The 57,043-nt window shown below is 68.4% G+C and carries 51 protein-coding genes and 1 tRNA gene (2 of these 52 running past the window's edge); 26 read left to right on the top strand and 26 right to left on the bottom strand.

The features are described from left to right. Positions 1-1,130 carry the 5' portion of a Na+/H+ antiporter gene (locus Q5H91_RS03440; RefSeq protein ID WP_305171810.1) on the bottom strand. Its footprint begins 454 nt before the window's first position, so 1,130 of the gene's 1,584 nt are visible here — the first part of the coding sequence; it begins with the start codon at positions 1,128-1,130; its stop codon lies beyond the left edge, outside the window. 211 nt (positions 1,131-1,341) lie between these two features. Here Q5H91_RS03440 and Q5H91_RS03435 point away from each other — a divergent pair, with 211 nt between their 5' ends. Next, positions 1,342-3,588: a M3 family metallopeptidase gene (locus Q5H91_RS03435; RefSeq protein ID WP_305171809.1), complete on the top strand. Its 2,247-nt coding sequence runs from the start codon at positions 1,342-1,344 to the stop codon at positions 3,586-3,588. Positions 3,589-3,787: 199 nt separating this feature from the next. On the opposite strand, the gene Q5H91_RS03430 is transcribed toward Q5H91_RS03435, so the two are convergent. From Q5H91_RS03430 to Q5H91_RS03405, 6 genes are all read right to left on the bottom strand, one after another. Beyond that, positions 3,788-3,863: transfer RNA gene (locus tag Q5H91_RS03430), tRNA-Lys, on the bottom strand. A 95-nt stretch (positions 3,864-3,958) separates the two neighbouring features. Beyond that, positions 3,959-5,068 carry a rod shape-determining protein RodA gene (rodA, locus tag Q5H91_RS03425; RefSeq protein ID WP_305171807.1) on the bottom strand — a complete coding sequence of 370 codons (1,110 nt, stop codon included), beginning with the start codon at positions 5,066-5,068 and terminating at the stop codon, positions 3,959-3,961. Then, positions 5,065-7,143 (bottom strand): penicillin-binding protein 2, encoded by a 2,079-nt coding sequence (gene mrdA / locus Q5H91_RS03420; protein WP_305171805.1) that lies wholly within the window; start codon positions 7,141-7,143, stop codon positions 5,065-5,067. The genes rodA and mrdA overlap by 4 nt, the downstream gene beginning before the upstream one ends. A 10-nt stretch (positions 7,144-7,153) precedes the next feature. Then, entirely contained in the window at positions 7,154-7,666 is a 513-nt protein-coding gene (gene mreD / locus Q5H91_RS03415; RefSeq protein ID WP_370655209.1) for a rod shape-determining protein MreD, read from the bottom strand. Beyond that, a complete protein-coding gene (locus tag Q5H91_RS03410) occupies positions 7,663-8,547 on the bottom strand; it encodes a rod shape-determining protein MreC (protein WP_305171804.1) in 885 nt (294 codons plus the stop codon). The genes mreD and Q5H91_RS03410 overlap by 4 nt, the downstream gene beginning before the upstream one ends. A 41-nt stretch (positions 8,548-8,588) precedes the next feature. Beyond that, positions 8,589-9,629, bottom strand: coding sequence for a rod shape-determining protein (locus Q5H91_RS03405; RefSeq protein ID WP_305171803.1), 1,041 nt, complete (start codon positions 9,627-9,629; stop codon positions 8,589-8,591). 147 nt (positions 9,630-9,776) lie between these two features. Between Q5H91_RS03405 and mutL the strand changes: the two genes are divergently transcribed. Further along, on the top strand, positions 9,777-11,537 hold the full coding sequence (gene mutL / locus Q5H91_RS03400; RefSeq protein ID WP_305171802.1) for a DNA mismatch repair endonuclease MutL: 1,761 nt from the start codon (positions 9,777-9,779) through the stop codon (positions 11,535-11,537). 1 nt (position 11,538) lies between these two features. On the opposite strand, the gene Q5H91_RS03395 is transcribed toward mutL, so the two are convergent. From Q5H91_RS03395 to rpsF, 4 genes are all read right to left on the bottom strand, one after another. Continuing rightward, a complete protein-coding gene (locus Q5H91_RS03395; protein WP_305171801.1) occupies positions 11,539-11,892 on the bottom strand; it encodes a hypothetical protein in 354 nt (117 codons plus the stop codon). Positions 11,893-12,276: 384 nt separating this feature from the next. Beyond that, entirely contained in the window at positions 12,277-12,864 is a 588-nt protein-coding gene (rplI, locus tag Q5H91_RS03390; RefSeq protein WP_305171800.1) for a 50S ribosomal protein L9, read from the bottom strand. A 12-nt stretch (positions 12,865-12,876) separates the two neighbouring features. Further along, positions 12,877-13,101 carry a 30S ribosomal protein S18 gene (gene rpsR / locus Q5H91_RS03385; protein ID WP_007403456.1) on the bottom strand — a complete coding sequence of 75 codons (225 nt, stop codon included), beginning with the start codon at positions 13,099-13,101 and terminating at the stop codon, positions 12,877-12,879. Beyond that, complete coding sequence (gene rpsF / locus Q5H91_RS03380) at positions 13,101-13,532, bottom strand: 30S ribosomal protein S6 (RefSeq protein WP_305171799.1); 432 nt, start codon at positions 13,530-13,532, stop codon at positions 13,101-13,103. The genes rpsR and rpsF overlap by 1 nt, the downstream gene beginning before the upstream one ends. 214 nt (positions 13,533-13,746) lie before the next feature. Here rpsF and fabD point away from each other — a divergent pair, with 214 nt between their 5' ends. The 7 genes from fabD to Q5H91_RS03345 all read left to right on the top strand — a co-directional run bounded on the left by fabD (position 13,747) and on the right by Q5H91_RS03345 (position 19,304). After that, entirely contained in the window at positions 13,747-14,706 is a 960-nt protein-coding gene (gene fabD / locus Q5H91_RS03375; protein WP_305171798.1) for an ACP S-malonyltransferase, read from the top strand. Between the two features lie 34 nt (positions 14,707-14,740). Then, entirely contained in the window at positions 14,741-15,169 is a 429-nt protein-coding gene (locus tag Q5H91_RS03370; protein WP_305171797.1) for a GxxExxY protein, read from the top strand. A gap of 3 nt (positions 15,170-15,172) precedes the next feature. Continuing rightward, positions 15,173-15,913, top strand: coding sequence for a 3-oxoacyl-[acyl-carrier-protein] reductase (fabG, locus tag Q5H91_RS03365; protein WP_305171796.1), 741 nt, complete (start codon positions 15,173-15,175; stop codon positions 15,911-15,913). An 86-nt stretch (positions 15,914-15,999) separates the two neighbouring features. Continuing rightward, a complete protein-coding gene (locus tag Q5H91_RS03360) occupies positions 16,000-16,236 on the top strand; it encodes an acyl carrier protein (protein WP_055843503.1) in 237 nt (78 codons plus the stop codon). Between the two features lie 116 nt (positions 16,237-16,352). Continuing rightward, positions 16,353-17,609, top strand: a complete 1,257-nt coding sequence (fabF, locus tag Q5H91_RS03355; protein WP_305171794.1) for a beta-ketoacyl-ACP synthase II — start codon at positions 16,353-16,355, stop codon at positions 17,607-17,609. Between the two features lie 7 nt (positions 17,610-17,616). Beyond that, positions 17,617-18,582, top strand: coding sequence for an endolytic transglycosylase MltG (gene mltG / locus Q5H91_RS03350; protein WP_305171793.1), 966 nt, complete (start codon positions 17,617-17,619; stop codon positions 18,580-18,582). Positions 18,583-19,133: 551 nt separating this feature from the next. Further along, on the top strand, positions 19,134-19,304 hold the full coding sequence (locus Q5H91_RS03345) for a hypothetical protein (protein WP_305171792.1): 171 nt from the start codon (positions 19,134-19,136) through the stop codon (positions 19,302-19,304). 211 nt (positions 19,305-19,515) lie between these two features. Here the strand turns inward: Q5H91_RS03345 and eda are convergent, their stop codons facing one another. The 8 genes from eda to Q5H91_RS03305 all read right to left on the bottom strand — a co-directional run bounded on the left by eda (position 19,516) and on the right by Q5H91_RS03305 (position 26,996). Then, on the bottom strand, positions 19,516-20,121 hold the full coding sequence (gene eda / locus Q5H91_RS03340; RefSeq protein WP_305171791.1) for a bifunctional 4-hydroxy-2-oxoglutarate aldolase/2-dehydro-3-deoxy-phosphogluconate aldolase: 606 nt from the start codon (positions 20,119-20,121) through the stop codon (positions 19,516-19,518). Then, positions 20,118-21,086 carry a glucokinase gene (gene glk, locus Q5H91_RS03335; protein WP_305171790.1) on the bottom strand — a complete coding sequence of 323 codons (969 nt, stop codon included), beginning with the start codon at positions 21,084-21,086 and terminating at the stop codon, positions 20,118-20,120. Before glk ends, eda begins: the two co-directional genes overlap by 4 nt. Before the next feature lie 109 nt (positions 21,087-21,195). Continuing rightward, the gene (gene edd / locus Q5H91_RS03330; RefSeq protein ID WP_305171789.1) at positions 21,196-23,022 is read right to left on the bottom strand and encodes a phosphogluconate dehydratase; all 1,827 of its coding nucleotides are present in this window, start codon (positions 23,020-23,022) and stop codon (positions 21,196-21,198) included. A 14-nt stretch (positions 23,023-23,036) separates the two neighbouring features. Then, positions 23,037-23,741 carry a 6-phosphogluconolactonase gene (gene pgl, locus Q5H91_RS03325; RefSeq protein WP_305171788.1) on the bottom strand — a complete coding sequence of 235 codons (705 nt, stop codon included), beginning with the start codon at positions 23,739-23,741 and terminating at the stop codon, positions 23,037-23,039. A gap of 205 nt (positions 23,742-23,946) precedes the next feature. Then, positions 23,947-25,410, bottom strand: a complete 1,464-nt coding sequence (zwf, locus tag Q5H91_RS03320; protein ID WP_305171787.1) for a glucose-6-phosphate dehydrogenase — start codon at positions 25,408-25,410, stop codon at positions 23,947-23,949. Positions 25,411-25,427: 17 nt separating this feature from the next. Continuing rightward, positions 25,428-26,357 (bottom strand): N-acetyl-gamma-glutamyl-phosphate reductase, encoded by a 930-nt coding sequence (argC, locus tag Q5H91_RS03315; protein ID WP_305171786.1) that lies wholly within the window; start codon positions 26,355-26,357, stop codon positions 25,428-25,430. After that, positions 26,354-26,740 (bottom strand): SH3 domain-containing protein, encoded by a 387-nt coding sequence (locus Q5H91_RS03310; RefSeq protein WP_305171785.1) that lies wholly within the window; start codon positions 26,738-26,740, stop codon positions 26,354-26,356. Before Q5H91_RS03310 ends, argC begins: the two co-directional genes overlap by 4 nt. After that, positions 26,667-26,996: a MarR family transcriptional regulator gene (locus Q5H91_RS03305; RefSeq protein WP_305172375.1), complete on the bottom strand. Its 330-nt coding sequence runs from the start codon at positions 26,994-26,996 to the stop codon at positions 26,667-26,669. The genes Q5H91_RS03310 and Q5H91_RS03305 overlap by 74 nt, the downstream gene beginning before the upstream one ends. A gap of 253 nt (positions 26,997-27,249) precedes the next feature. Between Q5H91_RS03305 and secG the strand changes: the two genes are divergently transcribed. Both secG and pyrG read left to right on the top strand, forming a co-directional pair. Next, positions 27,250-27,642, top strand: a complete 393-nt coding sequence (gene secG, locus Q5H91_RS03300) for a preprotein translocase subunit SecG (protein ID WP_305171784.1) — start codon at positions 27,250-27,252, stop codon at positions 27,640-27,642. A gap of 103 nt (positions 27,643-27,745) precedes the next feature. Continuing rightward, positions 27,746-29,398, top strand: a complete 1,653-nt coding sequence (gene pyrG / locus Q5H91_RS03295; RefSeq protein WP_305171783.1) for a CTP synthase — start codon at positions 27,746-27,748, stop codon at positions 29,396-29,398. Positions 29,399-29,579: 181 nt separating this feature from the next. Here the strand turns inward: pyrG and Q5H91_RS03290 are convergent, their stop codons facing one another. Continuing rightward, positions 29,580-30,053, bottom strand: coding sequence for an Hsp20 family protein (locus tag Q5H91_RS03290; RefSeq protein ID WP_305171782.1), 474 nt, complete (start codon positions 30,051-30,053; stop codon positions 29,580-29,582). A 244-nt stretch (positions 30,054-30,297) separates the two neighbouring features. On the opposite strand from Q5H91_RS03290, the gene Q5H91_RS03285 reads away from it, so the two are divergent. The 6 genes from Q5H91_RS03285 to dnaE all read left to right on the top strand — a co-directional run bounded on the left by Q5H91_RS03285 (position 30,298) and on the right by dnaE (position 39,964). Continuing rightward, positions 30,298-32,775: a TonB-dependent receptor gene (locus tag Q5H91_RS03285; protein WP_305171781.1), complete on the top strand. Its 2,478-nt coding sequence runs from the start codon at positions 30,298-30,300 to the stop codon at positions 32,773-32,775. Between the two features lie 595 nt (positions 32,776-33,370). Continuing rightward, positions 33,371-34,621 (top strand): lipoprotein-releasing ABC transporter permease subunit, encoded by a 1,251-nt coding sequence (locus Q5H91_RS03280; protein WP_305171780.1) that lies wholly within the window; start codon positions 33,371-33,373, stop codon positions 34,619-34,621. Further along, positions 34,614-35,342, top strand: a complete 729-nt coding sequence (locus Q5H91_RS03275) for an ABC transporter ATP-binding protein (protein WP_305171779.1) — start codon at positions 34,614-34,616, stop codon at positions 35,340-35,342. The genes Q5H91_RS03280 and Q5H91_RS03275 overlap by 8 nt, the downstream gene beginning before the upstream one ends. Beyond that, positions 35,339-35,935 (top strand): GNAT family N-acetyltransferase, encoded by a 597-nt coding sequence (locus Q5H91_RS03270; protein WP_305171778.1) that lies wholly within the window; start codon positions 35,339-35,341, stop codon positions 35,933-35,935. The genes Q5H91_RS03275 and Q5H91_RS03270 overlap by 4 nt, the downstream gene beginning before the upstream one ends. Further along, on the top strand, positions 35,932-36,375 hold the full coding sequence (locus tag Q5H91_RS03265) for a glutathione peroxidase (protein WP_305171777.1): 444 nt from the start codon (positions 35,932-35,934) through the stop codon (positions 36,373-36,375). Before Q5H91_RS03270 ends, Q5H91_RS03265 begins: the two co-directional genes overlap by 4 nt. Positions 36,376-36,469: 94 nt before the next feature. Beyond that, positions 36,470-39,964, top strand: coding sequence for a DNA polymerase III subunit alpha (gene dnaE / locus Q5H91_RS03260; protein ID WP_305171776.1), 3,495 nt, complete (start codon positions 36,470-36,472; stop codon positions 39,962-39,964). A 126-nt stretch (positions 39,965-40,090) separates the two neighbouring features. On the opposite strand, the gene Q5H91_RS03255 is transcribed toward dnaE, so the two are convergent. The 5 genes from Q5H91_RS03255 to Q5H91_RS03235 all read right to left on the bottom strand — a co-directional run bounded on the left by Q5H91_RS03255 (position 40,091) and on the right by Q5H91_RS03235 (position 44,658). Next, positions 40,091-40,285: a hypothetical protein gene (locus Q5H91_RS03255; RefSeq protein ID WP_305171775.1), complete on the bottom strand. Its 195-nt coding sequence runs from the start codon at positions 40,283-40,285 to the stop codon at positions 40,091-40,093. Between the two features lie 78 nt (positions 40,286-40,363). Continuing rightward, positions 40,364-41,446, bottom strand: a complete 1,083-nt coding sequence (locus Q5H91_RS03250; RefSeq protein WP_305171774.1) for a PA0069 family radical SAM protein — start codon at positions 41,444-41,446, stop codon at positions 40,364-40,366. 139 nt (positions 41,447-41,585) lie between these two features. Then, entirely contained in the window at positions 41,586-42,113 is a 528-nt protein-coding gene (gene moaB / locus Q5H91_RS03245; RefSeq protein WP_305171773.1) for a molybdenum cofactor biosynthesis protein B, read from the bottom strand. Next, on the bottom strand, positions 42,113-43,918 hold the full coding sequence (locus Q5H91_RS03240; RefSeq protein ID WP_370655233.1) for a lytic transglycosylase domain-containing protein: 1,806 nt from the start codon (positions 43,916-43,918) through the stop codon (positions 42,113-42,115). The genes moaB and Q5H91_RS03240 overlap by 1 nt, the downstream gene beginning before the upstream one ends. Beyond that, positions 43,918-44,658 (bottom strand): uracil-DNA glycosylase family protein, encoded by a 741-nt coding sequence (locus tag Q5H91_RS03235; protein ID WP_305171771.1) that lies wholly within the window; start codon positions 44,656-44,658, stop codon positions 43,918-43,920. The genes Q5H91_RS03240 and Q5H91_RS03235 overlap by 1 nt, the downstream gene beginning before the upstream one ends. A gap of 129 nt (positions 44,659-44,787) precedes the next feature. On the opposite strand from Q5H91_RS03235, the gene Q5H91_RS03230 reads away from it, so the two are divergent. The 5 genes from Q5H91_RS03230 (at position 44,788) to Q5H91_RS03210 (ending at position 50,125) form a co-directional block, all read left to right on the top strand. Then, positions 44,788-46,443, top strand: coding sequence for an electron transfer flavoprotein-ubiquinone oxidoreductase (locus Q5H91_RS03230; protein WP_305171770.1), 1,656 nt, complete (start codon positions 44,788-44,790; stop codon positions 46,441-46,443). A gap of 107 nt (positions 46,444-46,550) precedes the next feature. Next, positions 46,551-47,390: a 4-(cytidine 5'-diphospho)-2-C-methyl-D-erythritol kinase gene (locus Q5H91_RS03225; protein ID WP_305171769.1), complete on the top strand. Its 840-nt coding sequence runs from the start codon at positions 46,551-46,553 to the stop codon at positions 47,388-47,390. 98 nt (positions 47,391-47,488) lie between these two features. Continuing rightward, a complete protein-coding gene (recA, locus tag Q5H91_RS03220) occupies positions 47,489-48,559 on the top strand; it encodes a recombinase RecA (RefSeq protein WP_305171768.1) in 1,071 nt (356 codons plus the stop codon). A gap of 103 nt (positions 48,560-48,662) precedes the next feature. Beyond that, positions 48,663-49,502 carry a class I SAM-dependent methyltransferase gene (locus Q5H91_RS03215; RefSeq protein ID WP_305171767.1) on the top strand — a complete coding sequence of 280 codons (840 nt, stop codon included), beginning with the start codon at positions 48,663-48,665 and terminating at the stop codon, positions 49,500-49,502. Next, the gene (locus tag Q5H91_RS03210) at positions 49,499-50,125 is read left to right on the top strand and encodes a glutathione S-transferase family protein (protein WP_305171766.1); all 627 of its coding nucleotides are present in this window, start codon (positions 49,499-49,501) and stop codon (positions 50,123-50,125) included. Before Q5H91_RS03215 ends, Q5H91_RS03210 begins: the two co-directional genes overlap by 4 nt. Here Q5H91_RS03210 and Q5H91_RS03205 read toward each other — a convergent pair. Next, complete coding sequence (locus tag Q5H91_RS03205) at positions 50,116-51,483, bottom strand: dicarboxylate/amino acid:cation symporter (RefSeq protein WP_305171765.1); 1,368 nt, start codon at positions 51,481-51,483, stop codon at positions 50,116-50,118. The genes Q5H91_RS03210 and Q5H91_RS03205 overlap by 10 nt on opposite strands. A gap of 72 nt (positions 51,484-51,555) precedes the next feature. On the opposite strand from Q5H91_RS03205, the gene Q5H91_RS03200 reads away from it, so the two are divergent. The 4 genes from Q5H91_RS03200 to Q5H91_RS03185 all read left to right on the top strand — a co-directional run. Further along, positions 51,556-52,821: a M24 family metallopeptidase gene (locus Q5H91_RS03200; RefSeq protein ID WP_305171764.1), complete on the top strand. Its 1,266-nt coding sequence runs from the start codon at positions 51,556-51,558 to the stop codon at positions 52,819-52,821. Continuing rightward, positions 52,821-53,486 carry a phytanoyl-CoA dioxygenase family protein gene (locus Q5H91_RS03195; RefSeq protein ID WP_305171763.1) on the top strand — a complete coding sequence of 222 codons (666 nt, stop codon included), beginning with the start codon at positions 52,821-52,823 and terminating at the stop codon, positions 53,484-53,486. The genes Q5H91_RS03200 and Q5H91_RS03195 overlap by 1 nt, the downstream gene beginning before the upstream one ends. 192 nt (positions 53,487-53,678) lie before the next feature. Further along, positions 53,679-56,348, top strand: a complete 2,670-nt coding sequence (gene alaS, locus Q5H91_RS03190; protein ID WP_305171761.1) for an alanine--tRNA ligase — start codon at positions 53,679-53,681, stop codon at positions 56,346-56,348. Positions 56,349-56,415: 67 nt separating this feature from the next. Next, a protein-coding gene (locus Q5H91_RS03185; RefSeq protein WP_305171760.1) for a hypothetical protein crosses the window boundary here: on the top strand, positions 56,416-57,043 show its 5' portion. The gene runs 68 nt beyond the window's last position; only the first 628 of its 696 coding nucleotides appear in the window; it begins with the start codon at positions 56,416-56,418; the stop codon falls past the right edge of the window.

Raw genomic sequence — 57,043 nt, 5'->3', positions numbered from 1 at the left:
CGCTGCGGAAAGTCGGCGGGCAGCGTCAGTGCCGCAGCGAGCGTCACCACGCCGCGCATGCCGGCCCAGCCCATCACGGTCGCACAGGCCGGGCCGATCGGCGGCTCCCGCCCGATGCCCATCCGGCGCAGCAAGGCGACGACCGCGTCCGAGGCGAAGATCCAGGCAAAGCGCGCCAGCGTCAGCGTGAGCACGATCGCCAGTAGCGGCAGGGCCAACTCGCCGGCCACGGCTTCCAGTCCGCCCGCCCGGGTCAGGATGTCGCGAAGCGAGATGCCGATGAGGATGAACACCGATGCTTCGAGCAGGAAGACCAGCACCTGCCAGAACGATGTCCCGCGCAGCCGGACGGCAGCGGAGAAGATCACATGCTGCTGCCAGCCGAGCACCAGCCCGGCGGTCACCGCGGCGACCACGCCCGACACGCCGAGCGCTTCACCGGACAGGTATGCCACCCAGCCGACCAATACGGTCATGACGATCAGCAGCAGCTCGTTGCGCAAGCGTCGGCCGATCACCACCCACAACGCGCCGACCGCCAGCCCGATCGCGACGCCGCCAAGGACGAGGAGCACAAACCTGCCCAAGACTTCGCCGGCCTGAAAACCCGCCCCCATCGTCGCCGCGACGGCGAAGCGGAAGATCACCAGGCCGGTCGCATCGTTGAGCAGACTCTCGCCCTCGAGCAGGGCCTGAAGGCGCCGCGGCAGCTGCACCCGTTGGAGTACCGCCCTGGCCGACACCGCGTCCGGCGGCGAGACGATCGCGCCAAGGGCGGCGCAGGCAGCCCAGGGCAGCGTCGGCATCAGCCAGTGCGCGACCGCCGCAACGACGAGCGTGGAGAAGATCACCGCGCCCACCGCCAGCGACAGGATGCCCGCGAGATGACGGCGGAAGCGCACCAGTTCCGTATGCCACGCCCCGTCGACGAGCAGCGGCGGCAGGAAAAGCACCAGCACCAGCTCGGGATCGAGCGTGATGAGCGGCACGCCGGGAATGAAGGCGAGCGCGCCGCCCCCGATCAGCAGCGCCGCCGAGGGAGGCCAGCGAAGCCGCTCGGCCAGCCAGTGCAGGACCAGCACCGCACCGAGCATCGCGAGCACAAGTTCCAGGGTTTCGGCAGGGTGCACGTCTGTCCTGTTCCGGCGCCGGCCCGATCGGCCCGTGTGGGATGGAGGCTAGCAAGATCGGTTCGGGCCGACCAGAGCCGACGGGGGTCGCCCTCCACGACACACGGCCGGCGACCGCGCGATCGATATCGTCGCTACCTGGCTGCTGGCCATTGATCCGCGACCCGCGCAGGCGCATCACGCGTGCCATACACCTGCCGATGGAGCATCCATGCGCTTTCTCGCCACCACTGCCACGATCATGCTGATGTCGACCACCGCGCTTGCCCAGAGCGCGGCGCCGGTCACCGCGACCTCGGCGTCGCTGCCCGCCTCAAACCCGTTCGCGCAGGCGAGCACCCTGCCATTCCAGGCGCCACCGTTCGACCGGATCAAGAGCACCGACTATGCGCCTGCTCTGATTGCCGGCATGGCCGCGCAGCGGGCGGAGATCAACGCGATCACGCGCGCGCGTAGCGCACCGACGTTCGAGAACACGATCGCCGCGATGGAGCGATCCGGCCGGCTGCTGGAGCGGGCCAGCATGGCCTTCTACGGCGTGGTCGGCGCCAATACCGACGATACGCTGCAGAAGACCCAGGCCGATCTGGCACCGGCATTCGCTGCGCACCAGGACGCGATCAACCTCGACCCGGCGCTCTTCGCGCGGGTGAAGACGCTGTACGACAAGCGCCAGTCGCTTGGCCTGAACCCCGAGCAGCTTCAGGTGCTGACGCTCACCTATCAGGGCATGGTCCGCTCGGGTGCGGAACTGTCTCCTGCCGACAAGCGGACGCTCAGCACGTACAACGGCCAGCTGTCGACACTGGAGACCGCCTTCCAGCAGAAGCTGCTCGCCGCCGCCAAGGCAGGGGCATTGGTGGTGGACGACAAGGCCAAGCTGGCCGGTCTGTCCGAAGGAGAGATCGCCGCCGCCGCCGATGCCGCCAAGGCGCGCGGGATGGCGGGCAAATATGTGCTGACGCTCCAGAACACGACGCAACAGCCCGAACTCGCCACGATGCAGGATCGGGCGACTCGCGAGGCGCTGTTCGACGCGAGCTGGACGCGCGCGGTGAAGGGCGACGCCAACGACACGCGCGACACGATCGAGCAGATCGCGCTGCTGCGCGCGCAAAAGGCGAAGCTGCTCAGCTTCCCGACCTGGGCCGATTACGTGCTGCAGGACCAGATGGCGAAGACGCCCAAGACCGCGCTGGGCTTCATGCAGCAGCTGGGTACGCCGGTGGCGGCGGAGCAACGCCGCGAGGCGGCCGAACTGCAGGCGCAGATCAACGCCACTGGCGGCAAATTCCAGCTGAAGCCATGGGACTGGGACTATTATTCCGAGCAGGTCCGCAAGGCGAAGTACGACCTGAACCAGGACGAGCTGAAGCCCTATTTCGAGATCAACAAGGTGCTGACGGACGGCGTCTTCTATGCCGCCAACCAGCTCTATGGCCTGACCTTCAAGCGTCGCACCGACATCCCGGTCTATCAACCCGACGTCATGGTCTATGAGGTAAGCGAAGCGAACGGTACGCCGGTCGGCCTGATGTATTTCGATTACTGGAAGCGCGACAACAAGAATGGCGGCGCGTGGATGTCGAACTTCGTCAACCAGTCCAAGCTGATCGGGACGAAGCCGGTCATCTACAATGTCGGCAACTTCACCAAGCCCGCCGCGGGTCAGCCCGCGCTCATCAGCTTCGACGACGTGACGACCATGTTCCATGAATTCGGCCACGCGCTGCACGGGCTGTTCGCCAACCAGACCTATCCCAGCGTATCGGGAACCAACACGGCGCGCGACTTCGTCGAGTTCCCGTCGCAGTTCAACGAGCACTGGGCGCTCGATCCCAAGGTGCTGCCGCACTACGCGGTGAACTACCGCACCGGCCAGGTCATCCCGCCGGCGCTGGTTGACAAGATCAAGCGCGCGGGGACGTTCAACTCGGGCTACTCCTTCGGCGAGGCGCTCGCCGCGGCCGAGATGGACATGAGCTGGCACTCGCTGACCGCGGCGCAGGGCAAGCAGGACGCCGACGCGTTCGAGAAGCAGGCACTCGCCGCCACCGGCCTCGACGTCGCCGACGTGCCGCCACGCTATCGCTCGACCTATTTCCTTCACATCTGGGGCAATGGCTATTCGGCGGGCTATTACGCCTATAGCTGGACCAAGATGCTGAGCGCGAACGCGTTCAACTGGTTCGAGCAGCATGGCGGCATGACACGGGCCAACGGCCAGCGCTTCCGCGACATGATCCTGTCGAAGGGGCATACCGAGGATTACGCGCCGATGTTCCGCGCCTTCAACGGCGCCGACCCGCAGGTCGGACCGCTGCTGAAGGATCTGGGGCTGAACGCCGATGGCTCGCGCATCGCTCCTGCTGCTGCTGCGACGACCCCGGTCAGCGACGGTCCGGTCACCAGCCCAGCGCCCGCCAAACCCGCTTCAGGAGGCAAGTCGGGGAAGTAGGCTCGTCATCTGCCAGGAAAGATTGATCCTGAGCGTCGCGCCGATTTCCGGCGCGACGTTCGCGCAATGGCGAGGCAGAGCTGGTGCGGCGGAAGTCCGTCGGCGAGCGCAGCGCGAGCTATCGGCGAGCAGCAGCGTTGACGGACAGGTGCGTTTCACATCGACGAACCCGGAGGGGCGAGGAGTTTCCGGTGAGGAATGGTGGACGCACTTGGGCTCGAACCAAGGACCCGCTGATTAAGAGTCAGCTGCTCTACCAACTGAGCTATGCGTCCATTCCGTCGCTTCGGCGGCTGCCTTGGTGGGCGAGCCCCTCGTCGGGAGGCGCGCGATTAGCATCGCTGGCGGGGGATGCAAACCCTTTTTTCGCCTACCAGGCCGGGCGGCGCCGATTTTGCCGATCTATCGCCATCAGAATGCCGAGGCAGAGCAAAACGGTCATCTGTGCGGAGCCGCCGTTGCTGAACAGTGGCAGGGGGATGCCGACCACCGGCGCCAGTCCCATCACCATCGCCAGGTTGATCGCGACGTAGAAGAACAGCGTCATCGACAGGCCGGCGGCGGTCAGCTGGGCGAAGCGGGAGGTCGATCGCTGGGCGACGTTCAGCCCCCACAACACGACCAGGATATAGGCCGCGATCAGCAGCACGCCCCCGACCAGCCCCCACTCCTCTGCCATGGTGGCGAAAGCGAAGTCGGTATGCCCCTCTGGCAAATAGTCGAGGTGGCTCTGCGTGCCGTTGAGGAAGCCCTTGCCCCAGATGCCGCCGGAGCCGATCGCGATCTTCGACTGGCTGATGTGATAGCCGGTGCCGAGCGGGTCGCTCTCGGGATCGAGGAAGATGAGGATGCGGTTGCGCTGATAGTCGTGGAGCAGGAAGTTGACCGCGAGCGGCGCCGCGACCGCGACGCCCAGCGCCCCGCCGACGAACAGACGCAACGGGATGCCGGCGAGGAACATGACCGTCGCCCCGCCCGAGCAGATCATCAGCCCGGTGCCGAGATCCGGCTGCAGCATGACAAAGGCGGCGGCCATGCCGATCAGCGCGGCGGCGGGCCACACCGCGCCGAAGGTCCGCGTCTGCCCGGCGGGCAGCAGCTCGTAGAAGCGCGCGCAGGCGAGCACGATGGACAGCTTCATGAACTCGGACGGTTGCAGGCGGATGATGCCCAGGTCGAGCCACCGCTGGCTGCCGCCCGACACATGGCCGAGCAGCTCGACGCCAACCAGCATCAGCAGGAGGACGACATAGGCCGGCATCGCCCCCTTGCGAAACCAGTCCTCCGGCACGCGCGACACGATGATCGCGCCGACCAGGAACACGCAGAAGCGGATGCCCTGCGGCAATGCCCAGGGGCGCACGCTGCCGCCCGCGGCGGAATAGAGCATCATCACCCCGAATGCGCTGATCGCAGCGATCAGGAAGAGGACGCGCCAGGGCAGTTGCGCGAGCGGTTCGGGGACGAGACGGCTGCTCATGGCGTACGCTCCGTCGTGCCTTCGGCGGCGGGGGTGTCGGCGGCCGGCGCCTCGGCGAGCGCGGCCTGGGTCTGGTTGGCGAGCGAGGTGGCGGCTTCGACCGCCGGCGCGTCGCTCGGCACGACGCCGTCCGTCTTGGTCGCGGCGGCGGCGGGGGCGGGGTTGCGCGCGGCGCGATAGGCGGCGGCCTGCGCCGCCATGCGCGTGGTGATGTCGCCGCCCCAGGTAGGCTCGACCTCCGCCAGGCTGGCAAGCGCGCGATCGCGGTCGAGCAGATAGGTCATGATGTCGCGCCCGATCATCGGCGTATCGAGGTTGCGGACGGTGTGGCCGTTATGTTCCAGCACGATGCCGGCGGCGTAGCGCGGATTCTCGGCCGGCGCGAAGCAGACGAACAGCGCGTGGTCGCGCAGCTTGAACGGCAGCTGCCCGTTCTTCAGCACGCCGCCGCGCCGCTCCGCCATGGTAATGCGGCGGACCTGCGCGGTCCCGGTTTTCGCGGCGATGCTCATGCCCGGTACCAGCAGCCGGGCCGCCGCACCCGTGCCGCCGCCATTGACGACCGCCCACATCGAGTCGCGGACGTGCTGCAACTGTTCGGAATCGAAGGGCAGGGCGGGCGCGTCGCGGTGGACCCGGTCGGCGAGGATGCTGGGCTGGAGCGCGCGGCCCGAGGCGATGCGCGCTGCCATCACCGCGAGCTGAAGGGGATTGGCGAGCACGTAACCCTGACCGATCGAGGCGTTCAGCCCGTCGGCGACGGTCCAGCGATCCTTGTACTTGCGCAGCTTCCAAGCGCTGTCGGGCACGGTGCCATAACGCTGGGTGGAGAAGGGCAGTTCGAACTTCTGCCCCAGCCCCAGTTCGCGCGCGACGGGAGCGATCCGGTCATAACCCATGCGCCGGATCATCTCGTAGAAATAGATGTCGCACGACTGGGCGACTGCGGTCTTCATGTCGACCGCGCCGTGACCGCCGCGCTTGTGACAGTGGAACACGCCGGTGCCGACACGCAGCGCACCGGTGCACAGCACCCGGTCGGTCGGGGCGACGCCGGCCGCCATCAGCGCCAGCGTGTTCATCGGCTTGACGGTGGAGCCGGGCGGATAGAGGCCCTGCGTCACCTTGTTCATCAGCGGCACATGGTCGTCATCGGACAGCATCTGCCATTCCAGATGGCTGATTCCGTCGGAAAAGCTGTTGGGGTCGTAGGCCGGCATCGACACCATGCACAGCATCTCGCCGGTGCGGCAGTCGAGGACGACCGCCGAGCCCGAATTGGTGCCGAGCCGGCGGGCGGCATATTCCTGCAAGCCGGCATCGATCGTCAGCCGCGCATTCTTGCCGGGCACGTCGGGGCGGGTGGCGAGTTCGGCGACCAGCTTGCCGCGCGCGGTCACCTCTACGCGCTTGGCGCCGGCCTGACCGCGCAGATGCTGCTCCAGCGCCTTTTCGAGTCCGTCCTTGCCCAGCTTGAAGCCGGGAGTGACGAGCAGGGGGTCGCGGGTTTCCTTGAACTGCTCGGCGGTCGGCGCACCGACATAGCCGGTCAGGTGCGCGACCGCGGCGCCGGCGGGATAGTGGCGCGCGAAGCCGCGCGTCGGCTGGACGCCGGGCAGCTCGGGCAGGCGGACGCTGACCGCGGCGAACCGCTCCCAATCCAGGTTCTCGGCGACCTGCACCGGCTGGAATCCGGCGGCGCGATCGAGGTCGATGCGGACCCGCTCCACCTCTTCGGGCGGCAGGCGGAGGAGCTGGCCGAGCAGGCGCAGGACGCGATCGTTATCGCGCAGCCGGTCGGGGATGATGTCGACGCGGAAATCGGTGCGGTTGTTGGCGATCGGCTGGCCATGCCGGTCGACCAGCCAGCCGCGGCGGGGCGGCACCAGCGTGGCGTTGACGCGGTTGCTCTCGGCCAACGAATTGTAGCGCGCGTTCTCGGCGATCGACAGCCATGCCATGCGGCCCGACAACAGGCCGCCCATGCCGACCGTGCCCGCGCCGAGCAGCCAGGCACGGCGCGAGAAGCTGTACGCCTGCATCGCGGGCGTGACGGTTTTGGGCGGACGCCTCATGCCGGCCCCGTTACGCCAGTCCGCGCTTGCGGTCGATCCAGGCGACCAGCCGCGCGGCCAGCGGGAAGAGGAGGATGGTCGAGCCGGCCTGCACCAGCAACGCACCGTCGACCGGCGCGCCGACCGGCAGCGCCAGCACGCGCCCGCCCGCCAGGCAGAACAGGATGGCACCGCTGGCGATCAGCCAGTCCTGCCAGAAATCGCGCAGGATCATGCGCCGCTCGATCAGGTCGATCGCCATGTAGCAGAGCGACCAGAGCAGCACCGCCGAGCCGAGCGGCTGGCCGCTGAGCAGGTCGTCGAGGAAGCCGAGCGGCGCCGCTGCCCAGGGCCGAAGCGCGAACCGCGCGAGCAGGCGCCAGGTCAGCAGCATCAGCAGCCCGAACGGCGGCAGGATCGGCACCGTCGCGATCACCGGCACGATGGTGACGAGCGATCCTGCCACCACCGTCATCCAGGGCAGCGCGCGGGCGCGCCCGGCCGGAAGGGCCAGCGCGAAGGGATCGGCGTCGCCCGCGCTCACGGTGCCGCCGCCGGCGCGGTGGGGGCGAGGGGCGGCGGCATCGGCATGAACGCCTGCTCGACCAGCGCATAGTCGAGCGCGTCGGGCTGCGCGAAGGGGCGTGCCAGCGCGGTGTCGGTCGCGTTGGCGACGACCCGCGCGACCGGGATACCCGGCGTATAGAGGCCGCCCGTGCCCGTGGTGACGAAGACGTCGCCCGTGCCGAAGCGTACATTGGTGGCATTGACCGAGCGGATCTCGACCGAGCCATCGGCCCGCCCCGCCGCGATCGCCGCCAGCCCGTCCCGCGCGCGGCGGACGGGCACGACGCTGTCGGCGTCGGTCAGCAGCAGGACGCGGGCGGCATTGGGTCCGGTTTCGATCACCCGACCGACCAGTCCCTCGGGGCCACGCACCGGCATGCCGGGACGCACGCCGCTGAACCGCCCGGCGTCGAGCAGCGCGAAGCGGCGGCCGCTCGAGGCGCTGGAGCTGACCAGCCGCGCGGTGACGACCGGCGCGGCCGAGCGCTCCCGCAGAGCGAGCAGCGCGCGCAGCCGATTATTCTCGTATGCGATCACCCGCGCACGCATCAGCAGCGGACGCGCGGCGGCGAGGTCGCGGCGCATCGCGGCATTCTCGGCATGGGCGAAGGCCCAGCCGTTGAACCACTCCGGCACGGCCGCCGCGCCATCGCGCACCGTCATCAGCACCGACGAGACGGGCGCGGTGACACCGGCCAGCCCCATGCGCAGGCCGGCGAACAGCGGCGGGTTCACCGCGCTGGCGACGAGCAGCACTGCGCCGACCACCGCGCACGCCACTGCGAGCACGTAGCCGATGAACAGACTATATTGCCGCCGCCGCGAAAATCCCGTGCGGCGGTCGCGTGCTGGCGCCATGCGCGCCGTCCCCTGTGGGCTGGAGGTCAGTCTGTGGCCGGTCAGCCGTTCTGCAGCACACCGCGGAACATCGGATCTTCCAGCGCGCGACCGGTGCCGAGCGCGACGCAGGTCAGTGGGTCCTCGGCGACGGTGACGGGCAGGCCGGTCTCGTCGCGCAGCACCTCGTCCAGTCCCTGCAGCAACGCGCCGCCGCCGGTCAGGACGATGCCCTGGTCGACGATGTCGGCGGCCAGCTCGGGCGCGGTGTTCTCCAGTGCGACGCGTACGCCCTCGACGATCGTCGCGACCGGCTCGGACAGGGCCTCGGCGACCTGACCCTGGTTGATCTGGATTTCCTTGGGCACGCCGTTGACGAGGTCGCGGCCCTTGATGTGGATCACCGCGCCGATCCCGTCGACCGGCGGCTTCGCGCAGCCGACCTCCTGCTTGATCCGCTCGGCCGTGGCCTCGCCGATCAGCAGGTTGTGGTTGCGGCGGACATAGCTGACGATCGCCTCGTCCATCTTGTCGCCGCCGACGCGGACGCTGGTGGTGTAGGCGAGGCCGCGGAGCGACAGGACCGCCACCTCGGTGGTGCCGCCGCCGATGTCGACGACCATCGATCCGATCGGCTCGGTCACCGGCATGTCGGCACCGATCGCGGCCGCCATCGGCTCTTCGATCAGCCAGACCTGGCTGGCACCGGCGTTAGACGCCGCGTCGCGGATCGCGCGCCGCTCGACCTTGGTCGATCCGGACGGCACGCAGATCACGATCTCGGGCCAGCGGGCGAAGCGGCGAGGGCCGTGCACCTTCTGGATGAAATATTTGATCATCTGCTCGGCGACGTCGATGTCGGCGATCACGCCGTCGCGAAGCGGGCGGATCGCCTCGATCGTGCCGGGCGTCTTGCCCATCATCAGCTTGGCGTCGTCACCGACCGCCTTCACCCGCTTCACGCCGTTGATCGTCTCGACCGCCACGACCGACGGCTCGTTCAGGACGATGCCGCGGCCGCGGACATAGACGACGGTGTTCGCGGTGCCGAGATCGATCGCCATGTCGTGCGACATGAATTTGAAGAAACGGGGCAAGTGCATCGAGCGCAGGTCCAATCTGGCGCCGCCGGCGGGCGGCAGCCGGTCGCAGGGCATCTCGCGGACCGCCACATTGTCATGAGCTGCCGTAGCGGGATTTCATGGTTAGCGGGGTCGCGGGACGGCTTGGCTTGGTCTAGAGCAACCGGCGTGTCAATACGCCGACTGCCCGAGCATCTGGTCAACCGCATCGCTGCCGGTGAAGTGGTCGAAAGGCCCGCCAGCGCGTTGAAGGAACTGGTCGAGAACGCCGTCGACGCGGGCGCGACGCGGATCGCGGTAACGCTGGGCGGCGGTGGACTCGACCGGATCGAGGTGGTCGACGACGGCTGCGGCATGGCGCCGGACGAGATGGCGCTGGCGCTGGAGCGGCACTGCACCTCCAAGCTTCCTGATGAGGCGATCGAATCGGTTGCGACACTGGGGTTCCGGGGCGAGGCGTTGCCCTCGATCGCCAGCGTGGCACGGCTGACGGTGGAAAGCCGGCCGGCTGGCCGCGATGGCTGGCGACGCGTGGTCGACAATGGCGTGCTCGCCGACGAGGGGCCGGCCGCGCTGCCGCCGGGCACGCGCATCGTCGTGGAGGCGCTGTTCGCCCGCGTCCCGGCACGCCGCAAGTTCCTGCGCAGCCCGCGCGCCGAATATGCCGCCTGCCTCGACGTGGTGCGACGCCTCGCCATGGCGCGGCCGGACATCGGCTTCGCGGTCGAGCATGACGGCCGGCGGGTGCTGACGGTGTCAGGCGGCGAGGACCGGCCGGCGCGGGTCGCCGCGCTGACCGACCGGTCGCTCGCCGACAATGCGGTGCCGGTCGACTGGGTACGCGAAGACATGGTGCTGGGCGGCGTCGCCGGGCTGCCGACCTTCCACCGCGGCGTCGCCGACCACCAGTATCTGTTCGTCAACGGCCGTCCGGTGAAGGACCGGTTGCTGATCGGCGCGATCCGCGGCGCCTATGCCGAGATGATGCCGCGCGACCGGCACGCGGTGGTGGCGCTGTTCCTCGACCTGCCGAGCGGCGATGTCGACGTGAACGTCCATCCCGCCAAGACCGAGGTACGGTTTCGCGATCCGGCGCTGGTGCGCGGGTTGATCGTGTCCGGGTTGCGCCGCGCGCTGGATGCGGCGGGTCATCGGTCCGTGCAGCGACCCACGGAGGATGCGCTGACGCGGTGGCAGGCGGAGCCGATCGGGCCGATGGTGGAGCCGATCTGGCACGAACCGGTCGCCGATCCGCGGACGTCATTGTTCGACCGGCGCCAGGGCTTTGCCGCGCCGCCGCCACTGGCGCGCGCCGAGCCGGCCTGGGCACCCCCGCCGGATCAGGCCGGCTATCCGCTCGGCGTGGCACGCGGGCAGGTGGCGAAAACCTATGTCGTCGCCGAGGCGGAGGACGGGCTGGTGCTGGTCGACCAGCACGCCGCGCACGAGCGGCTGGTACTGGAACGGATGCGGGCGGCGCTTGCCGGCGGGCGGGTCGCGGCGCAGGCGCTGCTGCTGCCCGAGGTGGTCGAGCTGGACGAGCCGGCGTGCGATCGGCTGGAGGCACGCGCCGGAGAACTGGCGGAGTTCGGGTTGGAGCTGGAGCGCTTCGGCCCCAGGGCGATGCTGGTCCGCGCGACGCCCGCGCTACTCGGCCAGAGCGACCCGCGCGGACTGATCGGCGACCTGGCGGACGAACTGGCGGCGTTCGACGAGGCCCTGAGCCTGCGCGAGCGGCTCGATCATGTCGCGGCGACGATGGCGTGTCACGGATCGGTGAGGGCAGGACGCATATTGTCGGTCGCCGAGATGAACGCCCTGCTCCGCGAGATGGAGGCGACGCCGCATTCGGGCCAGTGCAATCACGGCCGGCCGACCTGGGTGAAGCTGGCCCATGCCGATATCGAGCGGCTGTTCGGTCGGCGTTAGGTCAGGCGCGAAGGCGTAAGGCCGGCCGCTCCTCCTCGAACAGCCAATCCTCGGCCGAGGCGGCGTCACGGAACATCGCGGTCGCGTCGCGCGAGGCGACGCGTTGCGTCTGGAGGCGCGCGAGGGAGGATCCCACGATCATCGCCATCCGCCGCGACTGGCCGGCCGGATCACCGGCAAGGGCAGCGAAGGCGGCGACCACTTCCTGAGTCTGGATCTTCATCGCGGACACGTCGCAAAGGGTCAGGTGCTGGTTGCGCGCGCAGCGCAGAAGCCTGCGCTGCGCCGCCAGCTCGCGACCAAATGCCTCGACGTCCGCTACCGTGAAGAAGCCGCCCAGACTGATCGCGATCAAGTTCCGCGCAGCATCGCAACTAACTGAATAGGAAGGATGAAACATGGCGTGCGCGTATCAGCCAATCCGTTGCCGTCCAGTTAAGGGACACGTCGCGGCAGAGACTCGTTCATATCGCGGCAACCTTTCGGCTGCGGCGTGCATTGTGTGAACGAAGGCTCATGTTCGAGTAGGTGCCGCGATGAAGCAAATCTTTCCCGTCGTTCTCGCCCTCATACCGCTGGCTGCGGTTATCGGAGCGTGCGTGACCTGTCCCTGATATCGGCTGACGGCCGACGATCAGGTCGACCGAGAAGTCGCGGCCTTCCTTTAGCCCGCAAAACAAAAAAGGCCGCCCGGATCCGTTCCGGGCGGCCTTTTGCTGTGCGGCTTTGGCGCAGGCGATCAGCCCTGCGCTTCCTCCGGCTGAACCTCGGCGGTGGCGCCGGGCTCTGCATTGGGGTCATAGTCCTCGGTGAAGCCGGCCTCGTCACGCTCGAACATCGAAGCCATGACATCGACGCCCGACGCCTGCATCTCGGCCTCTTCGGGCGAGCGGGCGACGTTGACCTTGACGGTCACCGACACTTCCGGGTGCAGCGCGACCTTGACCTCGTACACGCCGATCGACTTGATCGGCTTGTCCAGGATGATCTGCGACTTCGTGACCTTGTGCTTCGACGCTTCCAGCGCCTCGACCAGGTCGCGCACCGCGACCGAGCCGTAGAGCTGGCCGGTGTTCGACGCCTGACGGATCAGGGTGACCGACGCGTCCTTGAACGAGCCCGCGTCCTTCTCGGCCTCGCCACGACGATTGGCGTTGTCGCTCTCGATCCGCGCGCGGTTCGATTCGAACACCTTCTTGTTGGCTTCGTTGGCGCGCAGCGCCTTCTTGCGCGGCAGCAGGAAGTTGCGGGCGAACCCGTCCTTCACCGTGACCACGTCGCCGATGACGCCGAGCTTCTCGACGCGCTCCAGCAGAATGACGTCCATTGTCCGGACTCCTTACTTAACGACGTAGGGCAGCAGGCCCAGGTGACGGGCGCGCTTGATCGCCTGGGCGAGCTCGCGCTGCTTCTTCGCACTCACCGAGGTGATGCGCGACGGCACGATCTTGCCACGCTCGGACACGAAGCCCTGCAGCAGGCGGACGTCCTTATAGTCGATCCGGGGGGCGTCCTTCGCGGAGAAGGGGCAGCTCTTGCGGCGGCGGAAAAACGGGCGAGCCATTATGCGGCCTCCTCTTCACGGTCACGACGGGGCGCACGATCGGCGCGGTCACCACGCGGCGCGCCGTCACGGCCACCCTCGCGATCGCCGCGACGCTCGCGGTCACGCTCCTGCTTGCGCATCATCGCCGAGGGGCCCTGCTCCAGTTCGTCGACCTTGACGGTCATGAAGCGGATCACGTCCTCGTTGATCTGGGTCTGGCGCTCCAGCTCGGCGACCACGCCGGCCGGCGCGTCGATCTCGAGCATCACGTAGTGCGCCTTGCGGTTCTTGGCGATGCGATACGCCAGCGACCGCAGGCCCCAGGTCTCGGTCTTGACGACGCGGCCCTGATTGTCCTGGATGATCTTGGTGGCGGTTTCCGCCAGCGCGTCCACCTGCGCCTGTGCCAGATCCTGGCGCGCAAGGAACACGTGCTCGTATAGAGCCATGTCTTACCTTCTATGTTGGCCGATCGCTGACGCCGCCCCATGCGGTCGCCCCTCCGGCTGTCGTCTGGATTCTCCGGACCGACCCATATGGGTGACGGTCCGAAGCGGGGGCCTTTACGGATTTCCACCGGAAAGGCAAGCCGGCCCACACGCTTGTCATTACTGGGCGCGGGCAATAGGCCGCGCGGCCTTAGATTGCGAGAGGAGCTGTCCGATGCGTGCGTTCATCTTTCCCGGCCAGGGAAGCCAGTCGGTCGGCATGGGTGCCGCGCTCGCCGCCGCCAGCCCGGCCGCGCGCGAGGTCTTTGGCGAGGTCGACGAGGCGCTGGGCCAGAACATGTTCCGGATCATGACCGAAGGGCCGGCGGACGCACTGCAACTGACCGAAAATGCGCAGCCCGCGATCATGGCGAACGCGATCGCGACGCTGGCGGTGCTGGAGAAGGAGGGCGGCATCCGGCTTGCCGACAAGGCGGATTACGTCGCCGGCCACTCGCTGGGCGAATATAGCGCATTGCGGGCGGCACAGAGCTTCGACCTGGCGACGACGGCGCGGCTGCTGAAGCTGCGCGGGCGGGCGATGCAGGCGGCGGTGCCGGTCGGCGAGGGGGCGATGGCGGCGCTGCTCGGCGCCGACCTCGACAAGGCGCGGACGATCGCCGGCGCGGCGGTCGACGCGATCCTGGCGGAGGGCGGGGCAGAGCTGGTTTGCACCGTCGCCAACGACAACGATCCCTCGCAGGTGGTGATCTCCGGCCACCGCGCCGCCGTGGAGAAGGCGGTGGCGCTGGCCAAGGAGCTGGGCGCCAAGCGCGCGGTCCTGCTGCCGGTATCGGCGCCGTTCCACTGCCCGCTGATGGCGGATGCGGCGACGGCGATGGAGGCGGCGCTGCTCGACGCGACGCTGTCGGCGCCGCTCGTGCCCGTCTATTGCAACGTCGACGCCGCCCCGATCGCCGACCCGGGCGCGATCCGCGTCGCGCTGGTCCAGCAGGTCACGGGCATGGTCCGGTGGCGCGAATCGGTGCTGGCGATGGCGGCCGCAGGGGTGACCGAGTTCGTCGAGTTCGGCGGCAAGGTCCTCGCTCCGATGGTCAAGCGCATCGCGCCCGATGTGGAGGCGGTCAGCGTGGTGACCATGGACGATGTCGAGGCGCTGCTTAGTAAGATTTGATGCTCACGCGGAGACGCGGAGGCGCGGAGAAGAAGTGAGAGACATCGACGAGATCAGCGGTGACGTGCTGCATCTGGCGTTGCGCATCCATCGGGATCTCGGACCGGGTTTGCTGGAAAGCGTCTATGAACTGGTTCTCGCCGGCAAGCTCATGGAGATGGGTTACAGCGTGGCACGCCAAAAGTCGGTCAATATTGAGTTCGACGGAATGCGCTTTGACGGCGCGTTTCGTATCGACCTGCTGGTCGATGATCGACTTCTCGTCGAGATCAAGTCGGTCGAGCAGCTGAACGCCGCGCATGGCAAACAGGTGCTGACCTACCTGCGATTGTTGAAGCAGCCCGTCGGGCTGCTTCTGAATTTCGGCGGCGGGACGCTGAAGGAGGGAGTACGACGGATCGTCAACGACCATCACTCCTCCGCGTCTCCGCGCCTCCGCGTGAACCAAAAATCTGGAGACTGACCAATGTTTGACCTTTCAGGAATGACCGCCCTCGTCACCGGCGCCTCGGGCGGGATCGGGTCCGCCATCGCGCGGGCGCTGGCAGGGCAGGGGGCTCGGCTGGCCTTGTCGGGATCGAATGCGGCCAAGCTGGAGGATTTCCGCGCGTCACTGGGCGGCGATCATGTCGTGCTGGTCTGCGATCTCTCCGATCCCGCCGCAGTCGACGCGCTCGTGCCGCAGGCGGTGGAGGCATTGGGCGGGCGGCTCGACATCCTGGTCAACAATGCCGGCGTCACCCGCGACAACCTCGCGATGCGGATGAAGGACGAGGAGTGGGACAGCGTGATCCGCGTCAACCTCGAGGCGACGTTCCGGCTGGCAAGGGCGGCGGCGCGGCCGATGATGAAGGCGCGGTTCGGGCGGATCGTGTCGATCACCTCTGTCGTCGGACAGACCGGCAATCCCGGCCAGGCCAACTACGCGGCCTCGAAGGCGGGCGTGGTCGGCCTGTCCAAGGCATTGGCGCAGGAGCTGGCCAGCCGCGGCATCACCGTCAACTGCGTCGCGCCCGGCTTCATCCGCTCGGCGATGACCGACGTGCTGCCGGACGCACAGAAGGCGGCGCTGACCCAGCGCATTCCGGCCGGCGATCTGGGTAGCGGCGAGGACATCGGCGCCGCGGTCGCCTATCTCGCCAGCCGCGAGGCAGGATACGTCACCGGTCAGACGATCCACGTCAATGGCGGCATGGCGATGGTCTGAAGCGGCCATCTGATACTTGCGCCGTGAACGCCTGCGTTCTACGGGCGTTCAGGAATATCGATTTCTCGTTAAGAAGAGGGACTATCATGAGCGAGACCGCCGACCGCGTGAAGAAGATCGTCGTCGAGCATCTCGGCGTCGAGGCCGACAAGGTGACCGAGGACGCCAGCTTCATCGACGATCTGGGCGCCGACAGCCTCGACATCGTCGAGCTCGTGATGGCGTTCGAGGAAGAGTTCGGGGTCGAGATCCCCGACGACGCCGCCGAGAAGATCACGACCGTGAAGGACGCGATCACCTATATCGACGAGCACAAGTCGTAAGATTATCCGATTTGACCGGCCACAATCGCGGCTGGACACGGATTTGAGCGGCTCCCCGTCCCCGGGCTAAGAGGGCGGGGAGCCGTTTCGTTATGGGCAGAGAGTGGAGAGTGGGTATGCGGCGTGTCGTCGTGACCGGTTTGGGCCTCGTGACGCCGCTCGGCGCGGACGTCGAGACGGCGTGGGCGAACATCCTCGCGAGCAAGTCGGGCGCGGGTCCGATCACGCGCTTCGACGCGACCGATCAGAAGTGCAAGATCGCCTGCGAGGTGAAGCCGGCCGACCACCCGTACGGCTTCGATCCGGGCAAGCGCGTCGATCACAAGATCCAGCGCCAGGTCGATCCCTTCATCGTGTACGGCATCGACGCTGCCGGGCAGGCGCTGGAAGATGCCGGCCTGACCGACATGGACGAGGCGATGCGGCTGCGCGCCGGCGTCTCGATCGGCTCGGGCATCGGCGGCCTGCCGGGCATCGAGATCGAATCGATCAACCTGCACGAGCGCGGCCCCAGCCGGGTCAGCCCGCATTTCGTCCATGGCCGCCTCATCAACCTGATCTCGGGCCAGGTCTCGATCAAATACGGGCTGATGGGTCCCAATCATGCGGTCGTCACCGCCTGTTCGACCGGCGCCCACTCGATCGGCGACGCGGCGCGGATGATTAAGGACGACGACGCCGACATCATGCTGGCGGGCGGAGCGGAAAGCACGGTCAACCCGCTGGGCGTCGCAGGCTTCGCTCAGGCACGGGCGCTCAACATGAGCATGAACGACCGCCCGACTGAGGCGAGCCGCCCCTATGACAGGGATCGCGACGGCTTCGTGATGGGCGAGGGGGCAGGCGTCCTGGTGCTCGAGGAATATGAGCACGCGAAGGCACGCGGCGCGAAAATTTATGCCGAGGTGGTCGGCTACGGCCTGTCGGGCGACGCCTATCACGTCACCGCGCCGCACCCCGAGGGCAAGGGTGCCGAACTCGCGATGCGCATGGCGCTGCGCAAGGCGGGCATGGAGCCGGCCGATATCGATTACATCAACGCGCACGGCACCTCGACCATGGCCGACACGATCGAGCTGGCGGCGGCGAAGCGGGTGTTCGGCGACGACCTGTCGGGCGCCTCGATGTCGAGCACCAAGTCGGCGATCGGGCATCTGCTGGGCGGGGCCGGTGCGGTGGAGAGCATCTTCTGCATCCTGGCGCTGCGCGACCAGATCGTGCCGCCGACGCTGAACCTCGACAATCCCGACGAGGGCACCGAGGGCGTCGACCTCGTCCCCCATGTCGCCAAGAAGCGCCAGGTGCGCGCGGTGCTGAACAACTCGTTCGGCTTCGGCGGCACCAATGCCTCGCTGGTGATGAAGGCGATCTGACCGGGCCATGCGCAAGCTCGGCTGCCTCGTCCTCCTGATCGCCGCGCTGGTCGTGGCGGCGCTGGTCGGTGCGAACATGTGGGCGGGCAGTGGCCCCGCCGAGCGCCCGGTCAGCGTGGTGGTGCCCGAGGGCGCCAGCCTGGCCCGTGCGGCGACCGAGTTGGAGAAGGCGGGTGCAATCCGCTCCGCCTCGCGCTTCCGGCTGCTGGCGCGGGTGTTCGGCGGCGGGGCCGCGATCAAGGCGGGTGAGTATGAATTACCTGCAGGTGCCAGCCCGAAGCAGATCCTGGCGCTCCTCGAAGAGGGCAAGGTCCGCCAGCGGATCGTCGTGGTGCCCGAGGGGCTGCCATCGGTCATGGTGCGTGACGCGCTGGTAAAGGCCGATGGACTGACCGGCGACGTGGCGACGCCGGCGGAGGGCAGCGTGCTGCCCGACGGCTATGCCTATCAGCGCGGCGACACGCGCGGTGCCGTGCTGGCGCGGATGCAGGCGGCGATGCGCGATTACCTGAAGGCCGCATGGGCGAAGCGCAAGCCGGGTATCGCGGTGTCGACGCCAGAGCAGGCGGTCATCCTGGCCTCGATCGTCGAGAAGGAAACCGGCAAGCCGGCGGAGCGGCGGACGGTGGCTGCGGTGTACGGCAACCGCCTTCGCCTCGGCATGCCGCTACAGGCGGACCCGACGGTGATCTATCCAATCACCAAGGGGCGGCCGCTCGGCCGGCGCATCCTCCAGTCGGAGCTGCGCGCGAAGAACGGCTACAACACCTATGCCAGCCCCGGCCTGCCGGTCGGGCCGATCGCCAACCCCGGTCGCGCATCAATTGACGCGGTGCTCGACCCGGCATCGTCGCAGGCGCTCTATTTCGTCGCCGACGGCAGCGGCGGGCATGTCTTCGCCGACACGCTCCAACAGCATAACGCCAATGTCGCGCGCTGGTACGCGATCCGCCGCCAGCGCGGCGAGATGTAGTTCGCTGCGCGGTCGGCGACGCGCCGCCGCGACCGACACCCATTCCCGGTCCAACCAAGCCACCGCTTCGTCCCAGTCGCGAAAGGTCCGGAACTGGGGCGATGCCATGATCCGGTCGGCCTGCAACTTGCTCAGGGTGTTCGTCGTGACGGTCGCGACCGGACCGGTCGTGATCCTCGCGCTCTTGCAGGCGATCAGCTCAAGCCCAGCGGCGACTTCGCCTGCCTGCACGGGAAAGTCACGGCAGTCGATCAGCGTCGCGAAATGCCCGAACGATAACCGCGTTGTCGTGAACAGCGCCAGTGCGGTCGCGGAAAACCGGGCAAGGATGCCGAGCGTCCAGAAACCGTCGGTCCTGATGTGCATGATCCGGGTGTCGTGATCGAAGCGGAAGGCGAACATGCGGTCCGTAAGCGTGCAGATGATAAACGAAGGCTCAACCGCGACGGGCGGTTGGCGACATTCCGTCACCAATTCGCCAAAATTGCAACATAGATTACATATGACCGCAACATGGCGGCGCTACCGCAGTCCGGGCAGGGGTCCGTTGCATGGTGGAGACCGCCACGATGATCGACACGACAGAGTTCACCTACGCCGCCCGCCGATCCCAGCAGGAAGCAGTCGCCGCGATCAACGCGGCCAGCATCCGGGTGGCGCAGTCGCATGTCATGCTGGCGGTGCTTCATGCCGCAAGGGCGGCGTCGCTGATCCGGGCATGAGTGCGGGATGGCCCTGCGCGAAGGAGGGGGCTTCAGGGCTCGAGGCGTAGCCCTGGCTCCTGCACGCGCCGGAGGTCGATCGAGCGTCGTCGCCAATACTCCCATCATGCCGGGACGAACCCGGCATGACCGCTCTAGTGATAGCTGAGCGCTGTAATTGGCCTCGGCCCGGCCCAAGTGTCATCCAGCAGCACGAACCGACCCTGACGCTTTATTCCCGCAGCGCCGACGCGGCGCGTGCCTTCGCCTCTATCTCGGCGAGGGTGCCGCCCGTTACCCAGCTGCCGCCGACGCACTCGACCGGGCCGAACGCCAGCCAGTCGCGAGCGGACGCCTCGGTGATCCCGCCGGTCGGGCAGAAGCGACACTGGTAGAAGGGGGCGGCGAGCGCCTTCAGCGCCTTCAGCCCGCCCGAGGTTTCGGCGGGAAAGAACTTGAACGCGCTCAGCCCCAGGTCCAGCCCGCGCATGATATCGCCCGCGGTGGCGACGCCGGGCAGGTAGGCGATGCCGCTCTCGATCACCGCGCTGCCCAGCCGGTCGGTCAGGCCAGGGGAGACGATGAACTCGGCGCCAGCGTCGGCGACCTGACGCAGCTGATCCTGGTTGACGACGGTGCCCGCACCGACGATCGCACCCTCGACCTTCTTCATCTCGGCGATCGCCTCGAGCGCCGCCGGCGTGCGCAGCGTCACCTCCAGCACCTTCAGGCCGCCGGCGACCAGCGCCTCGGCGAGCGGTCGCGCGGTCGCGGCATCGTCGATGACCAGCACCGGGATGACCGCGCTGGTCCGCATGATCGTGAGGATATCGGTCATCGGGCATGTTCCTGGGCGAAGGCCGCGGCGGCGCCGAACAGGCCCGGCTGCGGATGGGTGATGAGCTTGACGGGGATTGCCGCCATCATCGACTGGAACCGGCCCTTGGCGACGAAGCGCTGATCGAAGCCGGAGCGGAGCAGCTTGTCCTTGATACGCAGGCCGAGCCCGCCGGCGATGACCACGCCCTTTGCCCCGTGCGCCAGCGCGAGGTCGCCGGCGATCGCGCCCAGCGCCAGGCAGAAGCGGTCGAGCGCGGCAAGCGCGATCGAGTCGGTGCCCTCCAGCGCCTCCTGCCAGATCGTCTTGTCGTCGCGGCTGGGAACGGCCCGGCCCTCCAGCTCGGCCAATGTCTCGTAGATCGCGATGATGCCGGGGCCGGCGACCACCCGCTCGGCCGAGACGCGGGTGAAGGTCTTGCGCAGGCGGCGGAGGATATGGTCCTCGATCGAGTCGAGCGGCGCGTAATCCATATGCCCACCCTCGGTAGAGAGGACGTGATACTCGCCATCGGTCTTCAGCACCTGCGCGACGCCCAGGCCCGTGCCGGGGCCGCAGACGGTGGTGATGCCTCGCACCGGCAACGGCGTGTCGGGGCCGCAGAGATGGACGAAGTCGGCGTCGGGCAGCTGTGCGACCGCGTGGCCGACCGCGCCGAAATCGTTGATGATCGTGTAGGTGTCGGCGTTCAGCCGCTCGGGGATCAGCGAGGGGCGGATCACCCAGGGATTGTTGGTCAGGCGGATGACGTCGCCGGTGATCGGCGAGGCGACCGAGATCGCGGCGGCGCGGGGCAGGGGGGCGCCGTGCTGCGCCTCGAACGCCTGCCACGCGGTCTGGAGCGAGGCGTGCTCGGCGGTCTTCTGCGTGCAGACCTCGCCCAGCGACACGACGCGGCGGTCCGCCACCTCGGCGACCGCGAAGCGGGCATGGGTGCCGCCGATATCTACCGCTACGACCTGCACGTCTTCTCTCCTCGCTTACTTCGTCATCCCAACGCAGGCCGGGATCTTTCGCCGCGGGAATTCCGCTTGTGGCATGAGACCCCCGCCTGAGCCGGGGTCACGATCACCTCTACAATCCCGCGCCCGCCAGCATCGCCGACGCGCCCTTCTCGGCCTCGTCGGCGAGGCCGCGGAACATACCGAACAGCTCGCGGCCCATGCCGCTGACTGGTGCCGGTCGCTCGGCAGGCAGGCGCGCGGCCCATTCCGCCGGGTCGACCAGCGCGGTCAGCGTGCCGGCGACCGCATCCACGCGGATCAGGTCGCCGTCGCGGATCAGCCCGATCGCACCGCCGCCCCCGTCGTGGCTGGGCAGCGCTTCCGGCGAGCAGTGGATCGCACACGGCACCTTGCCGCTGGCACCCGACATGCGGCCGTCGGTGACCAGTGCGACCTTGAACCCCCGGTTCTGGAGAACGCCGAGTGGGGGGGTCAGCTTGTGGAGTTCAGGCATGCCGTTGGCGCGCGGACCCTGGAAGCGAACCACGACGACCATGTCGCGCTCCAGCTCACCGGCCTTGAATGCCTCCAGCACGTCGAGCTGGTCGTCGAACACGCGCGCCGGCGCCTCGACCACCCAGCGCTCGCGCTCGACCGCCGACACCTTGATGCAGGCACGGCCGATATTGCCCTGCAGGATGCGCATCCCGCCATCGGGTGAGAAGGGCTGCGCGGCGGGGCGCAGGATCGTCTCGTCACCGCTGTCGCCGACCGGCTGCCACGCCAGGCGATCGTCGGCGATCACCGGCTTCTCGGCAAAGCCACCCAGGTCGCCGCCGGCGATGGTCAGGATGTCGCGGTGGAGATAGTCGCCGCCGAGCAGCTCGCGGATGACATAGGGCATGCCGCCCGCCGCCTCGAACGCGTTTACGTCGGCCGAGCCGTTGGGATAGACCCGCGCGATCAGCGGCACCGCCGCCGACAGCCGGTCGAAATCTTCCCAGTCGATGACGATCCCCGCCGCCCGCGCGATGGCGGGGACGTGGAGCAGGTGGTTGGTCGATCCGCCGGTCGCCAGCAGCCCGACCGCGGCGTTGACGATCGCCTTCTCGTCGACGCACAGCCCCAGCGGCCGGTAATCGTCGCCGCGGCCGCCGATCTGCGCCAGCCGGTGGACCGCGGCACGGGTCAGCTCCTGCCGCAGCTTCGTGCCCGGGTTGACGAAGGCGGCGCCGGGCATGTGCAGGCCCATCACCTCCATCATCATCTGGTTGGTATTGGCGGTGCCGTAGAAGGTGCAGGTGCCCTTGGTATGATAGGCGGCGATTTCCGCCTCCAGCAGCTCCTCGCGCCCGCACTCGCCCTCGGCGAAGCGCTCGCGCACCGCCGCCTTGGCCTTGTTGGGCAGGCCGGAGGGCATCGGGCCGCCGGGGATCAGCACCATCGGCAGGTGACCGAAGCGCAGCGCCCCCATCAGCAGGCCGGGCACGATCTTGTCGCAGATGCCGAGCAGCGCTGCGCCCTCGAACGTGCCGTGGCTGAGCGCGATCGCGGTCGACAAAGCGATCGTGTCGCGGCTGAACAGCGACAGCTCCATGCCGGGATAGCCCTGCGTTACCCCGTCGCACATCGCCGGCACGCCGCCCGCCACCTGCGCGGTCGCGCCGACTTCTCGCGCCCACACCTTCATCAGCTCGGGATAGCGGTAATAGACGGCGTGCGCCGACAGCATGTCGTTATAGGCGGTGACGATACCGATGTTCATGCCGGCATCGGCCTTCAGCGCGTCGCGGTCCTCGTCCGTGCCGGCATAGGCGTGGGCGATATTGGCGCAGCCCATCGCCGGCCGCCGGATCGCAATCTCCCGCTCGCGCTCGATCAGGTCGAGATAGGCGCGGCGGGTCGGGCGCGAGCGCTCGATGATGCGGTCGGTAACGGCGCGGACGGCGGGATTCATCGGGTCAGCGTTCCTCAGGGAGCCCAGTGGATATCGATCGGCAACTCGACATCGGCCAGCACGCGGCCGATCGGATAGGCGGAGGACGGACCCTGATCGATCGCCTGTTCCAGCACCTTGCGCTTGGCGGTACCGGTCAGTGCGATCATCACCGCGCGCGCACTGACGATCGAGGCGCGCGACAGGGTGACGCGGGCGACCGGCGCCTCGGGCGGCAGCGGGTCGGGCATGACGCCCAGCGCGCGGCGCTCCTTGGGCCCGTTCAGCGCCTCGTCGAAATCGGGGCCGGGGAAGATCGAGGCGGTGTGCCCGTCGCCACCCACGCCGAGCAGGCAGAAATCGAGCGGCCAGTGCAGGTCCTGCATCAGGGCATCCGCCGAACGGCCGGCCGCCTTGTAGTCGGGCACTGCCTGCGGCACGATCGGCATGACCCGTGCGCCCTTGGGCAGGAAGATCTTGGCGAGCGCGGTGACGTTCGACAGCGGGTCACCCAGCGGCACGACGCGCTCGTCGGTCGGGATGATCGTGACCTTCTTCCAGTCGAGCTTGGCCTTGGCCAGCTTCTCATAGGCGGGGAAGGGGGTCTTGCCGCCCGCCAGCGCGATCACCGCCGAGCCACGGGCGTCCAGCGCACTCTCGATGACGAACTGCACGTCGCCGGCGACGGCATCGGCCAGCTCGCCCGCATCGTCATAGTCCCACCATTCGATTTCAGTCATCAGTCTCTCCGATACAGGGTGCTAATCCATCGCGACGGGGTACGCGACAGACATACGTATGAACAAAATTCCTCCCCGGCACGGGGAGGGGGACCGCGCGCGCAGCGCGTGGTGGAGGGGGCTTTCCACGAGCGTCACGCCCGCGGCGCTCCCCCTCCACCACCGCTTCGCGGCGGTCCCCCTCCCCGCAAGCGGGGAGGATCTTTCAGTCGTCCTGCCAGGTGACGCCGTCGCGCTCGGTCAGGGCGATGGCCGCCGACGGGCCCCAGGCGCCGGAGGGATAGCTCTTCGGCTTGGTGTCGTTGGCGGTCCAGCCGGCGCGGATCGCGTCGATCCACTTCCACTGCGCCTCCACCTCGTCGCGGCGCACGAACAGCGTCTGGTCGCCCTCGATCAGGTCGAGCAGCAGCCGCTCATAGGCGATGCGGCGACGGCTGCCGGCGAACTCGGCGTCCATCGACAGGTTCAGCGGCACCTCGCGCAGGCGCACGCCATCACGGTCGAGGCCGGGCTCCTTCGCCATGACCAGCAGCTGGATATATTCTTCCGGCTGCAAGCGGATGACGAGCATGTTGGGCTGGAGCAGCCCGCCGCGCCCGGCGAACATCGAATGCGGCACCGCCTTGAACTGGATCGCGATCTCCGACCGGCGGGTCGCCATCCGCTTGCCGGTGCGCAGATAGAAGGGCACGCCCTGCCAGCGCCAGTTGTCGACATGCGCCTTGATCGCGACGAACGTCTCGGTGGTCGACGGCTTGCCCAGCTCCTTGGCATAGCTCTTCACGAACTTGCCGCCGACCGCGCCGTCGCCATACTGGCCAGTGACGGTGTTGTGCGGCACGTCTTCAGGCTTCATGATCCGCAACGACCGGAAAACCTTCGACTTCTCGTCGCGCACGTCGGTGCCGTCGAAATGCGCCGGCGGCTCCATGGCGATCAGCGCGAGCAGCTGGAGGATATGGTTCTGCACCATGTCGCGGAGCGCCCCGGCGCTTTCGTAATAGCCGGCGCGCTCCTCCAGGCCGACCGTCTCGGCGATGGTGATCTGAACATTGTCGATCCCTTGCGCATTCCAGACCGGCTCGAAGAAGCTGTTGCCGAAGCGCAGCGCCAGGATGTTCTGGACCGTCTCCTTGCCCAGATAATGGTCGATGCGGAAGGTCCGCTCCTCCGGAAAGGCGCGTGCGACCGCGTCGTTGATCTCACGGCTGGAAGCGAGGTCGTAGCCGAGCGGCTTCTCCAGCCCGACCCGCACCGTCTCTCCAGCGAGCCCGACCGAGGCGAGCCCCTCGATCGCCTGCTCGAACAGGGAGGGCGCGGTGGAGAGATAGATGGCGAGGCCGCCGGACACGTCGCCGATCTTGTCGGCAAGCGGCTGGAAGCTGGCCGGGTCGGACAGGTCGGTCGGCTGGTAATGCAGCCGCTCCAGGAACGAACCGATCGCGCCCTCGTCCTTGCGGTCGGCCGGCAGGAACTCGTCCAGCGCCTTCTTCGCGAAGGCGCGGTACTGGTCGTCGTCATGCTCGTGGCGCGCGGCGCCGGTGATGGTCAGCCGCTCGGGCAGCAACCCGTCGGCGTGGAGGCCGTAGAGCGAGGGCAGCAGCATGCGCTGCGCCAGATCGCCGGTGGCGCCGAACAGCAGCAGCTTGGCGACGGGATCACGGTGCATGCCGGGTCCTTTCCGGATCAGAGGACGAGGCCGGCGAGCGGATCGAGCCCGGCCATGATGTTGAGGTTCTGGACCGCGGCACCGCCAGCGCCCTTGCCCAGATTGTCGAGCGTGGCGATCAGGCGAACCTGCGCGGTATCGGGGTTCGAGAAGAGGTGGAGCGTCATCCGGTCGGTGCCGGCATCGTCCTCGATCGACACGGTCGGCGCACCGTCCTGCGACAGGCGCACCAGACCGCCAGCGGGATAGGCAGCGGCCAGCGCCGCGCGGATCGCGTCCGGCGTCGTACCGGCGACGAGCTGCGCGAGGTGCAACGGCACCTCCACCACCATGCCGCGATAGGTGTTCGCCACCGCCGGCTGGAAGATCGGGCCATGGGTCAGCCCGGCATGGACAGTCATCTCCGGCACATGCTTGTGAGCGAGCGAGAGGGCATAGGGGCGGAAGGCGGTATTCGCCGCGCCGCCCTCGAACTCCGCGATCATCGCCTTGCCGCCGCCGGAATAGCCCGAAGTCGCGTTGACGCTGACCAGCGCGTCGGCGGGCAACAGTCCGTCACGCACCAGTGGCCGGACCAGCGCGAGGAAGCCGGTGGGATAGCAGCCGGGATTGCTCACGAAGCGCGCGCCGGCGATCCGCTCCCGCTGGTCGGGGTCCAGCTCGGCGAAGCCATAGGTCCAACCCGACGCGACACGGTGCGCAGTCGAGGCATCGACGACGCGCGTCCGGTCGTTGCGGATCAGCGCCACCGCCTCTCGCGCGGCGTCGTCGGGCAGGCAGAGGATGACGAAATCGGCGTCGTTCAGCGCCTCGGCCCGTGCCGCGGCATCCTTGCGCCGAGCCTCGTCGATCCGGATCAGCGCGATGTCGCTGCGCCCAGCCAGCCGCTCGCCGATTTCCAGCCCCGTGGTGCCGGCGGCACCGTCTATGAAGACCGACACGGTCATGATTCGACGGGCTCCAGCGCTGCGGCGGGCAGATAGCCGACCAGCCCCGCCGCGGGAGCGAGGCCCCAAGCGGTATCGCCGAGCAGGTCGAGCAGCTCGAACAGGTCGCCCGACCCCAGCTGGGTCAGTTCGTCGGAATCGGGCTCGCGTGCCGCCCGCAGGATCGCGTCGGATTTCAGCCGGTGCGGGACGTGCGCGGCATAATGCGGAGCGAACACCCGGTCGGCCAGGCGAACGTCGGCCAGGTCGGGACGGACGGCATGGGTCTGCGGGTCCAGCGTGACCGAGCGACCGGCCAGTGCGAAGGACTTACGCGACGGCGTGGGCGGGTGCGCGCCCTGGGGCGACGGCGCTGTCGCCGATGAAATGCCCGAACTCTTCAAGAAACTCTGCCCCTTCGGAAGTACGCGCCACGAAGATGTTGCGCTTGTCCGCGTCGTCGCGCTGACGGCGCAGATAGCCGAGCGCGCCCAGCCTGTTCAAGGCGCGCGTCACCACGGGCTTCGAGACGTTCAGCGCCCGCGCCAGCCCACGCACGGTATGGGGGCCGGGCTTCAGGTAGACGAGCAGCAGCAGCGCCATCTGGCGATTGGTCAGATCGGGCTCGCCCGAGCGGACATAATCGACCAGGGCCGTCATCCAGATCGACAGGGAATGGGGATCGGCAGTAGCCACGGCGTGCGTTTCCGTCGGTCGCTAACCCACCGGGGGAGTGGGTTTCGTTACGTCGGCATAACGCCCGGAATGCGGCAGGTTTCCTTGATAATTGCGGTTTATGCGAACGAGTCGCGCATCCACCCAATCCGCGGCGGCGCCGGGCGTGGTTGATCGCCGGGGGCGGCTCGCCTATGTGCGCCCCGTAATCCTCAAGATCACGGAATATCCCCGGCCCATGTTCGCCTTCCTGCTCGTCGTCCACGCCATCATCGCCGCCGCCCTGGTGACGGTGATCCTGATGCAGCGGTCGGAGGGTGGCGGCCTGACGACCGGCGGCAGCCCGTCGGGCCTGATGTCGGCGCGCGGCGCTGCGAACTTCCTCAGCCGCGCCACCGCGGTGCTGGCAGGAACCTTCATCGCCTTCTCCATCGTGCTGGCCTTCGTCGCGGCGGGTCATCGCGGTACGCAGACGATCGACACCTCGCTGGCGCGCAGCGTGCCGGCGCCGCGGCAGGACGCGGTGCCCAACACACCGGCCGATGGTCCGGTCAAGACCGGTGCCGGCGTTCCCGCCTCGGTCGGTCCCGGCAGCCCGGCTGACAATTCGTCGGTCCCGCTCGCCAACTGATCCCGCTTCATCGCAAAACGCCGTCACCCTGCGACCGGATCGCGGGGCGGGGGCCTGTTGCGGCTTGTCCTTCCTCCCCCATCCAAGCTAGGCGGTCATTCCCATGGCGCGGTATATCTTCATCACCGGCGGCGTGGTCTCGTCGCTCGGCAAGGGCCTCATGGCGGCCTCCCTCGCGGCTCTGTTGCAGGCACGCGGCTACCGCGTCCGCATCCGCAAGTTCGATCCCTATCTGAACGTCGATCCGGGCACGATGAGCCCGTATCAGCACGGCGAGGTCTATGTCACCGATGACGGGGCGGAAACCGACCTCGACCTCGGCCATTACGAGCGCTTCACCGGGGTCGCGGCACACCAGTCGGACAACGTCACCTCGGGCCGGATCTACCAGACAATCATCCAGCGCGAGCGGCGCGGCGATTATCTGGGCGCGACGGTGCAGGTGATCCCGCACGTCACCGACGCGATCAAGGCGTTCGCGATGGCCGACACGGTGGACGATGACGGTCGCGACCTCGATTTCGTGCTGTGCGAGATCGGCGGGACCGTCGGCGACATCGAGTCGCTGCCCTTCATCGAGGCGATCCGTCAGCTGAAGAACGAGATGGGGCGCGGCCAGTCGATCTCGATCCACGTCACGCTGGTCCCCTACATCGCCGCGGCGGGCGAGCTGAAGACCAAGCCGACCCAGCATTCGGTGCGCGAGCTGGCCGCGCTGGGCGTGGCGCCCGACGTGCTGGTCTGCCGCTGCGAGCAGCCGCTACCGGTCGGCGAGCGGGCGAAGATCGCGCTGTTCTGCAACGTGCCCGCCTCCGCCGTCATCCCGGCGCTCGATGCCAAGAGCATCTACGCGGTGCCGCTTCAATATCATGCCGAGGGCCTCGATTCGGAGGTGCTGCGCGCCTTCGGAATCGAACCCGGTGCGGCGCCCGACCTGTCGCGCTGGTCCGAGATCGTCGACCGCCTCTTCAATCCGGAGGGTGAGGTGACGATCGGCGTGGTCGGCAAATATGTCGGGCTGCAGGATGCGTACAAGTCGCTGAACGAAGCGCTGGTCCATGGCGGCATCGCCAACCGCGTGAAGGTCAATGTCCGCTGGATCGACGCCGAGCTGTTCGAGGGCGAGGACGACGGCGAGATCGCGGCGCAGCTGGAGCCGTGCCACGCGATCCTGGTCCCCGGCGCGTTCGGCGAGCGCGGCGCCGAGGGCAAGATCAAGTCGGTCCGCTTCGCGCGCGAGCACCGCGTGCCCTATTTCGGCATCTGCTTCGGCATGCAGATGGCGTGCATCGAAGGTGCGCGCGACCTAGCCGGGATCGCCGACGCCTCGTCGACCGAGTTCGGCCCGACGCCGGAGCCGGTGGTCGGCCTCATCACCGAGTGGATGGGCCGCGACGGGCTGGAGAAGCGCGAGGAGCAGGGCGACCTGGGCGGCACGATGCGGCTGGGCGCCTATGAGGCGACGCTCGACGGCAACAGCGTCGTCTCCTCCATCTATGGCGGGACCACGATTTCCGAACGCCATCGCCACCGGTTCGAGGTGAACACGCACTACAAGGAACGACTGGAGCAGGGTGGCCTGGTGTTCAGCGGCATGTCGCCCGACGGCACGCTGCCCGAGATCGTCGAGCGGCCGGACCATCCCTGGTTCGTCGGCGTGCAGTTCCACCCCGAGCTGAAATCCAAGCCGTTCGACCCGCACCCGCTGTTCGCCAGCTTTATCGAGGCGGCGGTGAAGCAGAGCCGGCTGGTTTGAATCGCTGAGGGGGAGGGCGACGCCTTCCCCTTACTTCGTCATCCCCACCTGCGTGGAAAGGACGGCTCGCGGGCAAGTGCCGGCATTAATCAAACGAAAGCGCCCGAGCCTGTCGGCCCGGACGCTCCCACGGCGCCTGGAAAGGGAGCAACAGGCGCCGAGCCCGTTACGCGGACCGCCTTCAGGCCGCTTGGGCCTCGTCGGCGGTCGGCTGCGTTTCCACCGCGGCGAGCGGTGCGCCCGTCTTGATCGCGATGCTCTTGGGCTTCATCGCCTCGGGCACCTCGCGGACGAGGTCGATGACGAGCAGCCCATCGTTCAGCCGCGCATCCTCGACGAACACGAAGTCCGCCAGTTCGAAGCGCCGCTCGAACGAGCGATTCGCGATGCCGACGTGGAGGAACTGGGCGGTCTGCGCCTTGTCGTCCTTCTTGCCGGCGACGAGCAGCAGGTTCTGCTGCGCGGTGATCTCGATCTCGTCGCGGGCGAAACCGGCCACCGCCAGGGTGATGCGATACCGGTCGTCGGCGATCCGTTCGAGGTTGAAGGGAGGGTAATTCTCGGCCGTGGACGCACGGGCGTTCGTCTCGAGAAGGTCGAACAGCCGGTCGAACCCGATGGTCGAGCGGCGGTAGGGAGTGAGGTCGAGTCGCATATCAAATCCTCCGATAGAAGCGAGTTGGCGATCCGGCGTCCGCTACTGCGCGACGCCTGATGTGCAGCCCGTTCGGCGCTGCACGACCGTAATCTGGGAAGCGGGCACGGCGTTTCAAGGGTGACAGGATCACCAGCGATTACAGCGCGGTAAAGCTCTCCTACGGCGCACAAAAGCGTTACATGTTTGAAACCCCATCAAATCAGTGGAGTTATTCAGCCGACGACAAAGGGGACGCAACCAAATGACGCTTACGCTCGCTCTGCTGATGGCCGCGCAGGTCACGACCGGTGCGCCGACCACCGATGGGGCAGCCACACCTGCGGCCGCACCGACGACCGTGGTCGAGGGCACCACGCCCGCGCAGGAGGAGGAAGACGAGGGCAGCGCGACCGCTGCTACCGCGGCCACCCGCGACATCTACGTCACCGCGCGGCGTCGGTCGGAGCAGGCGCAGAACGTACCGATCCCGCTGTCGGTGGTTGGTGTGAAGGAGCTGGACAGCACGGGCAGCTTCAACGTCGCGCGGCTGGCGCAACTGCAGCCGACGCTGCAATTCTACTCGACCAATCCGCGTAACTCGTCGGTCAATATTCGCGGGCTCGGGGCGCCGCTGGGCCTGACCAACGACGGCATCGACCAGGGCGTTGGCGTCTATATCGACCAGGTCTATCTCAGCCGGGTGGCGGTCGCGACGCTCGATTTCCTGGACGTCGCCCAGATCGAGACGCTGCGCGGGCCGCAGGGTACGCTGTATGGCAAGAACACCGTCGCCGGCGCGATCAACATCACCAGCAAGGCGCCCAGCTTCACCTTCGGCGGCCGGGCGGAAGTGACGCTCGGCAACCTCGAGTTCAAGCAGGCCAAGGCGTCCGTCACCGGTCCGCTCGCCGACGATGTCGCGATCCGCCTGGGCCTGACCACCACCAGCCGGCGCGGCACGATCTACAATGTCGCGACCAACAGCTACGTCAATTCGCAGGACAATATCGGCCTGCGCGCCGCCATTCTCTACAAGCCGGTCGACGGGCTGAGCTTCACCCTGGCCGGCGACTATTCGCGCCAGAACCCGGAATGCTGCGCGCAGGTCTTCGTCCGGGTCGGCAGCACCCAGCGCGCGCTGAACCGCCAATATGACGCGCTGGCTCGTGCACAGGGCTATGAACCGCCAAGCCGCAACGCCTTCGAACGGCTGACCGATCTCGATGCCGAGCTGAATGCGCGCAACGTGCTGGGCGGACTGTCGCTGCGCGGCGAGTATGAGCTGGGCGGCGGCACGCTGACCTCGGTCACCGCGTGGCGCTTCTGGGACTGGCTGCCGGCCAACGACCGCGATTTCACCGGACTGCCGATCACCACCCTGTCGCAGAACCCGACGCGGCAGGATCAGTATACGCAGGAGTTCCGCTACGCCGGCGAGGGCAGGAATTTGGATTATGTGGCGGGGGTCTTCGCCTTCTACCAGGACATCCACACCACCGGCACCCAGCGTCAGGGGCCGGCGGCGAGTCGCTGGCTCATCAACCCGTCGAGCGCGCTGGCGAGCGACCCCAGCGTGCTGAACGGCCTGACCGCCGAGAACGACATCCGCCTGAAGAACTTCTCGGGCGCGGTGTTTGGCAAGCTGAACTGGAAGCTGACCGAGCAGCTGACCCTCTCGCCCGGTGTCCGACTGAACTATGACGACAAGGTCGGCAGCTATAACAGCATCGTCCGCGACGGTCAGGGCAACCTGGTTCCCTATTCGGGTGGCACCCCGCGTCAGGCGGCACAGCGCGACGCGATCCAGCCCCAATCCTTCTCGGGCGAGGCGTACCGCGCGTGGAACGTCACCTACGACTTTACCGCCGCGTACAAGCCGTCGCGCGACGTGCTGACCTATGCGACCTACGCACACACCTTCAAGTCGGGCGGGCTGAACCTGAACGGCGTGCCGGTGGTGAACGGCGTCGTCCAGACCCAGCTGGCCCAGATCGCGCCGGAGAAGGTCGACCATTTCGAGCTGGGCGTGAAGTCGCAGTTCTGGGATCGCAAGGCGACGCTGAACGTGACCGGCTTCTGGACCGAGATCCGCGACTATCAGGCGGTGGTCAACAACAGCTCCACCTCGACCCTGCGTGGCTACCTTGCCAACGCCGGCCGGGTGAGGGTGCGCGGCGTCGAGGCGGATTTCGCGATCCGGCCGAGCGACCGGTTGAACCTCTACGTCAACGGGGCCTTCACCGACGGGCGCTATATCGACTTCAGGAACGCGCCGTGCCCGCCCGAGCTGTCCGGCGGCGGCACGCCGACCGCGGCCAATCCGACGATCGGCGCGCCCGGTCAGCCGGGCACCAACAGCCCGGTGGTCTGCGACATCTCCGGCCAGTGGCTGCCCGGCATCTCGAAATTCGCCTTCTCCTACGGCGGCGAATACAACCTGCCGACACAGGTGCTGGGCCAGACGGGCGAGGCCTATGTCGGCGTCGATGCGAGCACGCGCACGAAGTTCTCCTCGAACGCGTCGCGGTCGATCTATACCGATGTCGGCGGCTACACGCTGACCAACGCGCGACTGGGATTCCGGACCGACTCCGGGGTCAACCTGTTCGGTTGGGTGCGCAACCTGTTCGACGCCGAATATTACGAGGTGCTGGCGACCACGCCGGGCAATACCGGGCTGATCGCCGGGAACGTCGGCGATCCGCGGACCTATGGCGTGACGCTGGGCCTGTCGTTTTGAATCGAGGGACTTCGTGCTCCCGCGAAGGCGGGAGCCCAGTGCCTTGAGGGGCGAGGGCCGTGGCTCGCGAGGCACTGTGTCCCCGCCTCCGCGGGGACAGCCGGGACCGGGGAATTCGCTCATTCCCCGTTCAGCCTGACACTGGCAGATCGGACTCAGCCGATGGCGGGCCGCAGTGTGGAAGCTCCCGGACCGCCAGCGGCGTGAAAGGCCGGCACGTCCGCCGGTCGTGCTTGCCCGGCGGTTCGCCCCTTGACCGCCACCGAGCGGCGGACGTGCGTTTCTCAATGGGATAGCTTGCGTCAGGACCGGAAACGGCAAACGCCCGGACCGTTGCCGATCCGGGCGCCTGCGTGACGATCGCTCGTCAGCCCCCAATTTTTCCCGCTCTCGCTCCAGCCTCTTTGGGCGGGCGTAAGAGCATTCCCCGAACCACGGCCTTGCCTGTGTTCCAGCCCGACCTTGCTAGGTCGGCCACCCGCTTTTGTCACGGGGTGAGTGACGCGGTGGTCACGATTGGCGGAGCCATGTGGATTTCGTGCAACAACGCCGACGGTGTTGCGTCGCCCCGGCGCCGCCCGTAGAGCCGGCAGCGATGATCCTGTCCCGATACGAGCGAATGATCGCCCGCCGCTACCTGTTGCCGGGGAAGGGCGAGGCGTTCATCTTCCTCGTCGCCTCGATCAGCCTCGTCGCGGTGATGCTGGGCGTCGCCGCGCTCGTCATCGTGATGAGTGTGATGAACGGGTTCCGCGCCGAGCTGTTCGACAAGATCGTCGGACTGAACGGCCATGCCGTGGTGCAGGGGGTCGGCGGTCGCCTGCCCGACTGGCGCGAGGTGGTCGAGCAGGCACGCGCCACGCCCGGCGTCACCAGCGCGGTGCCGCTGATCGAGCAGCCGCTCGCCGCCACCTATGGTGGCCGGTCGGAGGCGGTGCTGGTCCGCGGTATGCGTGTCGCCGATATCCGCTCCAACGCGACGCTGGGGGGCAAGGTGGTGATGGGCTCGCTCACCGGCATAACGCCGGGCAGCGGCACGATCGCGATCGGCAGCCGGCTGGCCGAGGCGCTGGGCGCCACCGTCGGCAGCGAGATCGCATTGTTCAGCCCGCAGGGCCAGTCGACGCCGTTCGGCACGGTGCCCCGCATCGTCAGCTACCGCGTCGGCGCGATCTTCGAGATCGGCATCTATGACTACGACAAGGCCTATGTGGTCATGCCGATCGAGGATGCGCAGACCCTGTTGCTGATGGGCGACGCGGCGGGGATGGTAGAGGTGCAGACGGTCGACGCCGACCGCGTCGGCGAGATCCTGAAGCCGCTCGGCGCAAAGATCGGCGGAAATGCCGTCATCAGCGACTGGCGCACGATGAACGCGCAGCTGTTCGAGGCCTTGGCGGTCGAGCGGGTGGCGATGTTCACCGTGCTGTCGATCATCATCCTGGTCGCGGTGTTCAACATCCTGTCCTCACTCATCATGCTGGTCCGGGCCAAGACGCGCGACATCGCGATCCTGCGCACGATGGGCGCGACGCGCGGCGGGCTGATGCGCATCTTCATGGTCGTCGGCACCACCATCGGCGCGCTGGGTACGGTTGCCGGGCTGATCCTGGGTGCGGTGTTCCTGTTCTATCGCCAGGCCGTGGTGAACTTCGTCCAGCTCGTCACCGGGCAGAACCTCTGGGATCCGTCGATCCGCTACCTGACCGAGCTGCCGTCCAAACCCGATACCGTCGAGATCGTGGTGATCGCGAGCATGGCGCTCGTCTTCTCGTTTCTCGCGACGCTCTACCCGGCCTGGAAGGCGGCGAGCACGGACCCCGTTCAGGTGCTTCGCTATGAATGATGCAAGCAACGCGGCGCACGGGCGGCGCGGCTTCGCCGCGTCCGACGGCGCGCACCCAGTCCTCCAGCTGACCGCTCTGTCCCGCAGCTTCACGCAAGGGGGCGAGACGATCGACGTGCTGCGCGGCGTCGACCTTGCGATCGCACCGGGCGAGATCGTCGCGCTGCTCGGCCCCTCCGGCTCGGGCAAGTCGACCCTGCTTCAGGCGGTCGGACTGCTCGAGGGCGGCTTCGACGGATCGATCCGGATCATGGATGAAGAGGCGGCAAAGCTCGACGCGCATGGCCGCACGATCGTGCGCCGCGACCGGCTCGGCTTCGTCTATCAGTTCCATCACCTGCTGCCGGATTTCAACGCGACCGAGAATGTCGTGTTGCCGCAGCTGGTCCACGGCGCCCATCGTCGCGACGCCGACGAGCGGGCGGCAGGGCTGCTCACCGCGCTCGGCCTCGGTCATCGCCTGACCCATCGGCCCAGCCAGCTGTCCGGCGGCGAGCAGCAGCGGGTGGCGGTCGCCCGCGCGCTTGCCAATCGTCCGGCCCTGGTGCTGGCGGACGAGCCGACCGGCAATCTCGACGAGAGCACCGCCGACATCGTCCTCGCCGAGTTCCTGCGCCTCGTCCGCGGTGAGGGATCGGCGGCGCTGGTCGCGACCCACAACGAACGGCTGGCGCGCAAGATGGACCGCGTCGTCCGCCTGCATGAGGGACGGCTGCAATGAACGCCTGGCGCACCACGCCGACCCTGTCGGGCCGCTACGTCACGTTGCGCCCGCTCGACGCCGGCGATCTGGAGGCGCTGACCGCCGCGGCGCGCGAGGACGACCTGTGGGACATCTTCTACGCCAATGTGGCGCAGCTGAAGTCGCCGGCGCGCTGGTGGGATGCCGCCAGGGCGCAGCAGGATGCCGGCCGCGCGCTGCTCTTCGCCGTGCTCGATGCCGAGGGCGAGGTGGTCGGCACCACGCGGTTCATGCGGATCAGCGAGGCGCATCGTCGGCTGGAGATCGGCGGCACCTTCTACGCCACTCGCGTCCAGCGGACCGGCGTGAATACGGAGGCAAAGCGGCTGCTGCTCGGCCACGCGTTCGAGGCACTGGACTGTCAGTGCGTGCAGATCCGCACCGACGCGCTGAACCTGCGCAGCCAGCGCGCGATCGAGCGGCTGGGTGCGAAGAAGGACGGCGTGCTGCGCGGACATCAGGTGATGGCGGACGGGCGGCTGCGCGACAGCGTCGTCTACTCGATCCTCGACCGCGAATGGCCGGGGGTACGGCAGAACTTGGACTATCTGCTCGCCCGGCACGACAAGTGAGCGTCGCCGCCCATCTCGGCGGCCATGCGGGCAAGGTGCTGCTGATCGTCAACACGGCGTCGCAGTGCGGCTTCACCCCGCAATATGCCGGGCTGGAGGCGCTCCACCGCCGCTATGCCGCCCGCGGCTTCTCGGTGCTGGCCTTTCCCTGCAACCAGTTCGGCGCGCAGGAGCCGGGCGATGCCGCGGAGATCGCGAGCTTCTGCCGCACACACTACGACGTCACCTTTCCGGTCTATGCCAAGATCGACGTCAACGGGCCGGGTGCCGATCCCCTGTTCGTCGCGCTGAAGGAGCAGGCGCCCGGCCTGCTCGGCTCGAAGGGGATCAAGTGGAACTTTACCAAGTTCCTGGTCGATCGCACCGGCGCGCCCGTCCGCCGCTACGCCCCGACCACCCGGCCAGAGGCTATCGCGGCGGACATCGAGGCACTTCTATAGCCACAACGTCCTGACCGGGACGAGCCGGGCATGACGCGCGAGCGCAAGCTTATCGCGGCTGGTCGAATCATGGCCAGTCGCCTAGGTTGGCGCGATGCATTCCGGGTTCGTGCCGCTTCGCGTCTTTTCCTCCTTCACCATGCTCGACGGCGCAATCGATCCCAAGGCGATCGCCGCCCAGGCGAAGAAGCTCGGCTTTCCCGCCGCGGCGCTGACCGACCGCAACGGGCTCTATGCGGCGATGGCGTTTTCCGACGCGGCGAAGAAAAGCGGCGTGCAGCCGGTAATCGGCACGATGCTGGGCCTCTGCCGCCCGGACATGCCGGAGGGCATTGCGGCACCGCTCGACTGGATCGCGCTCTACGCGCAGGACAAGGCGGGGTACGACAATCTCTGCGCGCTGGTGTCGGCGGCGCATCTCGACCGGCCGATCGAGCAGTCGCCGCATGTCTCGATCGATATGCTCGCCCGCCACGCCGACGGGCTGATCGCGCTGACCGCGGGCGGGGAGGGGGCGCTCGCCCGCCTCTATGCCGAGGACCAGCCCGCTCGCGCTGCCGCCTATTGCGACCGGTTGCAGGCGATCTTCGGCGACCGGCTGTTCATCGAGATCTGCCGCCGCACCGATCCGGTCGAGGACGCGGCGGAAGCGGCGCTGATCGACCTGGCCTATGACCGCAACCTGCCGCTGGTCGCGACCAACCCCTGCTGCTTCGCCGAATCGAGCTTCGGCGACGCGCACGACGCGATGCTGTGCATCGCCAACTCGACCTATGTGGAAACCGAGGACCGCCCGAAGAGCTGTCCCGACGCCTGGCTGAAACCGGCCGACGAGATGAAGGCGCTGTTCGCCGACCTGCCGGAGGCGATCGCCAACACGCTGGTCGTGGCGCAGCGCTGCGCGGTGATGGCGCCCAGCCGCAAGCCGATCCTGCCGACGCTCGCCGGCGACCTGGCGGGCGAGGCCGACATGCTCCGCCGCGACGCTGCCGCAGGGCTGGAGGCGCGGCTCGATCGCATCGCCGAGCTGCGCGTGACGAAAGGCGAGCCGGAGGGCGAGCCCGGCTGGCGCGACGTCTATCGCGAGCGGCTGGCGTTCGAGGTCGACGTGATCGTCCAGATGGGCTTTCCCGGCTATTTCCTGATCGTCGCCGACTTCATCAAATGGGCGAAGGACCATGACATTCCGGTCGGTCCCGGCCGTGGCTCGGGTGCAGGATCGGTCGTCGCCTGGGCGCTGACCATCACCGATCTCGACCCGCTGCAGCTGGGCCTGCTGTTCGAGCGGTTCCTGAACCCGGAACGCGTGTCGATGCCCGACTTCGACATCGACTTCTGCGAAACCCGGCGCGGCGAGGTCATCCGCTACGTGCAGGAGAAATACGGCCGCGATCAGGTCGCGCAGATCATCACTTTCGGAAAGCTGAAGGCGCGCGCGGTGCTGAAGGATACCGGGCGCGTGCTCCAGATGAGCTATGGCCAGGTCGATCGCCTCGCCAAGCTCGTTCCCAATCACCCGACCGATCCCTGGGACCTGAAGCGCGCGCTGAACGGCGTGCCGGAACTGGCGAAGGAATACGCCAACGACAATCAGGTCCGCAGGCTCTGGGATCTGGCGACCAAGCTCGAAGGATTGCCGCGCCACTCCTCCACCCACGCCGCCGGCGTGGTGATCGGCGACCGGCCGCTGGCGCAGCTGGTGCCGCTCTATCGCGACCCGCGCTCCGACATGCCCGTCACCCAGTTCGACATGAAATATGTCGAGGGTGCGGGGCTGGTGAAATTCGACTTCCTCGGCCTGAAGACGCTGTCGGTGTTGCAGAAGGCGGTGCAGCTGCTCGCCAAGCGCGGCGTCCACATCCAGCTCGACGCGCTCGAATGGGATGACGAGGCGACCTACAAACTGCTCCAGCGCGGTGACACGGTGGGCGTGTTCCAGTTGGAATCCGAAGGCATGCGCCGCACCCTGTCGGCGGTGCGGCCGACCAATTTCGGCGACATCATCGCGCTCGTCTCGCTCTATCGCCCCGGCCCGATGGACAACATCCCGAGCTTCGGCCGCCGCAAGCAGGGGACGGAGGAGATCGTCTATCCCCACGCCCTGCTCGAGCCGATCCTGAAGGAGACCTATGGGATCTTCGTCTATCAGGAACAGGTGATGCAGGCCGCGCAGATCCTGGCGGGCTACTCGCTGGGCGGCGCCGACCTGCTGCGCCGCGCGATGGGCAAGAAGGTGAAGGCGGAGATGGACGCGCAGCGCTCCACCTTCGTCGATGGCTGCCTCGCCTCTCACGGCATTCCGAAGGCGAAGGCGAACGAGCTGTTCGATTTGATCGACAAGTTCGCCGGCTATGGCTTTAACAAGTCGCACGCCGCCGCGTATGCGCTGCTCGCCTATCAGACCGGCTGGCTGAAGGCGCACTACCCGCACGAGTTCTTCGCCGCGTCGATGTGCTACGACATGGCGCTGACTGACAAGCTCGGCATCTTCGTGGAGGATGCGCGCCGCGCGGGCGTCGCGATGCTGCCGCCCTGCATCAACGCCAGCCAGCCCGATTTCGACGTCGAGCGTGATGCGGAGGGCGAACTCGGCGTCCGCTACGCGCTCGGCGCGCTGAAGTCGGTGGGCGAGGGGGCGATGGAGAAGCTGGTCGCCGAGCGGCAGGCGGGCCGCTTCGCCTCGCTCGACGACCTCGCCACCCGTGTCGACCCGCGCCTGCTCAACAAGCGTCAGCTGGAGACGCTGGCCGCGGCCGGCACGTTCGACGGGATGGAGCCGAACCGCGCCGGCGTGCAGGCAGTGGCCGAGACGATCCTCGCCGTCGCCGCTCGCATCCATCAGCAGAAGGTCAGCGGACAGGGCGGGCTGTTCGGCGACGCGACCCAGGCCGGCGACACGATCAAGCTGCCCTCCGCCGCACGGTGGACGCTCGCCGAACGGATGGAGCAGGAGAAGGAGGCGTTTGGCTTCTACTTCTCCGCGCATCCGGTCGATCGGCACGCGCATCTCGCGCGCATCCACGGCGCGCGCAGCTTCGGCTCACTGACCGAGCTGACCATTCCCGACGACGGCAGCCGCGCCGGTGCGACCATGGCCGTGCTGGTCGAGGAGGCCCGCTGGCGCACCTCGGCACGGGGCAAGCGCTACATGATGGCGCAGTGCTCGGATGCCAGCGGCCAGTTCATGGCGACCTGCTTCGACGATCTCGTCGCCAAGGACCTGGAAGAGGCCGCGCGCGAGGGCGGCTGCGGGCTCGTCACGGTCGAGCTTGACCGGCGGCCGGGCGAAGAGGCGCCGCGCGTGTCGATCAAGCGCATCCAGCCGTTCAACACGCTGGCGAGCACGGCGCGCTTCGTGCTGGAGGTGCGGGTGGAGGACCCGTCCGCCTTCGCGGCGCTGGCGGCTCTGCTCGGCCCGCATCGCGGTGCGCGCGGGGAAGTGCGGGCGATGACGAAGGACGGCTGTGCTATCCTGCTCGGGCGCGACTTCCTGCTCGACGCCGAGCTGGTGGGGCATGTCGAGCTTCTGCCGGGTGTGGTCGGCGCGGAGATGAAGGCATCGGAGACGCGGCTGGCGCTGGTGGGGTAAAGCGGGCTTCGCCGCCCCTCCTCTCTTGTGCTCCCGCGAAAGCGGGAGCCCAGTGCCAGGGATTCGACGAGCCGTTGCTCTCCGAAGGCACTGGATTCCCGCCTCCGCGGGAAAACGGAATGTCGGTCAGTCGCCCTGCTTCCCGGCATTGTTGCCATAGCCGGCGCCGGACTCCTCGCCGTCCTCCATCCCGCTCGCACCCGCACCGTTGCCGCCGGTGGCCGCGTTGCTGCCACCTTGCTGGTTCTGCTGACGATCCATCTTCTGCTGGCCGTCGCGGTCCTGCTGCTGGGGATCGGCGCCCTTGGGGGTCTCGTGCATGTCGCTCTCCTGTGGTGATCGACGCCCGGCGGCGTGCCGGGTCTGTCGCCTACAACGATCGGTGTCGCCGAAGGTGCCTCAGAACAGCTCCCCCTGCGGACCGGCGGGCGCGCGGAACAGGTCGCAGCGCAGCGTGACCCGTTCCCGGTTCAGCCCGTGCTTGCGGCAGGCGATGTGGAAACGGGTGCGCAGCAGGTCGGCCCAGGGTCCTGATCCCTTCATCCGTGTGTGAAATCCCGGATCATTGTCGCGCCCGCCGCGGATCGACTGGATCATCGCCATCACCTTGCCGGCGCGGTCGGGGAAATGCTCGTCGAGCCAGGCACGGAACAGCGGCGCCACCTCCCAGGGAAGGCGTACGGGGATGAAGAAGGCATGGCCGGCGCCTGCCTCGGCGGCGCGCTCGATCAGATGCTCGATCTCATGGTCGGTGACCGCCGGGATCACGGGCGCGATCGAGACATAGACGGGCACGCCCGCGTCCGCCAGCCGCCGCACCGCCGCCAGCCGCCGCTCCGGATGCGGGGCGCGCGGCTCGACCGTGCCGGCGATCTTCGGGTCGAGCGAGGTCACCGACACGCACACCGCCGCCAAGCCCTTCGCCGCCATGGCGCCGAGCAGGTCCAGGTCGCGAAGGACACGGTCGGACTTGGTGGTGATCGTCACCGGATGATCGGTTTCCGCCAGTACCTCCAGCACCTGCCGCGTGATCCGCCAGTCGCGCTCGATCGGCTGGTACGGATCGGTGTTCGTACCGAGCGCCATCGGCCGAACCTCGTAACCGGGCTTGCGCAACTCTGCCCGCAGCAGCGCCGCCGCATCCGGCTTGGCGAACAGCCGGCTCTCGAAATCCAGCCCCGGCGACAGGTCGTGAAAGGCGTGGCTCGGCCGCGCGAAGCAGTAGATGCAGCCATGCTCGCAGCCCCGATAGGGGTTGATCGAGCGATCGAACGGCACGTCCGGAGAGGCGTTGCGGCTGATGATCGTCCTCGAGCGCTCGACCGTCACCGTGGTGCGCAACGGCGCCGCGGCGCCGTCGATCTCCTCGCGCGCATCTAGCCAGTCGCCGTCCGTCTCGGTCTGGGGCAGGTTGAAGCGGTTGCTCTCACCGTTCAGCGTGGCGCCGCGGGTCGGGCGGGAAGGGCGACGCTCGCGGATCATCCCGTGAGAGTAGGCCAAGTTTCGGAACAAAGCAAGAACGACAATCGTCACCCCTGCACAGGCCTGGGTCTTCTCTTGGAGAGCATGAGACTCTCCTCATGGAGATCCCGGCCTGCGCCGGGATGACGGGAGAGGCGGATTACCGCTCCATCAGCCGCGGCATCAGCTCGACGAAATTGCACGGCCGATGCCGGCTATCCAGCTGATCGCGCAGGATACCGTCCCACGCATCCGTCACCGCGCCGGTGGAGCCGGGCAACGCGAAGATATAGGTGCCCCGTCCCACGCAGGCACACGCCCGCGACTGCACCGTCGAGGTGCCGATTGTCGCGTAGCTCAGCCAGCGGAACAGCTCGCCGAAGCCGGGGATCATCTTGTCCGCCACCCGCTCGACCGCTTCGGGTGTCACGTCGCGACCGGTCACGCCGGTGCCGCCGGTGGTCAGGATGCAATCGACCGCTTCGTCGTCGATCCAGCGGTGGAGCAGCGCCACGATCGCGTCGGCATCGTCGCGCAGGATCGCGCGTTCGGCCAGGACGTGGCCTGCGTCACGCAGCCGCGCGACCAGCGTGTCGCCGGAGCGATCCTCGGCCAGCCCGCGCGTATCCGACACGGTCAACACCGCGATCCGGACCGGCAGGAAGGTCCGGCTCTCGTCGATCGGCATCAGTTGCTGGCGGTCTGGGTCGACGGTGCCGCCGCAGCGGTAGCGGTGGCGTTCGCCTGCGCATTCAGCCGCACTGCCGCCGCCCCGGGCAGTCCGGGAAAGCGCGGCCACATGCCCTGCGCCAGCGCGGTCCGGCTGGCCGACTTCGCCTTGCCCCCCTGCGCCTCGTACATCCAGTAGTTGCGCAGCACCGTGGTGACGTAGCCGCGCGTCTCCCAATAGGGGATGCTCTCGATATAGAGCAGCGGGTCGCCGCCGTCATGGACCAGACTGTTCCACTCGCCCACCGGCTTGGGCCCGGCATTGTAGGCGGCGATCACCTTGGGCAGCAGCCCGCCGGTCAGCCCCATGTCGCGCAGCCGCTCCAGATGGCGCTGACCGATATCGATGTTGGTCGAGGGCTTGGAGAGGGCGGCCTTGTCGATCGTCAGCCCCCGCTCGCGTGCGAAGTCGGTGGCGGCGGCCGGCATGATCTGCATCAGGCCGTACGCGCCGGCCGGGCTCGTCACCTTGGCCCGGAACCGCGATTCCTCGAGCGCATGGGCATAGACCAGCGCCTTGTCGACGCGCCAGCCGCTGTCGGGCGTCCAGCTCGGCGTCGGATAGCGCGCCTCGGCCGCGGCGGTGATGCCCGCCGGGCAGTTGTGGGCCAGCCAGATGGTCGTCGCCGGCAGATCGAGCATCTCGGCGACCCGCACCAGGCTGCCGAATTCGGCCGGGCTGCCGATCTTCGCCTGCTGGCGCATCACCGTGTCGGCGAGGTCGGTCTCGCCCAGTTCGGCGAGTGCGGCGGCAACCCGGATATTGGGACGCCGGTCGATCGCCGCCCAGTCGGCCGCGACCAGCCCGATCTGCGGCTTGCCCTTGTCGCGCAGCCCCAGCGCCTGACGGGCGAGTTGGCCGTAGAAGCTCTCGCCATATTGCGCCGCTGCCTTCAGTCGCGTCTCGACCCGATCGGGGCGTGCGCAGGCCATGTCGGCGCGGGCGGCCCAGTAGAAGCCGGCCGCGCGCAGATCGATATCCCCGGCCCGCGCCGCGACCCCGGCGAACCCGTCAGCCGCCGCGCGACAATCCTGCTGCCGCCACGCCGACAGCGCGGTCATCCAGCGACCCTGCACCGCCCAGTCGCCGACGCCCGCGGCGGCGCGCCCGCCCAGCTCGCGGACCTTCAGGTCGTTGCCGGAGAGATAGTACATCCAGGCGACCTTGGCCTGCCACTCGGTCGCGGCCTCCTCGCTCAACCCGCCGGTGCCCGCCAGCAGCGCCTCTGCGCTGGCGCCGTCGTCCAGCTTCACGAAGGGCTGCATCCGGTTGGCCAGGTCGGCGGCGACCAGATCGCTGGCGGTCGCCTTGGCCCGCACGCGGCGGGGGGCGCCGTCCTGCCAGATCAGCCGCTGCGCGGCCGGCAGCGGCGGCAGGTCGGTCGCGCCGCGCGCCACGGCCAGCCGGCGCAGCGCCTCCGCCTGGGGCAGCTCGGGCGCCTCGTTCAGCAGCCGGACGAGCGAGTCGAGATCGACCCGCGGCGAACCCTTGGCCGTGTAGAGTTCGGCCCGTGCCACCGCGTGGAGCGGCCCCGGCGCCATCGCGTCGAGCCCGATCTGCGCGTCCTGCCATCGCCCGTCGCGGATCGCGGCGAAGACCGACCGGTACGCGACCTGCTGCGTCGGATCGAGCAGGGCGGGGGGCTTGGGCGCCGCGGCCACGGGAAGGTCTACCGTGTCGGTGTCACCGGCCGCAGCATGGGCTGCCACCGGCACTCCCGCCATCGTACCGGCCAGAGCCATCGCGATAAACCAGCTTCGCATCATGCCGTCCGCTCTTCCCGTTCGTCCATGCCCATCCCGGCGACCAGCATCCTGAGGTCGCGCCAGCTCTCCGCCTTCAGCGCCGGCCGCTCGATCAGCAGGCAGGGGTGCAGGCTGGCCATCACCCCGGTCGTGCCCTTCTTATGGTGGAAGGGCTGTAAACTTCCGCGCACCGCCTGGCGGTCGGCCGACAGCACGGCACGGCTCGTCGCATCGCCGAGCAGCAGCAGCCGCTCTGGCGCGACCAAGGCAACGTGGTGCCGCGCGATCTCGCCCAGCCGCGCCTCGACGTCGCGCGGCATCCGTCCGGCCGCCGGCCGGCGCGCGCAGATCGCCGCCAGGTGCACCGTCTCGCGCGACAGGCCGATCGCCGCGAGCATCCGGTCGAGCAGCCGCCCACCCGGGCCGCTCAGCAGCGCACCGGCATCGCCGTCCTCGCGCTCGGGGCAGTCGACCAGCACCATGACACGCGCATCGGCAGGGCCACTCGCCGCTACGGAAACCCCGCTCCATCCAGCCTCGGGCGCGTCGGCCCCGGCACGCCACGCCGCGAAGGCGGCCAGCGTCTCCGGCAGAGCCTGCTCGGCCGGTGCCGCAGCCGGCACCGGGGGCAGGGCCGCGGGTGCCAGCGCGAGCCAGTCGCGCACCGCATCCTCGACCAGCACATCGACGCCCGCGTCGCGCCACCAGTCGAGCGTGCTGGCATAATGTGCCGGATCAATGGTCTGATATGCCCCCACGCACCCGTTCATGGTGCACGGTTGACGGGGCGGTCAACTTGTCGGATCGGCAGGGACGACGACATGGTGCCGGGCCGCGCCCGGCGGAGCACCGACCGGTAGGCGCCCGATGCGGCAGGAGAAGATGCGATGACCGAACGCGAGTCGATGCCGTACGACGTGGTGATCGTCGGCGCTGGGCCAGCCGGCCTGTCTGCCGCGATCCGCCTGAAACAGCTTGCCGCCGAGGCGGGGGCGGAGCTGTCCGTCTGCGTACTGGAAAAGGGGTCCGAAGTCGGTGCCCATATCCTGTCGGGCGCGGTGATCGATCCCCGCGCGATGGACGAGCTGATCCCCGACTGGCGCGACACCGACTGTCCGCTGGCCGAGACGCCGGTGACCGAGAACCACCACTGGGTGCTGACGGCGCGCAAGAAGTTCAACCTGCCGCACCTGTGGACCCCGCCCTTCCTCCACAACAAGGGCACCTATACCTGCTCGCTCGGCAATCTCTGTCGCTGGCTGGCTGGGCGGGCCGAGGAGCTGGGCGTCGAGATCTTCCCCGGCTTCGCCGCCGCCGAGATCCTGTTCGACGAGAACGGCGCGGTGAAGGGCGTCGCGACCGGCGACATGGGCGTGGCACGCGACGGCACCCACAAGGGCGACTGGCAGCCCGGGCTGGAGCTCCACGCCAAATACACCTTCTTCGCAGAGGGGGTGCGCGGGCACCTGACCAAGGAGATCATCCGCACCTTCGACCTGGCGCGCGACAGCCAGCCGCAGGTTTACGGCCTTGGCGTAAAGGAGCTGTGGGACATCGCGCCGGACAAGCATGTGCCCGGCAAGGTGATCCATACTCAGGGTTATCCGCTCGGGGACGACGCCAATGGCGGCGGCTGGATCTATCACCAGGCGAACGGGCAGGTGTCGATCGGCTTCGTGACCTGGCTCGGCTATACCAATCCCTATCTCTCGCCCTTTCAGGAAATGCAGAAGTGGAAGACGCACCCCGCCGTCGCCGAGCTGCTGGCGGGCGGCAAGCGAGTCTCCTACGGCGCGCGCGCGATCAATGACGGCGGGTTGCAGTCGATCCCCAGGCTGGTGTTTCCCGGCGGCGCGCTGATCGGCTGCTCGGCCGGCTTCCTTAACGTGCCCCGTATCAAGGGCACGCATGGCGCGCAGAAATCGGCGATGATGGCGGCCGAGGCTGCGTTCGCGGCGGTGCAGGCCGGACGCGAGCATGACGAACTGGCCGCCTATCCGGCGGCATTCGAGGCAAGCTGGCTGAAGAAGGAACTGTCGGTCGTCCGCAACGTCGTGCCGCTGGTCAAGAAGTTCGGCGACTTCGTCGGCTCGGGCCTGTCGGGCATCACCATGTGGCTGGAGCATTTCGGGCTGAAGATGCCCTTCACGATGAAGCACCATCCCGACCATGAAAGCCTGTGGCGCAAGGATCTGGTCAAGCCGCCGGTCTATCCCAAGGCAGACGGCGTGCTGACCTTCGACCGCCTGTCGTCGGTGTTCCTGTCGAATACCAATCACGAGGAGGACCAGCCCGTCCACCTGACGCTGCGCGACCCGTCGATCCCCATCGACTACGACCTGCCGCTCTATGACGAGCCGGCGCAGCGCTACTGCCCGGCCGGGGTCTATGAGGTGGTGGGCGAGGCCGAGGGTGATCCGAAGTTCGTCATCAACGCTCAGAATTGCGTCCACTGCAAGACCTGCGACATCAAGGACCCGACGCAGAACATCAACTGGGTGGTACCTGAAGGGGGTGGCGGGCCCAATTATCCGAATATGTGACGCGCCGCGCCAGCCGCAGCGAAGCTGCGGCGCGTCCGGCCGGCGGCGCCTCAGCGCCGACCGACGGCGCGGCTCCGCCGCGACGCCCCTTCTGCTATCCGGTCCCCATGATCCTCGAACCCGCCCCCGCCAAGATCAACCTGGCCCTCCACATCCGCGCCCGACGGGCAGACGGATATCACGAACTCGAGACCTTGTTCGCGTTCGCTGAGGACGGCGACCTCATCACGCTGGCGGAAGCGGAACAGGACAGCTTCACCATCACCGGCCCCTTCGCCGACGCGCTGAAAGCCGGGGAGGGGTGTCACCCAACCGACAACCTCGTGATAAGGGCGCTGCACGCCTTTCGCACCGCCTTCGCCGTCACTGCGCATCACGCGATCACCCTGACCAAGAACCTGCCGGTCGCCTCCGGGATCGGCGGCGGCTCGGCCGACGCGGCCGCTACCCTGCGTGCCCTCGCCACGCTCCATGCCGTCCCGGCGAAGGACCCGAAGCTCGTCACGATCGCGGAAAGGCTCGGCGCCGACGTTCCCGCCTGCCTGCTCGGCGAGACCACGCTCGGCACTGGCATCGGCACCGCGCTGACCGCGATCGGCGGGGCTCGGGGCACACCGCTGCTGCTGGTCAATCCCGGCGTGGCCGTATCCACCGCCGCCGTCTTCGCCGGCTGGCACGGCGAGGATCTCGGCCCCATTCCCGACGGATCGCTGCTCGACCGCGCCCGCGCCGCCCGCAACGACCTGGAGCCGCCCGCCCGCGCCATCGCGCCGGTGATCGGTGAGGTGAGGGCACTGCTCGACGCTGCACCCGGCGCCGTCCTGTCGCGGATGTCCGGCTCGGGCGCGACCTGCTTCGCGCTGTTCGACTCGATCGGCGCGCGCGATGCCGCTGGCCGCACCGCCGCGGCCCGTGGCTGGTGGACGCTGGCCACTGCCCTGAATTAAAGGAAAAGTTCACTACTTGTTCTAACGGAACAAACATCGTACATGGCGTCGGACGCGTTGCTCCGGCGGCGCACATGCTCTAGCGATGGGAGCCCCTGATGGCCGCCAGTCTGAAAGTGATCGATTCCGTGGCAGTAGCTAGCACAGACCGGCAGAAGGCGCTCGACGCCGCGCTGGCCCAGATTGACCGCGCCTTCGGCAAGGGCTCCGCGATGAAGCTGGGGCAGAAGGAGGCGATGCAGGTCGAGGCCATCTCGACCGGGTCGCTTGGCCTGGATATCGCGCTCGGCGTCGGCGGGCTGCCCCGCGGCCGGGTGATCGAGGTCTATGGCCCGGAAAGCTCGGGCAAGACCACGCTCGCGCTCCATGTCATTGCCGAGGCGCAGAAGAACGGCGGCACCGCCGCCTTCGTCGACGCCGAGCACGCGCTCGACCCGGTCTATGCGAAGAAGCTGGGCGTCAACATCGACGAACTGATCGTCTCGCAGCCCGACACGGGCGAGCAGGCGCTGGAGATCACCGACACTTTGGTCCGCTCCAACGCGATCGACGTGCTGGTGGTCGATTCGGTCGCCGCGCTCGTGCCGCGCGCCGAGATCGAGGGCGAGATGGGCGACAGCCATGTCGGCCTTCAGGCGCGCCTGATGTCGCAGTCCCTGCGCAAGCTGACCGGCTCGATCAGCCGCTCGCGCTGCATGGTGATCTTCATCAACCAGCTGCGCATGAAGATCGGCGTGATGTACGGCAACCCAGAGACGACGACCGGCGGCAACGCGCTGAAATTCTACGCCTCGGTCCGGCTCGACATTCGCCGCACCGGCCAGATCAAGGATCGCGAGGACATCGTCGGCAACGCCACCCGCGTGAAGGTGGTGAAGAACAAGGTCGCCCCGCCGTTCAAGCAGGTCGAGTTCGACATCATGTACGGCGAGGGCATCTCCAAGATCGGCGAGATCCTCGACCTCGGCGTCAAGGCCGGGCTGGTCGAGAAGTCGGGCAGCTGGTTCAGCTACGACTCGGTCCGCATCGGCCAGGGGCGGGAGAACGCCAAGACCTATCTTCGCGAAAACCCGGAAATGGCCGACCGCCTCGAAAAGGCGATCCGTCAGCGAACCGAGAAGGTCGCTGAGGAAATGATGACCGGCCCTGATGCCGACGACGACATCTGACCTGCCAAGGCCCGCCCTCACTGGCGAGCCTTTTCGCATCCGCCTGCGATAACAACTGGGACGACCGTGTGACTTTATGTGACCTTTCGCCGCGGATGCGCCGATGACCGATACGCTCGACTGGCAGACCCGGGTCGGTGACGTCTGGGCCGACGAGTGGCAGCGCACCGATCGCAGCTTCGGCGACCTGTCGGTGCGCCTCGATGCCGCGATCGTCGCAGCCGCGCCCGATAGCGGCCCCCGTAACTGCACTGTCCTCGATATCGGCTGCGGCGCCGGCGGCACCAGCCTGGCGCTGGCGACCGCGCGGCCCGATCTGGCCATCACCGGCATCGATCTCTCGCCGACGCTTCTCGCCATCGCCCGCCAGCGAGCCCCGGCGGTCCGCTTCCTCCAGGCGGACGCCGCGACCGATCCGCTGCCAGTCCGCCCCGACCTGCTCGTCTCGCGCCACGGCGTCATGTTCTTCGCTGATCCGGTCGCCGCCTTCACCCGATTGCGCGAGCAGTCCATGCCGGGCGCGCGGCTCGTCTTTTCCTGCTTCGGGTCTGTCACCCGCAACAGCTTCGCCTATGACCTTCCCGCCACGCTGTTCGGCATGGCGCCGGTCGCAGCGGACGGCTACGCCCCCGGTCCGTTCGGCTTCGCCGATCCCGAGCACGTCGCGACCATCCTGCGCGCCGCCGGCTGGCGCGACGCTGCGGCCGAACCGGTCGCCTTCGACTATGTCGCAGGTGCGGGCGCCGACCCGGTCGCCGATGCCACCAGCTTCTTCACGCGCATCGGCCCGGTCGCCCGTGCCATCGCCGCCGCGCCGCCCGCGGACCGCGCGCATCTCGTCGCGCGGCTTTCCGACACCCTCGCGCGTTACCGCGTCGAAGACCGCGTCGTCCTGCCCGCCTTTGCGTGGCTGTGGCGCGCGCGGGCAGGGGAGCAGCCATGACCATCATCGTCCACCATCTCGAAAATTCGCGCTCGCAGCGCATCCTCTGGATGCTCGAGGAACTCGGCCTGCCCTATGAGGTACGCCGCTACGCACGCGACAAGGCGACGATGCTCGCCCCGCCCGAGCTGCGCCAGGTACACCCGCTCGGCAAGTCGCCGGTGATCGAGGACGGCGACCGCGTCGTCGCCGAGACCGGCGCGATCGTCGAATATCTGGTCGAGAAGGCCGATGGCCGGCTAGGGGCGCCGCCGCACCGCGACGCAGCGCTCCGCTACCGATTCTGGCTCCACTATGCCGAGGGCTCGCTGATGCCGCCGCTCCTCGTCAAGCTGATCCTCGGCCGTATTCCCCTGATCGGCAAGAAGGCGGCGACGAAGATCCAGCCAATGATCGACCGCCACCTCGACTATGTCGAGGCGGAACTCGCCAGCCGCCCCTGGTTCGCCGGTGACGCGATCAGCGCTGCCGACATCATGATGAGCTTCCCGCTGGAGGCTGCCCGCAGCCGCGCCGGGCTGGGTGCCAGCCGCCCGGCGAGCACCGCCTGGCTGGCGAAGATCCACGCGCGGCCCGCCTATCAGGCGGCGCTCGCCGCCGGCGGCCCCTACGCTTATGCCTGATCGGTCGGCCGGGTGCCGACCTCGGTCTGCCCCGGCGCGATCGCGTCGAAACTGTCGACTGCCACCGCCGGTCCGTCGCCGCTGGGCGCCGTCGCTACGACGACCTCCGGCGGCTCGCGCAGGTCGAGGCCGCCCTCCCATTTCGCCACCACCGATGCCGCGATGGCGTTGCCGACGACGTTGGTCGCCGAGCGGCCCATGTCAAGGAAATGGTCGACCGCCAGGATCAGCAGCAGCCCTGCCTCGGGAATCTTGAACAGCGACAACGTCCCGGCGATCACCACCAGCGACGCACGCGGCACGCCCGCGATCCCCTTCGACGTGACCATCAGCACCAGCAGCATGGTGATCTGCTCGCCCAGCGACAGGGGAATGCCATAAGCCTGCGCGATGAACAGCGACGCGAAGGTCATGTACATCATCGACCCGTCCAGGTTGAACGAGTAGCCCAGCGGCAGCACGAAGCTGGCGATCCGCGGCGGCACCCCGAACTTGTCGAGCGCCTCCAGCGTCCGCGGATAGGCCGCCTCCGACGATGCGGTCGAGAAGGCGAGGATCAGCGGATCGCGCACATATCGCACCAGCAGCCGGGTGCGCGGCCCGATCAGCACGAAGGCGATGCCGATCAGCGACAGCCACAGCACCGCCAGCCCCAGGTAGAAGCTGCCCATGAACCAGGCCAGGTCGCCCAGCACCCCCGGCCCCCGTTCTGCGAGGGTTGAGGCGACCGCGGCGAACACCGCAATCGGTGCGAACCGCATGACGTAGTTGGTGATCTGCAACATCACCGCGACCAGCGCCTCGACCGCGCGGACCAGCGGCGCCGCCTTCTCGCCGACCGCGGTGATCGCCACCCCGACGAAGACCGAGAAGACGACGATCTGGAGGATCTCGTTGGTCGCCATCGCCTCGATCATCGAGGCGGGCACGATGTGGCTGACGAAATCCTTCAGGTTGAACGCCGTCCGCTCCACGCCGCTCGCCGCCGTCGCCGGCGGGATCGGCAGCGCCAGCCCGACGCCCGGTTGCAGCAGGTTGACCAGGATCAGCCCCAGCGTCAGCGACAACAGGCTGGCGCACACGAACCAGCCCAGGCTCTTCAGCCCGACCCGCCCCAGCGCCGCCGTGTCCCCCATGTGCGCGATCCCGACCACCAGCGTCGAGAAGACCAGGGGCGCGATAATCATCTTGATGAGTCGCAGGAACAGCGTCGTCAGGATCGAGAAATAGCCCGCGATCTCGGTCAGCCGCGCCGTCGCCGTCGCGCTGCCATCGTCGATTGCGACGTGCAGACCCCAGCCGACCGCCAGTCCCAGGACCAGCCCGATCAAAATCCAGTAGGTGAGGCGCGTGGCCATCCGATGCTCCCGATTGTCGCGGGCGAACGAAGGGGATTGTGGGCGCCGGGTCAAGCGCCCTATCCCATGGCGATGTCCGTCCCCAAGGCCGCCGTCACCCGCCGTTCGCTGCTCGCCGCCGCCGCCACGGTACCGCTCCTCTCGGTCGCGGGCGTCCTGCGCGCTGCCGAGCCGGACCTGTCGGCACTGAAGGACATGACGGCCGGCGCCCGCCCGATCGATGCCGCCGAGCGCGCCAGCCGCCTGTCCCGCGCACAGGCACTCATGCGGGCAAACGGCATCGGCGCGGTGCTGATCGAGCCGGGCGCCTCGCTCACCTATTTCACCGGCGTCCGCTGGTGGCGTAGCGAGCGGCTGACCGCCGCGATCATCCCCGTCGAGGGCGAACCGTGCATTGTCACGCCCTTTTTCGAGGAACCCTCCGTGCGCCAGACCCTTGCCGTGCCGGCCGAGGTGCGGGTGTGGCAGGAGGACCAGAACCCGCTCGCCGTCGTCGCCGGCTTCCTGCGCAACCGCCGTCTGGCCACCCGGCCGGTCGGCATAGAGGAGACGGCACGGTTCTTCGCGTTCGACGGGCTCGCCCGCGCGCTGCCGGGTGCGAAGCTGGTCTCCGCCAACCCGGTCGTGCGGGGCTGCCGCATGGTCAAGACGCCGGCCGAGATCGCGCTGATGCAGTGCGCGACCGACGTCACCGTCGCCGCCTATCGCTGGCTCCACCCCCGCGTGGAAAAGGGCATGACCGGCGCAGAGATCGGCGCGCTGATGGAGGCTGCGACCCGCGCACTGGGCGGCGCACCCGAGTTCGCGCTGGCTCTGATCGGCCCCGCTGCCGCCCTGCCGCACGGCAGTCGCGAGGTGATCCGCCTGTCAGAAGGACAGGTCGTGCTGATGGACTGCGGCTGCACGGTGCAGGATTACCAGTCCGACGTGTCGCGCACCTGGGTCCATGGCGACGCCTCGGCCGAGCAGCGCCGCGTCTGGGATTTGGTTGCGGAGGGACAGCAGCTCGCCTTCCGCACCGCGCGCATCGGCACACCCGCAGGTGCGGTCGACGATGCCGTCCGCCGCCTGTATGAAAGCCGCGGCTTCGGTCCGGGGTATCGCCTGCCCGGCCTGTCGCACCGCACTGGCCACGGCATCGGCATGGACGGCCACGAACCGGTCAATCTGGTCCATGGTGAGGCGACGCCGCTCGCTGCCGGCATGTGCTTTTCCGACGAACCGGGTCTCTATCTGCCCGGCAAGTTCGGCGTCCGGCTGGAGGACTGTTTCCACATGACCGCCGCCGGCCCCCGCTGGTTCAGCGAGCCGCCCGCGTCGATCGAGCAGCCGGTCTGATGGACATGGCGCTCGACACGGCCGGCTTTGCACGCTGTCCGTTTCGCCTCTCGCCCGCGGCACTCGGAGAAGTATGCGAACTATTCGCGGCGATGGGGTCGGTCCAGCCCGGAATGCGGATCGATCCGCGCCCGCTGCGTGAGATGGCGGCGCTCGTGCCGGTCCAGTCGGCAGCAGCAACGCGCCTCGGCGTCGACGCGCGTCCCGTCCGCGCGCTGCTGTTCGACAAGCATGACGGGGCAAACTGGTCGCTCGGTTGGCATCAGGACCGGACCATCGAGGTCGCCGCGCAGGTCAGGGTGGCGGGGTTCGGCCCGTTCACGCGCAAACAGGGGCGGCTCCACGTCGCGCCGCCGGTCGGCATCATCGAACGGATGCTGACCGTCCGCGTCCATGTCGATGCCGTCGATGATGACAACGGCCCGCTGATCGTGGCGCCGGGCTCGCATCGCCTCGGCTATATCGCCGAAGCCTCGATCGCCTCGGTTGTGGACCGGTGCGGAGAGACGGCGTGTGTAGCGGATACCGGCGATGTCTGGTTTTACGCCACGCCGATCCTTCACCGGTCGGGCCGCGCGATCGCAGGACGCCGCCGCCGCGTTCTCCAGGTCGACTATGCGCACGACCCGCTGCCCGGCGGACTGGCCTGGGCCGCCGACGCCTAAGTCTACCAGCAGTGTGGGAAAACGCCTGTCCTACACCGTCGCCAACCCGTATCCTCGTGCCATGGCCACGCTCACCCTCCAATCGCGCGCATCCGTTGCCGAACAGCGGCGGAACCGGACACGCGAGGGGGTGTGTAGTGTCCGGTTACGAGTCGGCTTGGCGAGCGCCCACGCCTCGGTTAGGTCGCAGGCATGAACTCCTTCACCTCGACCAACGACATCCGCCGCGGCTTCCTCGATTATTTCGGGCGGAACGGCCACCGCATCGTACCGTCCGCGCCGCTGGTGCCGCAGAACGATCCGACGCTGATGTTCGTCAACGCCGGCATGGTACCGTTCAAGAACGTCTTCACCGGGCTGGAATCGCGGCCGTACAGCACCGCCACCTCGTCGCAGAAGTGCGTGCGCGCCGGGGGCAAGCACAATGATCTCGACAATGTCGGCTATACGGCGCGGCATCACACCTTCTTCGAGATGCTCGGCAATTTCTCGTTCGGCGACTATTTCAAGGACCAGGCGATCACCCATGCCTGGACCCTGCTGACCAAGGAGTGGGGCATTCCGGCCGACCGGCTGACCGCCACCGTCTATCACACCGACGACGAGGCGTTCGACCTGTGGCGCAAGATCGCCGGTCTGCCGGAGGAGCGGATCATCCGCATCGCCACCAAGGATAATTTCTGGGCGATGGGCGAGAACGGGCCGTGCGGGCCGTGCTCGGAGATCTTCTACGATCACGGCGACCATATCTATGGCGGCCCGCCCGGCAGCCCGGAGGAGGATGGCAACCGCTTCGTCGAGATCTGGAATCTCGTGTTCATGCAATATGAGCAGGAGGCGAACGAGATCGTTGCCGAACTGCCCAAGAAATCGATCGACACCGGCATGGGGCTGGAACGCGTCGCCGCAGTGCTGCAGGGCGTCCACGACAATTACGATACCGATACCTTCAAGGCGCTGATCGGCGCGTCGGCCGCGCTGACCCACAGCGATCCGGCCGGCGACATGTCCGCGTCGCACCGCGTCATCGCCGACCACCTGCGCTCGTCCGGCTTCCTGGTCGCTGACGGCGTGCTGCCGGCGAACGAGGGCCGCGGCTATGTGCTGCGCCGGATCATGCGCCGCGCGATGCGCCACGCGCACCTGCTGGGCGCGAAGGAGCCGCTGATGCACCGTCTGGTGCCGGCGCTGGTCGCCGAGATGGGCGCCGCCTTCCCAGAGCTGGTCCGCGCACAGCCGCTGATCGAGGCGACGCTGCAACAAGAGGAAACGCGCTTTCGCCAGACGCTCGACCGCGGGCTGAAGCTGCTCGACGAGGCGACCGCCGGACTGGGGCAGGGCGGCACGCTCGCCGGCGAAACCGCGTTCCGGCTCTACGACACCTATGGCTTTCCCTATGACCTGACCGAGGATGCGCTGCGGGCGCAGGGCCTGTCGGTCGACCGTGCCGGTTTCGACGCGGCGATGGCCGAGCAGAAGCGGGCTGCCCGCGCCGCCTGGAAGGGATCTGGCGCCAAGGCATCCGACGACATCTGGTTCGACATCGCCGAGCAGCACGGCTCGACCGAATTCACCGGCTACGCCAACGATGTCGGCGAGGGCGAGGTGCTGGCGCTGGTCAAGGACGGCGCGCGTGTCGATGCGGCGCACACCGGCGACACGGTGGCGATCGTCGTCAATCAGACGCCTTTCTATGGCGAGAGCGGCGGACAGGTCGGCGATGCCGGCACGATCAGCAGCGATGCCGGCCTGCGCGCACAGGTGACCGAAACCTCGAAGCAGGTGGGCCGCATCTGGGTCCATCATGCGCAGGTGGAGGCAGGCGAGATCAAGGTCGGCGATCCCGTCCGCCTCGCCATCGACCTGACCCGCCGCGCGCAGATCCGCGCCAACCACTCGGCGACGCACCTGCTGCACGAGGCGCTGCGCCAGCGGCTGGGCAGCCATGTCGCGCAGAAGGGCTCGCTGGTCGCCCCCGACCGGCTGCGCTTCGACTTCTCGCAGCCGGTAGCCGTCTCGCCGGCCGACATCGCCGAGGTCGAGGCGCAGGTGAACGCGCAGGTGCGCGGCAATGGCCCGGTCGTCACCCGGCTGATGACCCCGGACGAGGCGATCGCCGAGGGCGCGATGGCGCTGTTCGGCGAGAAATATGGCGACGAGGTTCGCGTGGTCTCGATGGGCGAAGACGCGGATGGCACCTACTCGCTGGAATTGTGCGGCGGCACCCATGTCGGCGCACTGGGAGAGATCGGCCTGTTCAAGGTCGTGGGCGAGGGGGCGGTGTCTTCCGGCGTGCGGCGCGTCGAAGCGCTGACCGGCGAGGCGGCGCGCGCCTGGCTGTCGCACCGCGACGACACCCTGCGCGAAGCGGCGGCGGCGCTGCGTTCGACTCCGGACGAAGTGCCCGGCCGCATCGCCGCGCTGCTCGACGAGCGGCGCCGGCTGGAACGCGAACTGGCCGAGGCAAAGAAGGCGCTGGCGCTCGGCGGCGGACAGGGTGGGGCACCGGCCGGCCCCGAGCAGGTCGGCGGCGTCGCGTTCGTCGGCCAGGTGCTCGACGGCTTCGATGCCAAGGGGCTGCGCGGTGCGGTGGACGAGGCCAAGCAGCGCATCGGGTCGGGCGTGGCGACGATCGTCGCGGTCAACGAGGGTCGCGCCTCGATCGCGGTCGGCGTCACCGCCGATCTGGTCGCCAGCCGCAACGCCGTCGACCTGCTCCGCACCGCCGTCGCGGTGCTGGGCGGACAGGGCGGCGGCGGTCGCCCCGACATGGCGCAGGGCGGCGGTCCCGACGGCGGCAAGGCGGCCGAGGCGATCGACGCGATCCGAGCCGCACTGGCAACGGAGCCGCAGCCCGTCTGATCCGTTTGGGTCATGACGCACGTCGGGCGATGCGGCATCGTGGCGGTGTGACGATAGAGGATGACGGATGCGGTTTGTTTCGACCTGTGTGCTGGTGCCGCTTCTCGCTCTCGTTCTTCCTCAGGCCGCGCCCGCGCAGAGCGTGCGCGACCTGCTGACCCAGGCGGCGTTTCAGGACCGCAGCGGCAGCGTCGCGCTCGCCCGGATCGACAAGGCACGCGCGGCCGCACTTGCCTCGGCAAAGCGCGATCCCGACGATCAGGATTCCGCCGTTCTCGCCGCCATCGCGCTGGGTTACCGCGCCAAGCTGACCGGCGATCGGTCGGAGGCGATGGCGGCCCGCCGCCAGTTCGAACAGGTGGTCGGCCGTTTCCCCCGTAATGCAGAGGCGCAGGCGGGGCTAGGCGCCTGGCACCTCGGCATCATCGCCCATGTCGGCCGCTTCGTCGCCCGCGCGGTAGCCGGTGCGCGCGAGAATACCGGCCTCGCCGCGCTCGACCGCAGCGTCGCGCTGGGCGGCGACCGTGCCTTCTTCGCCGGGCTCGCGGGGCTGTTGCGGATCAACTACGATCCGGGCGACGCCCGTGGGCTGCAACTGCTCGATACCGCGGCCAAGGCGCCAGCACCGACCCCGCTCGACCGCATCATCCAGAAGTCCGCCGTCGCCGTCCTCGCCCCCCTCCGCCGCGGCGACC

The sequence above is a fragment of the Sphingomonas aurea genome, from assembly GCF_030678875.1.
In the GTDB taxonomy this organism is placed as follows: Bacteria; Pseudomonadota; Alphaproteobacteria; order Sphingomonadales; family Sphingomonadaceae; genus Sphingomonas; species Sphingomonas aurea.
The sequence above is the reverse complement of the archived record's forward strand: the minus strand, read 5'-3'. Positions and strand labels throughout refer to the sequence as shown.

Excerpts from the sequence above, each read along its gene's own strand:
- Q5H91_RS03305 (WP_305172375.1), bottom strand. The coding sequence starts at position 26,996 with ATGACGGCCCTGGTCGATTATGTCCGCTCGGGCGAGCCCGATCTGACC.
- moaB (WP_305171773.1), bottom strand. The coding sequence starts at position 42,113 with ATGCCGATCGACGAGAGCCGGACCTTCCTGCCGGTCCGGATCGCGGTG.
- alaS (WP_305171761.1), top strand. The coding sequence starts at position 53,679 with ATGAACTCCTTCACCTCGACCAACGACATCCGCCGCGGCTTCCTCGAT.
- secG (WP_305171784.1), top strand. The coding sequence starts at position 27,250 with ATGTTCGCCTTCCTGCTCGTCGTCCACGCCATCATCGCCGCCGCCCTG.
- Q5H91_RS03225 (WP_305171769.1), top strand. The coding sequence starts at position 46,551 with ATGATCCTCGAACCCGCCCCCGCCAAGATCAACCTGGCCCTCCACATC.
- Q5H91_RS03200 (WP_305171764.1), top strand. The coding sequence starts at position 51,556 with ATGTCCGTCCCCAAGGCCGCCGTCACCCGCCGTTCGCTGCTCGCCGCC.
- Q5H91_RS03280 (WP_305171780.1), top strand. The coding sequence starts at position 33,371 with ATGATCCTGTCCCGATACGAGCGAATGATCGCCCGCCGCTACCTGTTG.
- zwf (WP_305171787.1), bottom strand. The coding sequence starts at position 25,410 with ATGCACCGTGATCCCGTCGCCAAGCTGCTGCTGTTCGGCGCCACCGGC.
- fabF (WP_305171794.1), top strand. The coding sequence starts at position 16,353 with ATGCGGCGTGTCGTCGTGACCGGTTTGGGCCTCGTGACGCCGCTCGGC.
- fabD (WP_305171798.1), top strand. The coding sequence starts at position 13,747 with ATGCGTGCGTTCATCTTTCCCGGCCAGGGAAGCCAGTCGGTCGGCATG.
- Q5H91_RS03345 (WP_305171792.1), top strand. The coding sequence starts at position 19,134 with ATGGTGGAGACCGCCACGATGATCGACACGACAGAGTTCACCTACGCC.
- rpsF (WP_305171799.1), bottom strand. The coding sequence starts at position 13,532 with ATGGCTCTATACGAGCACGTGTTCCTTGCGCGCCAGGATCTGGCACAG.
- edd (WP_305171789.1), bottom strand. The coding sequence starts at position 23,022 with ATGAATCCCGCCGTCCGCGCCGTTACCGACCGCATCATCGAGCGCTCG.
- Q5H91_RS03205 (WP_305171765.1), bottom strand. The coding sequence starts at position 51,483 with ATGGCCACGCGCCTCACCTACTGGATTTTGATCGGGCTGGTCCTGGGA.
- Q5H91_RS03230 (WP_305171770.1), top strand. The coding sequence starts at position 44,788 with ATGACCGAACGCGAGTCGATGCCGTACGACGTGGTGATCGTCGGCGCT.
- Q5H91_RS03285 (WP_305171781.1), top strand. The coding sequence starts at position 30,298 with ATGACGCTTACGCTCGCTCTGCTGATGGCCGCGCAGGTCACGACCGGT.
- Q5H91_RS03275 (WP_305171779.1), top strand. The coding sequence starts at position 34,614 with ATGAATGATGCAAGCAACGCGGCGCACGGGCGGCGCGGCTTCGCCGCG.
- pgl (WP_305171788.1), bottom strand. The coding sequence starts at position 23,741 with ATGACTGAAATCGAATGGTGGGACTATGACGATGCGGGCGAGCTGGCC.
- mltG (WP_305171793.1), top strand. The coding sequence starts at position 17,617 with ATGCGCAAGCTCGGCTGCCTCGTCCTCCTGATCGCCGCGCTGGTCGTG.
- rodA (WP_305171807.1), bottom strand. The coding sequence starts at position 5,068 with ATGAGCAGCCGTCTCGTCCCCGAACCGCTCGCGCAACTGCCCTGGCGC.
- Q5H91_RS03215 (WP_305171767.1), top strand. The coding sequence starts at position 48,663 with ATGACCGATACGCTCGACTGGCAGACCCGGGTCGGTGACGTCTGGGCC.
- rpsR (WP_007403456.1), bottom strand. The coding sequence starts at position 13,101 with ATGGCTCGCCCGTTTTTCCGCCGCCGCAAGAGCTGCCCCTTCTCCGCG.
- Q5H91_RS03435 (WP_305171809.1), top strand. The coding sequence starts at position 1,342 with ATGCGCTTTCTCGCCACCACTGCCACGATCATGCTGATGTCGACCACC.
- Q5H91_RS03405 (WP_305171803.1), bottom strand. The coding sequence starts at position 9,629 with ATGCACTTGCCCCGTTTCTTCAAATTCATGTCGCACGACATGGCGATC.
- eda (WP_305171791.1), bottom strand. The coding sequence starts at position 20,121 with ATGACCGATATCCTCACGATCATGCGGACCAGCGCGGTCATCCCGGTG.
- Q5H91_RS03270 (WP_305171778.1), top strand. The coding sequence starts at position 35,339 with ATGAACGCCTGGCGCACCACGCCGACCCTGTCGGGCCGCTACGTCACG.
- pyrG (WP_305171783.1), top strand. The coding sequence starts at position 27,746 with ATGGCGCGGTATATCTTCATCACCGGCGGCGTGGTCTCGTCGCTCGGC.
- Q5H91_RS03290 (WP_305171782.1), bottom strand. The coding sequence starts at position 30,053 with ATGCGACTCGACCTCACTCCCTACCGCCGCTCGACCATCGGGTTCGAC.
- argC (WP_305171786.1), bottom strand. The coding sequence starts at position 26,357 with ATGACCGTGTCGGTCTTCATAGACGGTGCCGCCGGCACCACGGGGCTG.
- Q5H91_RS03410 (WP_305171804.1), bottom strand. The coding sequence starts at position 8,547 with ATGGCGCCAGCACGCGACCGCCGCACGGGATTTTCGCGGCGGCGGCAA.
- mrdA (WP_305171805.1), bottom strand. The coding sequence starts at position 7,143 with ATGAGGCGTCCGCCCAAAACCGTCACGCCCGCGATGCAGGCGTACAGC.
- Q5H91_RS03255 (WP_305171775.1), bottom strand. The coding sequence starts at position 40,285 with ATGCACGAGACCCCCAAGGGCGCCGATCCCCAGCAGCAGGACCGCGAC.
- Q5H91_RS03250 (WP_305171774.1), bottom strand. The coding sequence starts at position 41,446 with ATGATCCGCGAGCGTCGCCCTTCCCGCCCGACCCGCGGCGCCACGCTG.
- dnaE (WP_305171776.1), top strand. The coding sequence starts at position 36,470 with ATGCATTCCGGGTTCGTGCCGCTTCGCGTCTTTTCCTCCTTCACCATG.
- Q5H91_RS03360 (WP_055843503.1), top strand. The coding sequence starts at position 16,000 with ATGAGCGAGACCGCCGACCGCGTGAAGAAGATCGTCGTCGAGCATCTC.
- Q5H91_RS03195 (WP_305171763.1), top strand. The coding sequence starts at position 52,821 with ATGGACATGGCGCTCGACACGGCCGGCTTTGCACGCTGTCCGTTTCGC.
- Q5H91_RS03240 (WP_370655233.1), bottom strand. The coding sequence starts at position 43,918 with ATGCGAAGCTGGTTTATCGCGATGGCTCTGGCCGGTACGATGGCGGGA.
- fabG (WP_305171796.1), top strand. The coding sequence starts at position 15,173 with ATGTTTGACCTTTCAGGAATGACCGCCCTCGTCACCGGCGCCTCGGGC.
- rplI (WP_305171800.1), bottom strand. The coding sequence starts at position 12,864 with ATGGACGTCATTCTGCTGGAGCGCGTCGAGAAGCTCGGCGTCATCGGC.
- recA (WP_305171768.1), top strand. The coding sequence starts at position 47,489 with ATGGCCGCCAGTCTGAAAGTGATCGATTCCGTGGCAGTAGCTAGCACA.
- Q5H91_RS03210 (WP_305171766.1), top strand. The coding sequence starts at position 49,499 with ATGACCATCATCGTCCACCATCTCGAAAATTCGCGCTCGCAGCGCATC.